The 57459-nt window shown below is 72.0% G+C and carries 47 protein-coding genes; 24 read left to right on the top strand and 23 right to left on the bottom strand.

All coding sequences use genetic code 11. The features are described from left to right. The first annotated feature begins 409 nt into the window (after positions 1 to 409). Positions 410 to 1465 (top strand): 2-oxoglutarate and iron-dependent oxygenase domain-containing protein, encoded by a 1056-nt coding sequence (locus ACFYR3_RS24425; protein WP_355847146.1) that lies wholly within the window; start codon positions 410 to 412, stop codon positions 1463 to 1465. A gap of 33 nt (positions 1466 to 1498) precedes the next feature. Here the strand turns inward: ACFYR3_RS24425 and ACFYR3_RS24420 are convergent, their stop codons facing one another. Next, entirely contained in the window at positions 1499 to 2599 is a 1101-nt protein-coding gene (locus ACFYR3_RS24420) for a citrate synthase 2 (protein ID WP_355847143.1), read from the bottom strand. 444 nt (positions 2600 to 3043) lie between these two features. Between ACFYR3_RS24420 and pdxH the strand changes: the two genes are divergently transcribed. Next, a complete protein-coding gene (gene pdxH, locus ACFYR3_RS24415; RefSeq protein WP_355847418.1) occupies positions 3044 to 3682 on the top strand; it encodes a pyridoxamine 5'-phosphate oxidase in 639 nt (212 codons plus the stop codon). Positions 3683 to 3835: 153 nt separating this feature from the next. Here the strand turns inward: pdxH and ACFYR3_RS24410 are convergent, their stop codons facing one another. From ACFYR3_RS24410 to ACFYR3_RS24375, 8 genes are all read right to left on the bottom strand, one after another. Beyond that, positions 3836 to 4453 carry a TetR/AcrR family transcriptional regulator gene (locus tag ACFYR3_RS24410; protein WP_355847140.1) on the bottom strand — a complete coding sequence of 206 codons (618 nt, stop codon included), beginning with the start codon at positions 4451 to 4453 and terminating at the stop codon, positions 3836 to 3838. Next, complete coding sequence (locus ACFYR3_RS24405) at positions 4441 to 5175, bottom strand: enoyl-CoA hydratase family protein (protein ID WP_389284723.1); 735 nt, start codon at positions 5173 to 5175, stop codon at positions 4441 to 4443. Before ACFYR3_RS24405 ends, ACFYR3_RS24410 begins: the two co-directional genes overlap by 13 nt. Then, positions 5172 to 6737 carry a 4-coumarate--CoA ligase family protein gene (locus ACFYR3_RS24400; RefSeq protein ID WP_355847135.1) on the bottom strand — a complete coding sequence of 522 codons (1566 nt, stop codon included), beginning with the start codon at positions 6735 to 6737 and terminating at the stop codon, positions 5172 to 5174. Before ACFYR3_RS24400 ends, ACFYR3_RS24405 begins: the two co-directional genes overlap by 4 nt. Positions 6738 to 6754: 17 nt before the next feature. Continuing rightward, the gene (locus tag ACFYR3_RS24395; protein WP_355847132.1) at positions 6755 to 7945 is read right to left on the bottom strand and encodes an acyl-CoA dehydrogenase; all 1191 of its coding nucleotides are present in this window, start codon (positions 7943 to 7945) and stop codon (positions 6755 to 6757) included. 211 nt (positions 7946 to 8156) lie between these two features. Beyond that, on the bottom strand, positions 8157 to 10037 hold the full coding sequence (locus tag ACFYR3_RS24390; protein WP_389284722.1) for a biotin carboxylase N-terminal domain-containing protein: 1881 nt from the start codon (positions 10035 to 10037) through the stop codon (positions 8157 to 8159). An 8-nt stretch (positions 10038 to 10045) separates the two neighbouring features. After that, positions 10046 to 11644 (bottom strand): acyl-CoA carboxylase subunit beta, encoded by a 1599-nt coding sequence (locus ACFYR3_RS24385; protein ID WP_389284721.1) that lies wholly within the window; start codon positions 11642 to 11644, stop codon positions 10046 to 10048. After that, on the bottom strand, positions 11641 to 13356 hold the full coding sequence (locus tag ACFYR3_RS24380; protein ID WP_389284720.1) for an acyclic terpene utilization AtuA family protein: 1716 nt from the start codon (positions 13354 to 13356) through the stop codon (positions 11641 to 11643). Before ACFYR3_RS24380 ends, ACFYR3_RS24385 begins: the two co-directional genes overlap by 4 nt. Beyond that, the gene (locus tag ACFYR3_RS24375; protein ID WP_389284719.1) at positions 13353 to 14156 is read right to left on the bottom strand and encodes a TIGR03084 family metal-binding protein; all 804 of its coding nucleotides are present in this window, start codon (positions 14154 to 14156) and stop codon (positions 13353 to 13355) included. Before ACFYR3_RS24375 ends, ACFYR3_RS24380 begins: the two co-directional genes overlap by 4 nt. Before the next feature lie 220 nt (positions 14157 to 14376). Between ACFYR3_RS24375 and ACFYR3_RS24370 the strand changes: the two genes are divergently transcribed. After that, entirely contained in the window at positions 14377 to 15387 is a 1011-nt protein-coding gene (locus ACFYR3_RS24370) for a DMT family transporter (protein WP_389284718.1), read from the top strand. Positions 15388 to 15451: 64 nt separating this feature from the next. On the opposite strand, the gene ACFYR3_RS24365 is transcribed toward ACFYR3_RS24370, so the two are convergent. Further along, positions 15452 to 15616, bottom strand: coding sequence for a hypothetical protein (locus tag ACFYR3_RS24365; RefSeq protein ID WP_355841409.1), 165 nt, complete (start codon positions 15614 to 15616; stop codon positions 15452 to 15454). On the opposite strand from ACFYR3_RS24365, the gene ACFYR3_RS24360 reads away from it, so the two are divergent. Continuing rightward, entirely contained in the window at positions 15597 to 15812 is a 216-nt protein-coding gene (locus tag ACFYR3_RS24360; protein WP_355841406.1) for a hypothetical protein, read from the top strand. The two genes, ACFYR3_RS24365 and ACFYR3_RS24360, sit on opposite strands and share 20 nt — an antisense overlap. Before the next feature lie 142 nt (positions 15813 to 15954). Here ACFYR3_RS24360 and ACFYR3_RS24355 read toward each other — a convergent pair whose 3' ends face one another. Then, complete coding sequence (locus tag ACFYR3_RS24355) at positions 15955 to 17079, bottom strand: peptidoglycan bridge formation glycyltransferase FemA/FemB family protein (protein ID WP_355841403.1); 1125 nt, start codon at positions 17077 to 17079, stop codon at positions 15955 to 15957. Positions 17080 to 17126: 47 nt separating this feature from the next. Continuing rightward, complete coding sequence (locus tag ACFYR3_RS24350) at positions 17127 to 20135, bottom strand: FAD-linked oxidase C-terminal domain-containing protein (protein WP_389284762.1); 3009 nt, start codon at positions 20133 to 20135, stop codon at positions 17127 to 17129. 409 nt (positions 20136 to 20544) lie between these two features. Here ACFYR3_RS24350 and ACFYR3_RS24345 point away from each other — a divergent pair, with 409 nt between their 5' ends. The 7 genes from ACFYR3_RS24345 (at position 20545) to serC (ending at position 27752) form a co-directional block, all read left to right on the top strand. Next, positions 20545 to 22467: an ATP-binding protein gene (locus ACFYR3_RS24345; RefSeq protein WP_389284717.1), complete on the top strand. Its 1923-nt coding sequence runs from the start codon at positions 20545 to 20547 to the stop codon at positions 22465 to 22467. Beyond that, entirely contained in the window at positions 22464 to 22871 is a 408-nt protein-coding gene (locus ACFYR3_RS24340) for a roadblock/LC7 domain-containing protein (RefSeq protein WP_355213327.1), read from the top strand. The genes ACFYR3_RS24345 and ACFYR3_RS24340 overlap by 4 nt, the downstream gene beginning before the upstream one ends. Further along, a complete protein-coding gene (locus ACFYR3_RS24335) occupies positions 22868 to 23224 on the top strand; it encodes a DUF742 domain-containing protein (RefSeq protein WP_355841399.1) in 357 nt (118 codons plus the stop codon). Before ACFYR3_RS24340 ends, ACFYR3_RS24335 begins: the two co-directional genes overlap by 4 nt. Then, positions 23205 to 23843 (top strand): ATP/GTP-binding protein, encoded by a 639-nt coding sequence (locus ACFYR3_RS24330; RefSeq protein ID WP_389284716.1) that lies wholly within the window; start codon positions 23205 to 23207, stop codon positions 23841 to 23843. Before ACFYR3_RS24335 ends, ACFYR3_RS24330 begins: the two co-directional genes overlap by 20 nt. Beyond that, a complete protein-coding gene (locus tag ACFYR3_RS24325) occupies positions 23840 to 25060 on the top strand; it encodes a cytochrome P450 (RefSeq protein WP_355841397.1) in 1221 nt (406 codons plus the stop codon). The genes ACFYR3_RS24330 and ACFYR3_RS24325 overlap by 4 nt, the downstream gene beginning before the upstream one ends. Before the next feature lie 106 nt (positions 25061 to 25166). Further along, entirely contained in the window at positions 25167 to 26390 is a 1224-nt protein-coding gene (locus ACFYR3_RS24320; protein WP_355841395.1) for a cytochrome P450, read from the top strand. Positions 26391 to 26633: 243 nt separating this feature from the next. Beyond that, positions 26634 to 27752 (top strand): phosphoserine transaminase, encoded by a 1119-nt coding sequence (gene serC / locus ACFYR3_RS24315; RefSeq protein ID WP_355841393.1) that lies wholly within the window; start codon positions 26634 to 26636, stop codon positions 27750 to 27752. An 86-nt stretch (positions 27753 to 27838) separates the two neighbouring features. Here serC and ACFYR3_RS24310 read toward each other — a convergent pair whose 3' ends face one another. Continuing rightward, positions 27839 to 28843, bottom strand: a complete 1005-nt coding sequence (locus ACFYR3_RS24310) for a WD40 repeat domain-containing protein (protein WP_355841391.1) — start codon at positions 28841 to 28843, stop codon at positions 27839 to 27841. Between the two features lie 175 nt (positions 28844 to 29018). Here ACFYR3_RS24310 and ACFYR3_RS24305 point away from each other — a divergent pair, with 175 nt between their 5' ends. The 3 genes from ACFYR3_RS24305 (at position 29019) to ACFYR3_RS24295 (ending at position 31454) form a co-directional block, all read left to right on the top strand. Then, positions 29019 to 29702 carry an SGNH/GDSL hydrolase family protein gene (locus ACFYR3_RS24305; RefSeq protein WP_355841389.1) on the top strand — a complete coding sequence of 228 codons (684 nt, stop codon included), beginning with the start codon at positions 29019 to 29021 and terminating at the stop codon, positions 29700 to 29702. A gap of 87 nt (positions 29703 to 29789) precedes the next feature. Then, positions 29790 to 30383, top strand: coding sequence for a Uma2 family endonuclease (locus ACFYR3_RS24300; protein ID WP_355841387.1), 594 nt, complete (start codon positions 29790 to 29792; stop codon positions 30381 to 30383). Positions 30384 to 30461: 78 nt separating this feature from the next. Next, positions 30462 to 31454, top strand: coding sequence for an aldo/keto reductase (locus tag ACFYR3_RS24295; RefSeq protein WP_355841385.1), 993 nt, complete (start codon positions 30462 to 30464; stop codon positions 31452 to 31454). A gap of 169 nt (positions 31455 to 31623) precedes the next feature. On the opposite strand, the gene thpR is transcribed toward ACFYR3_RS24295, so the two are convergent. The 3 genes from thpR to ACFYR3_RS24280 all read right to left on the bottom strand — a co-directional run bounded on the left by thpR (position 31624) and on the right by ACFYR3_RS24280 (position 34390). After that, entirely contained in the window at positions 31624 to 32214 is a 591-nt protein-coding gene (thpR, locus tag ACFYR3_RS24290) for an RNA 2',3'-cyclic phosphodiesterase (RefSeq protein WP_356780445.1), read from the bottom strand. A 139-nt stretch (positions 32215 to 32353) separates the two neighbouring features. Further along, positions 32354 to 33721, bottom strand: coding sequence for an MFS transporter (locus ACFYR3_RS24285; protein WP_389284715.1), 1368 nt, complete (start codon positions 33719 to 33721; stop codon positions 32354 to 32356). Between the two features lie 231 nt (positions 33722 to 33952). Next, a complete protein-coding gene (locus ACFYR3_RS24280; protein ID WP_355841381.1) occupies positions 33953 to 34390 on the bottom strand; it encodes a MarR family transcriptional regulator in 438 nt (145 codons plus the stop codon). A gap of 144 nt (positions 34391 to 34534) precedes the next feature. Here ACFYR3_RS24280 and ACFYR3_RS24275 point away from each other — a divergent pair, with 144 nt between their 5' ends. After that, positions 34535 to 34717 carry a BrnA antitoxin family protein gene (locus tag ACFYR3_RS24275; protein ID WP_261701844.1) on the top strand — a complete coding sequence of 61 codons (183 nt, stop codon included), beginning with the start codon at positions 34535 to 34537 and terminating at the stop codon, positions 34715 to 34717. A 37-nt stretch (positions 34718 to 34754) separates the two neighbouring features. Here the strand turns inward: ACFYR3_RS24275 and ACFYR3_RS24270 are convergent, their stop codons facing one another. Then, positions 34755 to 36206: an NCS2 family permease gene (locus ACFYR3_RS24270; RefSeq protein WP_355841379.1), complete on the bottom strand. Its 1452-nt coding sequence runs from the start codon at positions 36204 to 36206 to the stop codon at positions 34755 to 34757. A 237-nt stretch (positions 36207 to 36443) separates the two neighbouring features. On the opposite strand from ACFYR3_RS24270, the gene ACFYR3_RS24265 reads away from it, so the two are divergent. Together ACFYR3_RS24265 and ACFYR3_RS24260 are read left to right on the top strand one after the other, a co-directional pair. Then, the gene (locus ACFYR3_RS24265; RefSeq protein WP_389284714.1) at positions 36444 to 36719 is read left to right on the top strand and encodes a DUF2530 domain-containing protein; all 276 of its coding nucleotides are present in this window, start codon (positions 36444 to 36446) and stop codon (positions 36717 to 36719) included. 114 nt (positions 36720 to 36833) lie between these two features. Beyond that, positions 36834 to 39233, top strand: coding sequence for a cation-translocating P-type ATPase (locus ACFYR3_RS24260; RefSeq protein ID WP_389284713.1), 2400 nt, complete (start codon positions 36834 to 36836; stop codon positions 39231 to 39233). A 334-nt stretch (positions 39234 to 39567) separates the two neighbouring features. Here the strand turns inward: ACFYR3_RS24260 and ACFYR3_RS24255 are convergent, their stop codons facing one another. From ACFYR3_RS24255 to ACFYR3_RS24245, 3 genes are all read right to left on the bottom strand, one after another. Further along, complete coding sequence (locus ACFYR3_RS24255; RefSeq protein WP_355841373.1) at positions 39568 to 40377, bottom strand: hypothetical protein; 810 nt, start codon at positions 40375 to 40377, stop codon at positions 39568 to 39570. Between the two features lie 408 nt (positions 40378 to 40785). Beyond that, positions 40786 to 43947 carry a sacsin N-terminal ATP-binding-like domain-containing protein gene (locus ACFYR3_RS24250; RefSeq protein WP_355841371.1) on the bottom strand — a complete coding sequence of 1054 codons (3162 nt, stop codon included), beginning with the start codon at positions 43945 to 43947 and terminating at the stop codon, positions 40786 to 40788. Positions 43948 to 44376: 429 nt separating this feature from the next. Continuing rightward, on the bottom strand, positions 44377 to 45303 hold the full coding sequence (locus ACFYR3_RS24245; protein ID WP_355841369.1) for a DUF3027 domain-containing protein: 927 nt from the start codon (positions 45301 to 45303) through the stop codon (positions 44377 to 44379). Between the two features lie 573 nt (positions 45304 to 45876). Between ACFYR3_RS24245 and ACFYR3_RS24240 the strand changes: the two genes are divergently transcribed. From ACFYR3_RS24240 to ACFYR3_RS24225, 4 genes are all read left to right on the top strand, one after another. Then, a complete protein-coding gene (locus ACFYR3_RS24240; RefSeq protein WP_355841367.1) occupies positions 45877 to 47301 on the top strand; it encodes an MFS transporter in 1425 nt (474 codons plus the stop codon). A gap of 75 nt (positions 47302 to 47376) precedes the next feature. Beyond that, the gene (locus ACFYR3_RS24235) at positions 47377 to 47883 is read left to right on the top strand and encodes a DUF2771 domain-containing protein (RefSeq protein ID WP_355841365.1); all 507 of its coding nucleotides are present in this window, start codon (positions 47377 to 47379) and stop codon (positions 47881 to 47883) included. Then, positions 47847 to 48605, top strand: a complete 759-nt coding sequence (locus tag ACFYR3_RS24230) for a futalosine hydrolase (protein ID WP_356780456.1) — start codon at positions 47847 to 47849, stop codon at positions 48603 to 48605. Before ACFYR3_RS24235 ends, ACFYR3_RS24230 begins: the two co-directional genes overlap by 37 nt. Next, the gene (locus tag ACFYR3_RS24225; protein WP_389284712.1) at positions 48589 to 49452 is read left to right on the top strand and encodes a 1,4-dihydroxy-6-naphthoate synthase; all 864 of its coding nucleotides are present in this window, start codon (positions 48589 to 48591) and stop codon (positions 49450 to 49452) included. Before ACFYR3_RS24230 ends, ACFYR3_RS24225 begins: the two co-directional genes overlap by 17 nt. A 60-nt stretch (positions 49453 to 49512) precedes the next feature. Here ACFYR3_RS24225 and ACFYR3_RS24220 read toward each other — a convergent pair whose 3' ends face one another. Next, entirely contained in the window at positions 49513 to 49896 is a 384-nt protein-coding gene (locus ACFYR3_RS24220; RefSeq protein WP_355841359.1) for a cold-shock protein, read from the bottom strand. Between the two features lie 197 nt (positions 49897 to 50093). Between ACFYR3_RS24220 and ACFYR3_RS24215 the strand changes: the two genes are divergently transcribed. Beyond that, positions 50094 to 50345, top strand: coding sequence for a hypothetical protein (locus tag ACFYR3_RS24215; protein WP_037624209.1), 252 nt, complete (start codon positions 50094 to 50096; stop codon positions 50343 to 50345). Between the two features lie 99 nt (positions 50346 to 50444). On the opposite strand, the gene ACFYR3_RS24210 is transcribed toward ACFYR3_RS24215, so the two are convergent. Both ACFYR3_RS24210 and ACFYR3_RS24205 read right to left on the bottom strand, forming a co-directional pair. Next, on the bottom strand, positions 50445 to 51065 hold the full coding sequence (locus ACFYR3_RS24210; RefSeq protein ID WP_355841447.1) for a haloacid dehalogenase-like hydrolase: 621 nt from the start codon (positions 51063 to 51065) through the stop codon (positions 50445 to 50447). A gap of 288 nt (positions 51066 to 51353) precedes the next feature. Beyond that, positions 51354 to 52367: a hypothetical protein gene (locus ACFYR3_RS24205; RefSeq protein ID WP_389284711.1), complete on the bottom strand. Its 1014-nt coding sequence runs from the start codon at positions 52365 to 52367 to the stop codon at positions 51354 to 51356. A 197-nt stretch (positions 52368 to 52564) separates the two neighbouring features. On the opposite strand from ACFYR3_RS24205, the gene ACFYR3_RS24200 reads away from it, so the two are divergent. Continuing rightward, positions 52565 to 55108 carry a helicase C-terminal domain-containing protein gene (locus tag ACFYR3_RS24200; protein ID WP_355841355.1) on the top strand — a complete coding sequence of 848 codons (2544 nt, stop codon included), beginning with the start codon at positions 52565 to 52567 and terminating at the stop codon, positions 55106 to 55108. A gap of 75 nt (positions 55109 to 55183) precedes the next feature. Beyond that, positions 55184 to 56830 (top strand): DNA repair helicase XPB, encoded by a 1647-nt coding sequence (locus ACFYR3_RS24195; RefSeq protein WP_355841353.1) that lies wholly within the window; start codon positions 55184 to 55186, stop codon positions 56828 to 56830. The last annotated feature ends 629 nt before the right edge of the window (positions 56831 to 57459 follow it).

Genomic DNA, 57459 nt, shown 5'->3' with positions numbered 1-57459 from the left:
CAGCCGGCCCAATCCAACGCAGTCACCCGACCCGCGAGCTCGCCGGTACGTCCGGCCGGCCCCATCGCCGACAGGCGGAGGGACCCGAGCTCGCGGGTCGTCTGCGTTCGGTCCGGACGAGACCTCGAAACCGAGGCAGGAGTCCAGCCGGACCGAGCGACGGCCGGAGTGATCCAGGTCACAGGTGGATCGCGGGGGCGGCCGCAGTACGCTGTGGCCATGCTTCCGATGCTCGTCCGACGCCGCCACGTGGACTACGTGCGCGTCACGAGCATGGGCTGTCGGCGCTCCGCCTGACCCGGCCCCCTCGCATCGCTCTCCTTCACCTGGCACCCGTGGCCCCCGCCCCACCCCTGGCGGCCCGCCCGGGCACCCGTACACCCCGCGGACGCATCTCATGACGACGAACATGTCTTCCACGCCTGCCCCGAACGGGCGGAGCATCCCCTCGTACGCCTCCTCGTACCAGCAGCTTCCGATCATCGATCTCTCCGCGGCCGACCGCGGCCCCCAGGCACGGGCGCTGCTGCACGCGCAGTTGCACAGCGCCGCCCACGACGTGGGGTTCTTCCAGCTCATCGGGCACGGCGTGAGCGAGGCCGAGACCGGCGCGCTGCTGCGGGCCATGCACCGGTTCTTCGCGCTCCCCGAGGCCGACCGGCTGGCCATCGACAACATCGGCTCACCGCACTTCCGCGGGTACACACGGACGGGTGACGAGCGGACCGGCGGCAGCCGCGACTGGCGGGACCAGCTCGACATAGGGGCCGAGCGGCCCGCGCGCACACCCGGTCCCGGTGAGCCCGCGTACTGGTGGCTCCAGGGGCCGAACCAGTGGCCGGCCGCGCTGCCGGAGCTGCGGACGGCGGCGCTGGTCTGGATCGAACGGCTGAGCGCGGTCGCCGCGCGGCTGCTGCGTGAGCTGCTGACCGCCATCGGGGCGCCCGCGGGCTTCTACGACCCGGTCTTCGGCGAGCGTGCGCATCCGCATCTGAAGCTGGTGCGGTATCCGGGGAGCGCGGGCGACGGCGCGGACCAGGGCGTGGGCGCGCACAAGGACTACGGGTTCCTGACACTGCTGCTCCAGGATCAGGTCGGCGGCCTTCAGGTGCAACGCGACGACGGCCGCTTCCACGACGTGCCGCCGCTGCCGGGCGCCTTCGTGGTCAACCTGGGCGAGCTCCTGGAGGTCGCGACCAACGGGTATCTCGTGGCGACCAACCACCGGGTGGTGAGCCCGGCCGGGGCCACCGAGCGGTTCTCGGTGCCGTTCTTCTACAACCCCCGCCTCGACGCCCGGATCGAGCCGCTGCCCTTCCCGCACGCGACGGCCGCGCCCGGCGTCACCGACGATCCGTCGAATCCACTGTTCGCGGAGTACGGCTTCAACGAGCTGAAGGGCAAGCTGCGGGCGCACCCGCTCGTCGCCGCCCGCCACCACGCGGAGCTGCTCGCTCCCGCGTGATGACCGGCGGCGGACGCGGGCCGGTGCGCGGGGTCAGCGCGCGATGCCCCCGTAGCCCTCGATCTCCTGGGGGCTCCGCGTGCCGGGGCCCACGTAGTGCGCGGAGGGGCGCACCAGGCGGCCCGTGCGCTTCTGCTCCAGGATGTGCGCCGACCAGCCCGCGGTACGGGCGCACGTGAACATGGACGTGAACATGTGCGCCGGGACCTCGGCGAAGTCGAGGACGATGGCCGCCCAGAACTCCACGTTCGTCGCGAGGACACGGTCCGGGCGGCGGGCGTGCAGCTCGGCGAGGGCGGCCTTCTCCAGGGCCTCGGCGATCTCGAAGCGGGGGGCGCCCAGCTCACGCGCGGTGCGGCGCAGGACCCGCGCGCGGGGGTCCTCGGCGCGGTACACGCGGTGACCGAAACCCATCAGGCGTTCGCCCTTGTCGAGGGCGCGGCGGACGTAGGCGTCGGCGTCCCCGGTGCGCTCGATCTCCTCGATCATGCCGAGGACGCGGGAGGGGGCGCCGCCGTGCAGCGGACCCGACATGGCTCCCACGGCGCCGGAGAGCGCGGCGGCGACGTCCGCACCGGTCGAGGCGATCACGCGCGCGGTGAAGGTGGAGGCGTTCATGCCGTGCTCGGCGGCCGAGGTCCAGTAGGCGTCGACGGCGGCGACGTGCTTGGGGTCGGGCTCGCCCCGCCAGCGGATCATGAACCGCTCGACGACGGAGTGGGCCTTGTCGATCTCGTTCTGCGGGACCATCGGCAGGCCCTGGCCGCGGGCGGACTGGGCGACGTACGACAGGGCCATGACGGCGGCGCGGGCGAGGTCGTGGCGGGCCTGCTTCTCGTCGATGTCGAGGAGGGGTTTGAGGCCCCAGACGGGGGCGAGCATGGCGAGCGCGGACTGCACGTCGACACGGATGTCGCCGGAGTGGACGGGGATCGGGAACGGCTCGGCGGGCGGCAGGCCGGGGTTGAAGGCGCCATCGACGAGGAGTCCCCAGACGTTGCCGAAGGAGACATGGCCGACGAGGTCCTCGATGTCGACGCCCCGGTACCGGAGAGCGCCGCCCTCCTTATCCGGTTCGGCGATCTCCGTCTCGAACGCGACGACTCCTTCGAGACCGGGTACGAAGTCGGACATCAGGCGGCTCCTCGTGATGTGTACGACGGATGGTGTTGTGGGGGGGGTGCGCCTGCCCCTGTGCCCTTGTCCGGGCGACGGTCGACAATGTGCGGTCCGCGCACCGGCTCCACGGTCGTTCACGAAGACTCCCGAATGTTCTTCGAAGAGTCTCCGCCGACTCGCGGTCCGAAAGCGGTCACCCCGGTGATGCCCCGTACGGCTGGTCCTCCAACCGGAACGGCACCAGCACGATATCTCCGAGTGCCACCTTTGGGGAGAGTACGCGGCACTGAGTGCCATTGCGTGATGAAGCACACCCGCCCCCGGGAACAGGCCCGGATACGGCAGGATGACCGCGTGAACGATCGTTTCCCGGACGAATCCACGACCGAGCCCATCATCCAGGCCGCGGCCGAGGCCGCCGAGGCCGCGGACGAGGAGATCGCCGCCGACCCTGCCGCCATGCGGGCGCACTACCGCGCCGAGGGCCTCGACGAGGGCGATCTCGCCGCGCACCCCATGGAGCAGTTCTCCCGCTGGTTCAAGCAGGCGGCGCAGGCCGCGGTGCACGGTTTCGTGCACGAGCCGAACGCGATGGTCGTCTCCACGGCGGACGCCGAGGGCCGGCCCAGCTCGCGCACGGTGCTGCTCAAGCAGTACGACGAGCAGGGCTTCGTCTTCTACACCAACTACGACTCGCGCAAGGCCGACGAGCTGGCCCGGAACCCGTACATCTCGCTGCTCTTCCCGTGGCACCCGATGGCCCGCCAGGTGATCGTCACCGGGACGGCGCGGCGCACGGGGCGGGACGAGACCGCCGCGTACTTCCGCACCCGCCCGCACGGCTCCCAGCTCGGCGCCTGGGCGAGCACGCAGTCCAAGGTCATCTCCTCGCGCGACGAACTGGACGTCTCGTACGCCGAGTTGAGCGCCCGCTACCCGGAGGGCGAGCAGGTTCCGGTACCGCCGCACTGGGGCGGATTCCGGATCGCCCCGCAGACGGTCGAGTTCTGGCAGGGCCGCGAGAACCGCCTCCACGACCGGCTCCGCTACACGGCCGAGCCCGACGGCAGCTGGCGGATCGAGCGCCTCAGCCCCTGACCGGCGGACGGGCACGGCCCGGCCCGCCGCTCGACTCGTGACCGGCGGACGGGGGCTGCACGGCCCACCGCTCAACCCGTGAACGACGGGCGAAGGCGGTACCGGCCGCCGCTCAGCCCCTGACCGGCGGGCGAGGGCGGAGCCTGCTGCCGCTCAGCCCAGCGCCTCGTCCACGATCTCCCCCCACTGCGCCACGACCCGCTCACGGCGCGCCGCGTCGTCGGTGAGCAGGTTCGCGAGGCCGAGGCCGCGCGCCATGTCGAGCAGGCCCTGCACCGTCTCGCGCACCCCGGGCCGGGATTCGTCCGCGCCCAGCAGGTCCACCGCGATGCGGTGGCTCTCGCGGCCGACGCGGGCTTCGAGCTCGGTCACCCGGGAACGGAGCTGGTCCTCGTTGGAGGCCGCGACCCACAGGTGCAGGGCGGCACGGAACAGCGGCCCGGTGTAGAGGCCGACGAGGGCGGCGACGACGACACGCCGGTCGGCGGGGCCGTCGGGGAAGAGGTCGCGCAGCGCGGTGGAGCGTTCCTCGGCGACGTACTCGACCGCCGCGGTGAAGAGGTCCTCACGGGTGGGGAAGTGGTGCTGGGCGGCGCCCCGGGACACCCCGGCGCGCTCGGCGACGACGGAGACCGTGGAGCCGGCCCAGCCGTGTTCGGCGAGGCAGGCCACGGCAGCGGCCAGGAGCCGCTGCCGGGTGGCCCGGCTGCGGTCCTGTTTGGGGACGTGCGGAGTACGTGCCGCGTGTTCCGTCGCGCTCACACCACCCATGCGGGATCCCGTCGTTCGAGGAAGGCCGTCATCCCCTCGCGGGCCTGCGCGGAGGAGAACAGCCGGGCCGAGAGCGCGGTCAGGTCCGCCGCGTCCCGGTCGAAGGCCTCCAGCACCTTAGCCGTGAGCAGCGCTTTCGTCTCGGCGAGGCCTTCCGGGGCCGCCCGGCGCAGCCCGTCCAGAACGGGCACGAGTACGGCGTCCACGTCGTCCCCGGCCGCCGTCAGGAGCCCGGTGCGGACCGCCTCGGCGGCGTCGAAGCGCTCGCCGGTGAGGTAGTAGCGGGCGAGGGCTCGCGGGTCGGCGCGGGGCAGCAGCGGAAGAGAGATCACGGCGGGGGCGACCCCGATGCGTACTTCCGTGAAGGCGAAGCTCGCCTCCGGGCCGGCCACCGCGATGTCACAGGCCCCGAGCAGGCCGAGACCGCCCGCCCGGACATGTCCGGCCACCCGGGCCACGACGGGCTTGCGCAGCTCGACGATCCCCTGCAGCAGACCGACGAAGGCCTCCGGGGGCGGGGGGTCGCGCAGGTCTGCGCCCGCGCAGAAGGTGTTCCCGGTATGGGTCAGGACGACCGCGCGGACATTGGCGTCCTTGCCGCAGCGGGTGAGCGCGTCGGCGAGCTCGCCCACGAGGACGGCCGACAGGGCGTTGCGGGTGTCCGGCGAGTCCAGGGTGAGGGTGGTGACGGCGCGCTCGTGCGACGCGTGGACGACGGTCATGACAGGCCTCGCAGCTCGCGGCGCAGGATCTTCCCGGAGACCGCCCTCGGGACCGCGTCGATGAAGGTGACGAGACGGACCCGCTTGTACGGGGCGACGCGTTCGGCGACGTGCATCATCACCTCTCCCTCGGTGAGGCCGGCGGCGGAGGGCTGGCGCACCACGAAGGCGTGCGGGACCTCGTTGTTGTCCTCGTTGTAGGAGCCGATGACGGCGGCGTCGGCGATGCCGGGGTGGGTGAGCAGCAGAGCCTCCAGTTCGGCGGGGGCGACCTGGAAGCCCTTGTACTTGATGAGTTCCTTGACCCGGTCCACGACGAACAGCCAGCCGTCCGCGTCCACATGACCGACGTCACCGGTGTGCAGCCAGCCGTCCGGGTCGATCATCGCGGCGGTCGCGTCGGGGCGGCCCAGATAGCCCTTCATGACCTGGGGACCCCGGACGACGATCTCGCCGGCCTCTCCGACACCGAGGTCCTTGTCCGGGTCGTCGAGGGAGACGATGCGCATCTCGGTGCCCGCGACGAGCTTGCCGACCGTCCCCGGGGGCGGGTTCACGGCGTCCAGCGGGACGACGTGCGTGCCGGGCGACAGCTCCGTCATGCCGTACGCCTGGCCCACCGGCGGCAGCCCCAGCCGGGCCGAACAGGCGGCCGCCAGCGCGGCGTCCAGGGGTGCGGCCGAGCAGACGATGTACTCCAGGGACGACAGGTCGTACTCCGCGACGGCCGGGTGCTTGGCGAGCGCCAGGACGATCGGCGGCGCCACGTACAGGCCGGTGATGCGGTGCTCCTGAATGGCGCCCAGGAACGTGTCGAGGTCGAAGCGGGGCAGCACCACGACGGTGGCGCCCTCCCTCAGGGGCGCGTTCATCAGGGCCGTCAGCCCGTAGATGTGGAAGAACGGCAGCACCGCGAGGATGCGGTCGCCCGGGTTCATCGGCATGGCCGGCGCGAGCTGGGCGAGATTGGTGGCTATGGAGCGGTGGGTGAGCATCACGCCCTTGGGGACGCCGGTGGTGCCCGAGGAGTACGGGAGCGCCGCCACGTCCTGGACGGGGTCGATGTCGACCTGCGGTTCGGGCGCGGTGCTGCCCAGCAGTTCGGCCAGCGAGCGGTGTCCCGGCGCCTGGTCGCACACGAAGATCTCCCGTACGCCGCCCGCGAGTTCAGCGGCCTGCCGGGCCGCCTCCAGCAGGGGCGAGACGGTCACGATCCAGCGGGCCGACGAGTCCCGCAGCTGTTTGGCGAACTCCTCCGGCGTGGCGAGCGGGTGCACGGTCGTGACCGACGCCCCCGCGCGCGTGGCCCCGTAGAAGACCGTCGGGAAGGCGATGGTGTTGGGGCTGTGCAGGGCGAGCACATCGCCCTTCCGCAGCCCCGCCTCGGCGAACGCGGCGGCCAGCCGCCGGTGGAACCGGTCGAGTTGGCCGTAGGTGAGCGTGGTGCCGTCGACGCCGTCGATGAGCGCGGGCGTCTCACCGCGCTCGGCGGCGTGGCCCAGGACGGCGTCGTGGATGGGTTCCTCGACGGCCGGCACATCTGCGTACTCGCTGCGGAACACGGTTCCTCCTAGAACGCTCAGTACGACTTGGGCAGGCCCAGGGTCTGGTGGGAGACGTAGTTGAGAATCATCTCCCTGCTGACCGGCGCGATACGAGACACGCGCGCCGCCGTAATCAGGGAGGCGAGGCCGAACTCCCGCGTGAGGCCGTTCCCGCCGAGGGTGTGGACCGCCTGGTCGACGGCCCGTACACAGGCCTCGCCGGCCGCGTACTTCGCCATGTTGGCCGCCTCCCCCGCCGCGATGTCGTCGCCCGAGTCGTACAGGAACGCGGCCTTCTGCATCATCAGACGGGCCAGTTCCAGCTCGATGTGGGCCTGTGCGAGAGGGTGGGCGATGGCCTGGTGGGCGCCGATCGGGGCCTTCCAGACGGTGCGGTCGCGCGCGTACTCGACGGCCCTGGCGAGGGCGAAACGGCCCATGCCGATCGCGAAGGCGGCCGTCATCACCCGCTCCGGGTTGAGCCCGGCGAACAGTTGCAGCAGTCCCGCGTCCTCTCCCCCACTGCCGAAAGCGTGGGAGGGGCCCCCACCGACGAGCGCGTCGGCCGGCAGCCGCACCTCGTCGAGCGTGAGCTCGAACTGCTTCTCGGCACTGGCCAGTTCCATGTCGATCTGCCGCCGCCCGAATCCCTCGGTGTCGCGCGGGACGATGAACAGGCAGGGCTTGAGACTGCCGGTGCGGGCGTCCTCCGTGCGGCCCACGATGAGTGTCGCGTCGGCGATGTCGACGCCGGAGATGAACACCTTGCGGCCGGTCAGGACCCAGTCGGTGCCGTCGCGGCGGGCCGTGGTGGTGATCCGGTGCGAGTTGGAGCCGGCGTCGGGCTCGGTGATGCCGAACGCCATGGTGCGGGTGCCGTCCGACAGTCCCGGCAGCCACTGCCGCTTCTGCTCCTCGGTGCCGAAGCGGGCGATGACCGTGCCGCAGATGGCGGGCGAGACGACGAGCATCAGCAACGGGCAGCCCGCCGCGCCCAACTCCTCCAGCACGATGGACAGTTCCGCGATGCCGCCGCCTCCGCCGCCGTACTCCTCCGGGAGGTTCACCCCGAGGTAGCCGAGCTTGCCCGCCTCGGACCAGAGCTCGTCGGGGTGGCCGCCCTCGGCGACGACCTTGGTGAGGTACTCGCGGCCGTAGCGCTTGCCGAGAGCGGCGACCGCGGAACGGAGCGCCTTGTGTTCATCGGTCTCTGTGACAGGGCTCATGACGGCTCCTCGGTACGGAGGTTCGGTACGGAAACTGCGGCTGAATCTGGCTGAGTGCGGCTGAGTGCGGCTGAATGCGGCTGAATGCGGCTGAATGCGGCTGTACGTAGCTGTTCGCGCCCGCGCGGCGGACACCCGCACGGTGGTGCGGCCCGGCGGTCGGCGGCGGGGTGGCCCGGCGGCTGGGACGGTCCGGCGGCGGGGCGGGCTGTCACCGGGTGTCGTCGCCCGGCGCCTCCCCCGGCGCCGCCTCCTCCCGCACGACGGCCAGCAGCGCGCCCACCTCCACCTGCTGCCCGACGACGGCGTGCAGGGCGCTGAGCGTCCCCGCCGTCGGCGCGGAGATCTTGTGCTCCATCTTCATCGCCTCCAGCCACAGCAGGGGCTCTCCGGCCCGCACGGTGGCTCCCTCGGCGAGCCCCACGGCCACCCGGACCACGGTGCCGGGCATCGGCGCGAGCAGCGAACCCGGAGCCCGGTCCGCGGTTGGATCGGGGAAGCGGGGCAGCTCGGTCAGCGCGGTGGCGTTCACGAAGACCTGGCCGTCGGCGTACCGCGTGACCTCGAACGTCCGCCGCACACCGGCCACTTCGAGGACGACACGACCTGCGTCGGCGTGCACCACACGCACCCCGTCGGCCGCGAGTCCCTCGCGCGTGTGCCGGTAGCCGGCCTCGTGCTCCTCGCCGTGCATCCGGTAGCGCTTGGTCTGCGGCTGCGAAGCCAGGTTCCGCCAGCCGCCGAACCGCGACCGGCCGTACGCGTCGGCCAGAGCGGCGGCCAGCGGGGCGTACGGGTCCGGGGTCGGCTCGGTGAGCGCGGCGAGGTGACGGTCGTAGAAGCCCGTGTCCATCCGGGCCCCGGTGAACTCCTCGTGCCGCAGCGACCGTACGAGCAGATCCCGGTTGGTGACCGGCCCGTGGATCGTGGCCCGCTCCAGCGCGCCGGCCAGTTTCCGCAGGGCCTCGGCGCGTGTACCGGCGTGCGCGACGACCTTCGCGAGCATGGGGTCGTAGTGGACGGAGACGGAGTCCCCGTCGGTGAACCCGGTGTCCAGCCGGACCCCGTCCGGGACGGCGATCCGGTGCAGGGTGCCCGTCTGCGGCGCCCACGCGCCCGCCGGGTCCTCCGCGTACAGCCGGGCCTCCACCGCGTGGCCCCGCGCGGGCGGCGGCTCGCTCTCCAGCCGCTCCCCCTCCGCGACCCGGAGCTGCAGTGCCACCAGGTCGACCCCGAACACCGCCTCCGTGACCGGGTGTTCGACCTGGAGGCGGGTGTTCATCTCCAGGAAGTGCGCGGTGCCGTCGGCGACCAGGAACTCGACCGTTCCGGCGCCGACGTAGTCCACGGCACGGGCGGCGCGCACCGACAACTCGTACAGCGTGCGCGTGAGTTCGTCTCCGAGCCCGGGAGCGGGCGCCTCCTCGATGACCTTCTGGTGGCGCCGCTGGAGGGAGCAGTCCCGTGTGCCCAGCGGCCAGACCGTGCCGTGCGCGTCGGCCAGGATCTGCACCTCGACGTGCCGGCCGCCCTCCACGTACGGCTCGACGAACACCTCCCCGTCCCCGAAGGCACTGAGCGCCTCCGCGCGGGCAGCCTCCAACTCGCCTTCGAGGTCGGCCAGTTCGCGGACGATCCGCATGCCGCGCCCGCCGCCGCCCGCGGCGGCCTTGACCAGCACCGGCAGGTCCCCGGCGGTGACCCGCTCCAGGGGCGCGAGCCCCATCAGCTTCTTCGCCCGGGTCTTGGAGGCCATCGCCTCGATCGCCTCCGGCGACGGACCGACCCACACCAGCCCCGCGTCGATCACCGCCCGCGCGAAACCGGCGTTCTCCGACAGGAACCCGTACCCAGGGTGCACGGCGTCCGCGCCCGCGTCGAGCGCGGCCCGCACGATCAGATCGCCCCGCAGATACGTCTCCGCGGGCGTGTTGCCCGGCAACCGCACCGCCGCGTCCGCCACCCGCGCGTGCAGGGCGTTCTCGTCGGCGTCCGAATGGACGGCGACGGTGCGCACCCCCGCCTCGCGGCAGGTACGGAAGACCCGGCAGGCGATCTCGCCCCGGTTGGCGACCAGCAGACTCGAAATCACGAGATCCCTCACATCCGGAAGACGCCGAAGCCACCGCGCGCGCCCTCGAAGGGCGCCGTGTGGATCGCGGACAGGCACAGGCCGAGGACGGTGCGGGTGTCGCGCGGGTCGATGACCCCGTCGTCGTACAGCCGCCCGGACAGGAACATCGGCAGCGACTCCGACTCGATCTGCTGCTCCACCATGGCGCGCAGCGCCGCGTCGGCGTCGTCGTCGTACGGGTGCCCCTTCGCTGCGGCCGACTGCCGGGCGACGATCGACAGGACGCCCGCGAGCTGCTGCGGGCCCATCACGGCCGACTTGGCGCTGGGCCACGCGAACAGGAACCGGGGGTCGTAGGCGCGCCCGCACATCCCGTAGTGGCCGGCCCCGTAGGAGGCGCCCATCAGCACCGACAGATGCGGGACCCGCGAGTTGCTCACCGCGTTGATCATCATCGCGCCGTGCTTGATGATGCCGCCCTGCTCGTACTCCTTGCCGACCATGTAGCCGGTGGTGTTGTGCAGGAAGAGCAGCGGGATGTCGCGCTGGTTGGCGAGCTGGATGAACTGGGCGGCCTTCTGGGACTCGGCGCTGAACAGCACGCCCTGGGCGTTGGCGAGGATGCCGACCGGATAGCCGTGCAGGCTCGCCCAGCCGGTGGTCAGGCTCGTCCCGTAGAGCGGCTTGAACTCGTCGAAGTCCGAACCGTCGACGATACGGGCGATCACCTCGCGCGGATCGAACGGCTGCTTGAGATCCCCCGGAACGATCCCGAGGAGCTCGTCCTCGTCGTACTTGGGAGGCGCCGCCGGAGCCGGATCGCCGTACGCCTTGCGGTGGTTCAGCCGGGCGACGACCCGGCGGGCCTGGCGGAGCGCGTCCTGCTCGTCGACGGCGAAGTAGTCCGCGAGCCCCGACACGCGCGCGTGCATCTCGGCGCCGCCCAGCGACTCGTCGTCGCTCTCCTCGCCCGTGGCCATCTTCACCAGCGGCGGCCCGCCGAGGAAGACCTTCGCCTTCTCCTTGACCATGATCACGTGGTCGGACATTCCGGGGACGTACGCGCCGCCGGCCGTCGAGTTGCCGAAGACCACGGCCACCGTGGGGATTCCGGCCGCGGACAACCGGGTGAGGTCGCGGAAGATCGCACCCCCGGGGATGAAGATCTCCTTCTGCGAGGGCAGATCCGCGCCGCCCGACTCGACCAGGCTGATGCAGGGCAGCCGGTTCGCGAGGGCGATGTCGTTCGCCCGCAGGGCCTTCTTCAGGCTCCAGGGGTTGCTGGCACCACCACGCACGGTCGGGTCGTTCGCCGTGATCAGGCACTCGACCCCCTCGACCACGCCGATACCGGTGACGAGCGAGGCGCCCACCGCGTAGTCGCTGCCCCAGGCCGCGAGCGGCGACAGCTCCAGGAAGGGCGTGTCGGGGTCGAGCAGCAGCTCGATCCGCTCCCGGGCGAGGAGCTTGCCGCGCTTCCGGTGCCGGGTGACGTACTTCTCGCCGCCGCCCGCCAGCGCCTTGGCGTGCTCGGACTCCAGGTCCGCGAGCTTGCCGAGCATGGCCTCGCGATGGGCCGCGTACTCGGGACTCCTGAGGTCGAGCGCGGAGGAAAGCACGGTCACAGCAGGACCTCCGGAATATCGAGGTGACGGGAGCGGAGCCATTCGCCGAGGGCCTTGGCCTGGGGGTCGAAACGGGCCTGGGAGGCGACGCCCTCGCCGAGGATCCCCTCGACCACGAAGTTGACGGCGCGGAGATTGGGAAGGACGTGACGGACGACCTTCAGGTCACCGGTCTCCGGCAGCAGACTCCGGAACGTGTCCGTCGTCAGCCGGTGTGCCAGCCACCGCCAGGCGTCGTCCGTAGCCGCCCAGACGCCGACGTTCGCGTTCCCGCCCTTGTCCCCGCTGCGCGCCCCCGCGACCAGCCCGAGCGGCGCCCGCCGGGTCGGCCCCGCGGGCAACGGCTCGGGCAGGGGCGGTTCTTCGAGCGTCTCCAGTACGAGCGTGTCCTGGGCCGGGGGCACAGCGATCCGGCGTCCGTCGTGGAGGACCGCCATGTGGTCCACGGCGCCATGGGGGACGTACACATCCTCGAAGACCCCATAGGGCGAGCCCGGCCCAGGTGGCGCCATCACATGGAATCCGGGATAGCTCGCCAGCGCGAGTTCCACGGCGGCTCCGCTCAGCGCCCGTCCGACCACCCTCTGGTCCTGGTCGCGCACGACCAGGCGGAGCAGGGCGCTCGCCGTCTCCTCGGTGGGGGCGTCGGGGTGATCGGTGCGGGCAAGGTCCCAGCGGACCTCCTCCGGGCGGGACTTGGCGGCGTCGAAGGCGGCCTCCAGCTGGACCCGTACGAGCTCCGCCTTGCGTTCGATGTCGAGGCCGGTCAGCACGAAGACGACCTCGTTGCGGAAGCCGCCGAGCTTGTTGAGGCCGACCTTGAGGGTGGGCGGCGGGGCCTCGCCACGCACACCGTCGATCCGTACCCGGTCCGGGCCCTCCTGGGTGAGCGCGACCGTGTCGAGACGGGCGGTCACATCGGGTCCCGCGTACCGGGCGCCCTGCGTCTCGTAGAGGAGCTGCGCGGTGACCGTGCCGATGTCGACGAGGCCGCCGGTGCCGTCGTGCTTGGTGATGACGCTCGACCCGTCCTCATGGAGTTCGGCGAGCGGGAAGCCGGGGTGGCGCAGCCGGGCCGGATCGTGGTCGGCGAAGAAGGCGTAGTTGCCGCCGGTGGCCTGGGTGCCGCACTCCAGCACGTGCCCGGCGACGACCGCGCCCGCGAGCCGGCCGTAATCGCCCGGCCCCCAGCCGAAGTGGGCGACGGCGGGCCCGGTGACCAGCGCCGCGTCGGTGACGCGCCCGGTGACGACGATGTCCGCGCCCTCGCGCAGACAGGCGGCGATGCCGGCACCGCCCAGGTAGGCGTGCGCGGCGAGGCTGCCGGGGTAGCGGTGCGTGAGGTCGTCGCCCTCGACGTGGGCGACGCGGACCGGGATGCCGAGCCGGCCGGCCAGTTCGCGTACGGCGTCGGCGAGCCCGGCCGGGTTCAGACCGCCCGCGTTGGTGACCAGGCGGACCCCGCGCTCGTGGGCGAGGCCGAGGCACTCCTCGAGCTGGCGCAGGAAGGTCTTGGCGTAGCCGCGTCCGGGGTCCTTCAGCCGGTCGCGGCCGAGGATGAGCATGGTCAGTTCGGCGAGGTAGTCGCCGGTGAGGACGTCGAGCGGGCCGCCGGTGAGCATCTCGCGCATCGCGTCGAAGCGGTCGCCGTAGAAGCCGGAGGCGTTACCGATGCGCAGCGGGCGGACCGGGGTCGCGGCTTCCGGGGTCACCGGCCGGCCTCCTTCGGGTCCCGCCCGGCACCCGGCGGGCCGGCGAAGGCCTGGGCGATGTCCAGCCAGCGGTCGGCGTCGGGGCCCGTCGCCCGTACGGCGAGGTCGGCGCGGTGGGCCCGCTGGGTCACCAGCAGGCAGAAGTCGAGGGCGGGGCCGGTGACGCGCTGCGGGGCGTCGGCCGGGCCGTAGGCCCACACCTCGCCGGAGGGGCTCTCCAGCTCCACGCGGAACTCTTCGGCGGGTGCGGTGAGGCCGTGCACGGCGAAGGCGAAGTCACGGGCGCGTACCCCGATGCGGACGACATGCCTCAGCCGGTCGGTGGGTTCGCGCACCACACCCAGCGCGTCGGCCACGTCCTGTCCGTGGGCCCAGGTCTCCATCAGGCGGCCGGTGGCCATGGAGGCGACCGACATGGGCGGTCCGTACCAGGGGAACCGGGTTCCGGTGGGTGCCGCGCGCAGGGCCGTCTCCAGGGCGGTCCGCCCTTCGCGCCAGCCGGCGAGCAGCAGGGCGGGCGGCTGGGCGGCGCCCGTCTCCGCGCCCTCGTCCACGAAGCCGTCGGGTGAGGCGAGCGCCTTCTCGACCTCCTTCGCGAAGGCCTCGGCGTCGGTGACGGCGAGCAGGGCCGAGTGGTCGGTCCAGGCGAGATGCGCGATCTGGTGGGCGACGCTCCAGCCCGCGGCGGGCGTACCGAGCGCCCACCGCTCCTCGCTCAACTCCCCCACCAACCGGTCGAGTTCCTCACTCTCCCGGTGCAGATCGTCGATCACGGCGATCACGGACGACGCGTCGGACACGATGCGCTCCCCTCGGGACACGACGGTGTGTGGCACGGAGCATGACAGCGACCCAAGAAACAATCAAGCATGCTTGCATTAATTCAGGCCGACTCCCGGTCCGGGGTTCGGCGCGGGGTGCCCGGGCGCCCCGCCCGTTCCTCTGGGACAGTGGGACAGCTGCATAACAAGTTCACACGCCTGACCGAGTCCATTACTCTGGACCGGCAGGTACAGCACGATGAACGAACGCGTCGATCCCCTGGAAGTCCCCGTGAACACCTCCGGAACCGCCCCGTCCTCCCCGGCCTCGGCCGCCCCCGCCCTGGCACCCGTGCCCGCGGCCGGCGCGCCCACGGCGGACGGTCCCGGCCGGCGCGGTGCCCTCGGGCCGGTGGGCCTGGTGCTCGCCGGAGGCATCTCGGTGCAGTTCGGCGGGGCCCTCGCGGTGAGCCTGATGCCCCGGGTGGGCGCCCTCGGCGTGGTGACGCTGCGGCTGCTGGTCGCCGCGATCGTGCTGCTGCTGGTCTGCCGTCCGAAGGTGCGCGGGCACTCGCGCGCCGACTGGAGCACGGTGGTCGTCTTCGGCTTCACCATGGCCGCGATGAACGGCCTCTTCTACCAGTCTGTCGCCCGCATCCCGCTCGGCACGGCCGTCACGCTCGAAGTGCTCGGCCCGCTCGCGCTCTCCGTCCTCAGCTCCCGCCGCGCCGTGAACCTGCTCTGGGCGGGCCTCGCCCTCGGCGGCGTCTTCCTGCTCGGCGGAGGCGGAGGCTTCAGCAGCCTCGACCCCGCGGGTGTCGCCTTCGCCCTGGGTGCGGGCGCCATGTGGGCGGCGTACATCATCTTCAGCGCGCGTACGGGCAGACGCTTCCCCCAAGCCGACGGCCTCGCCCTGGCCATGGTGGTCGCGGCGGTGGCGTTCCTGCCCCTCGGGATCGTCGAGTCGGGTTCGAGGCTCCTCGTCCCGACGACGGTCGCCCTGGGTGCCGCGGTGGCCGTGCTCTCCTCAGTCCTCCCGTACACGCTCGAACTCCTCGCCCTGCGCCGCCTCCCCGCCGCCACCTTCGCCATCATGATGAGCCTGGAACCGGCCGTGGCCGCCGTCGCCGGCTTCCTGGTCCTGAACCAGACCCTCTCCCTCACCGAGTCCCTCGCCATCGCCCTGGTCATTGCGGCGAGCATGGGCGCGGTGCGCACCCAGGTGGGGCGCGGGAAGACCAAGAGGCTCGAAGCGGACCTGGACGGCTAGCGGCTCTTCGCGCCGCAGGCCCGCCGGTTGGTTCGGCGGGCCTGCGGCCGGGACGCGGGTCCCGTCAGTGCACCGTGACCGATGCCGTCGTGGCCGATCCGTCGGTCCAGCCGTAGCGGTGGGCGGTCACCTTCACAGTGATCTTCTGGCCCTTGTCGGCCTTCACCAGGACGTAGGTGGACTTGGTGGCACCGGTGATGGTCTTGCCGTTGCGCTTCCAGGAGTACAAGTACGAGGTGGGCGTCGGTGACCACGTGCCGTGTGCGGCCGTCAGCCTGTGGCCGACCTTGGCGGTGCCGCTGGGAGAGGGCGCCTTGGTGGCCTTCAGGGAAGGACCGACGGCGACCGTGACGGCCGACGATGTGGAGTTGACCGAACCCGCGCCGTTGGTGACCGTGGCCTTGCACGAGATCTTGTGGGTGTAGTCGTCGGAGGTCAGGGTGCGTGTCGTGCCGCCGGCGCCGGAGATGGTTCTGCCGTCAAAATTTCACCCGCCATCCATCGACCGGCATGACACCGGATCACCGCCCGCGGACAGTTCAGCGGCGTCCAGATCGAACGGGACAGTCAGCGGCGAGCCATGTACAGGTCGAGCGCCTTGTGCAGCAGCCGGTTGATGGGGAAGTCCCACTCTCCGAGGTACTCCGCGGCCTCGCCGCCCGCGCCCGCCTTGAAGCGGAGGAGGCCGACGAGGTGGTCGGTCTCGTCGAGGGTGTCGGTGATGCCGCGGAAGTCGTACACGGCGGCGCCCAGGGCGTGGGCGTCGGTCATCATTCGCCACTGAATGGCGTTGTTGGGCTGGACCTCGCGCTTGCGGCTGGTGGAGGCACCGTACGAGTACCAGACGTGGGTGCCGACGGTCAGCATGGTCGCGGCGGCGAGGACGTCTCCGTCGTGGCGGGCGAGATAGAGCCGCATGCGGTCGGGGTCCTCGGCCGTCAGCGAGGTCCACATCCGCTGGAAGTAGGGCAGCGGGCGCGGGATGAAACGGTCGCGCTGCGCCGTCTCCGCGTAGAGCTCGTAGAACGCGGGCAGGTCGTCGTAGCCGCCCCGGACCACCTGGACGCCGGCCTTGTCGGCCTTCTTGATGTTGCGCCGCCACTGCTGGTTGAGGCCCTTTTGGATCTCCTCCAGGGACCGTCCGGCGAAGGGGACCTGGAAGACGTAGCGGGGCTGACCCGCCGCGAAGCCGTCCTCGCCGCCCGGCTCGGTCCGCTGCCAGCCCATGCCCCGCAGCCGCTCCGCGATCTCGGCGGCACCCGGCTCGTACGACGTCGCCGGCACCTCGCCCAGCCGCCGCGCCGCCGGATCGGCGATGGCCGTCTTGACCGCGTCCGCGCTCCAGCGGCGCGCGACCACCGGCGGGCCCATCTTCACGGTGAACGCGCCGCGTGACTTCAGATGCGCCAGCATCGGCCGGAGCCAGCGTTCGGCGAGGTCCGGGTCGTGCCAGTCGATGACGGGACCCTCGGGCAGATACGCGAGGTACCGCTTGACCTTCGGCAACGGGCGCAGCAGGACGAGCCCGGCCCCCTGGAGCCGGCCGTCCGCGTCGAACCAGCCGAGGCTCTCCGCACGCCAGTCCGGTTTCACGTCACCCCAGGACGGCACCTGCATATGACTGGCCGAGGACCGCGACCGGACGAACGCCAGGTGTTCGTCACGGGTGATCGCCTGCAGGCGGAAGGTCATGCGCGTCGCTCCTCGAAGTCCTCGGACCGGTGGAATCGTCAGCGTACTTACGCGGGTCCCGCGGGCCCGCCCTCCTGCGGACCGTTCTCCAGCGCCTCCGCCAGTACCTCCGCCAGGTGGCGGCCCCGCCGGTCGCTCAGGTGGGCCAGCTGGGTGCGGCAGGAGAAGCCGTCGGCGAGGATCACCGCGGTGTCGTCGGCCGCCCGTACCGCCGGGAGCAGTTGTTCCTCCGCGCAGGCCCGCGACACTTCCTCGTGGCCCTTCTCGAAGCCGAAGTCGCCCGCGAGACCGCAGCAGCCGCCGGCGAGGGGGCCGGTCAGACCGGCCGCGTCGCGCAGCCTGCGTTCGGCCCCGTCACCGAGGACCGCGTGCTGGTGGCAGTGCGTCTGGCCGACGGCAGGGCGGTCCAGGCGGGGCGGCGTCCAGCCCGGCGCGTACCGTTCCAGGGCCTCCGCGAAGGTCACCACCGCCGCCGCCAGCCGCGCCGCGCGCGGGTCGTCGTGCAGCAGCTCGGGCAGGTCCGTGCGCAGCGCGGCGGCGCAGCTCGGCTCCAGGACGACGACCGGGAGGTCGTCCATGGCGAGGTAGGGCTCCATGAGGTCGAGGGTGCGGCGGAGCACGGTGCGGGCCCTGTCGAGCTGGCCGGTCGAGACGTACGTCAGTCCGCAGCAGACGCGGTGGCGGCGGCGCGGCAGCAGTGTGCCGAAGCGGAGGGGGCCGCGGGTGACGCCGTCGCCGATGGGCCCGTGCCGCATCACCGTCCTCGGGGGCAGCAGCACGGCCAGTCCCGCGGCCTCCAGGACCCGCACGGCCGCGCGTCCGACGGAGGGTTCCAGGTGTTCGGTGAAGGTGTCCGGCCACAGGAGGACCGTCCTCCCGCCGAAGCCCGGGAACAGCTCGCCCGCCTCCCGCCGCTCCCCGCTCCCGCCGGGAACGCCTCCCCCGCCGGGAACGTCCGCCCCGCCGGGTCCGCCTCCCCTGCCGGGACCGTCCTCCTCGCCCCGCCGCCTCTCGCGCACATACGCCCGCACCCGGTCCCGGAACCGGGTCGACCACCACTGGCTGAACGTCTCCGGCGCCAGTCTCGGGATCTCCCGTTCGGGCGCGACACCGGCCAGCCGCTTGGCGAGTGCGGCCAACGGACGCATGGAAGCGAGGGAGTTGACGAGCCGTGCCGAGCGGGTGCGGGTCACCGCGGCGAGCCAGAAAGGGAGCCGGCCCAGGGCGTAGTGCGCGGCGGGACGGCGGCGGCCCGCGTAGTGGTGGTGGAGGAACTCGGCCTTGTACGTGGCCATGTCGACGCCGACCGGGCAGTCGGACCTGCATCCCTTGCACGACAGGCACAGGTCCAGCGCGTCGCGGACCTCCGTCGAGCGCCATCCGTCGGTGACGATCTCGCCGGCGAGCATCTCGTGCAGCAGCCGGGCGCGCCCGCGCGTGGAGTGCTCCTCCTCGCCGGTCGCCCGGAAGGAGGGGCACATGACGTCCGCGCCGCCCTGCACCGATGTCGTACGGCACTTGGCGACGCCCACGCAGCGGCGCACCGCCGCCGAGAAGTCGCCGCCGTCCGCCGGGTAGCCGAACTCCACGTCCACCGGGCGGTGCGGCAGGACCGCGAACCGCAGGTTCTCGTCCAGCCGGTGCGGGCGCACGAGCATGCCGGGGTTGAGCAGGCCGTCCGGGTCCCAGAGGTCCTTCGCCCGTTCGAAGAGGCGGACCATCTCGGCGCCGTACATCGTCGGCAGCAGTTCCGCGCGCGCCTGCCCGTCCCCGTGCTCCCCGGACAGCGAGCCGCCGTGGGAGACGACGAGGTGGGCGGCCTGCTCGGAGAAGCGCCGGAAGCGGGCGACGCCCGCCGTGGAGATCAGGTCGAAGTCGATGCGGACGTGGATGCAGCCGTCGCCGAAGTGCCCGTACGGCGTTCCGTGCAGGCCGTGGGCCGCGAGCAGCGCCCGGAAGTCCCGCAGGTAGGCGCCGAGCCGGGCGGGCGGCACCGCGCAGTCCTCCCAGCCGGGCCAGGCCTCGCCGCCGAACCCGCGGCTCCCGCCGGGCAGGGAGTCGCCCCCGGCGTACGGCATCCGGGTCGCCGTGCCACTCGCGTCCTCCCGGAGCCGCCACAGCGCCCGCTGCCCCGCCGGGTCGGTGACCACCAGAGCGTCCTGTACGTCCGCCGCCCGCACGATCGTGTCCGCGTGCGCGCGTGCCTCCGACGGCGATCCGCCGCCCGTCTCCACGAACAGCCAGGCCCCGCCGCGCGGCAGCCCGGCGTCGGCGGGTACGAGATCGGCGGCCATCCCCTCCACGGTCAGCGGCCCCAGCGGCAGCAGACCGGCGGCGGCGTCCGCCGCAGCGCTCTCGTCGGGGTAGGCGAGGACGGCCAGCGCCCGCGCGCGGGGTGCCTCGACCAGTCGCACGACCGCCTCGGTGAGGAGGCCCCAGGTGCCCTCGGAACCGCAGAAGGCGCGGGCCACGTCCGCGCCCCGCTCGGGCAGCAGCGCGTCGAGGGCGTACCCGGAGATCCGCCGCGGGAGGTCCGGGAAGCCGGTCCTCAGCAGCGCCAACTCGCTCTCGACCAGGGCCCGCAGGCCGTCCGGGGCGCCCTGCCAGTCCCGGCCGAGGCGGCGCGTGTCCCCGCCCGCGCCGACGACCGACAGTTCCCGCACGCTGTCCGCCGTGGTGCCCCAGGCGACCGAGTGGGAGCCGCAGGAGTTGTTGCCGATCATTCCGCCGAGGGTGCAGCGGCTGTGGGTGGAGGGGTCGGGGCCGAAGCGCAGGCCGTGCGGGGCGGCGGCTTCCTGGAGGCGGTCGAGGACGGCACCCGGCTGGACGACGGCGGTACGGGCGTCCGGGTCGAGCGCGACGATCCGGTTCATGTGGCGGGTGAAGTCCAGGACGACACCGGTGCCGGTGGCCTGTCCGGCGATCGAGGTGCCGCCGCCGCGCGCCACGACCGGCACCGCGTGGGCGCGGCACACGGCGAGGGCCGCGGCCACGTCGTCGGAGTCGCGCGGGGCCACGACACCGAGCGGTACGCGCCGGTAGTTGGAGGCGTCCATGGTGGTCAGCGCGCGTGCGGTCGCGTCGAAGGAGACCTCTCCGCGCACGGCTTTCGCCAGCTCGGACCGCAGTTCCGCGATTTCCGGCTGCCCCTCCGGTTGTCCGCCCGGCCACCCCTCCCGCTGTCCCTCCGGCCGTCCTTCCGGCTGTCCCTCCGGCCGTCCACCCAGATCCGTCATGTCTCCAGGATGCCGCCGGGCACCGGTGCCGGCCGCCCGGCCGCGCACCCGAAAGGCCCCGATATGCCGGAGCGATCATGAAACCGCTTCCCGAAGCTGCCCAATCGGATCACGAACTCTCATATAGTGACCACGAGTTGAGCATCAGGTGTCGCTTCTCGCCCAGGACCGACCGAGGACACGACCGAGGACACGTTCTCCCCCCAAGAACACGACCGAGGACCGATTGATGACCCCGCCCCTGCCCTCCGGCGAACGACCCACCCTGCGCGCCACAGCAAAAGCAGCGCTGACCGCCGCCGTCCCGGCCGCGGTCGTGGTGGTGGCCGCCGTCCTGCTGGCACCCGAGCCGGCCCGCGTACCCCTCGCCTGGGGCACCGGCGTCGCCGCGGTGCTGCTGTGCACGGCCGTCACGGTGGCCGCCCGCGCCGTACAGACCGAGCGACTGATGATCCGTCGCCTCGACAACGTGACCAAGGACGCCGGCCGGCTCCTGCAGGAACGCGCCCGGCTGACCGAGGAGTTCAACCAGGAACGGGCCCGGATCGCCGACGAGGCCGCCCGCGATCGCGCCCGCGCCGCCGAGGCCGCGGCCCAGGAGCGGATCCGCCTGACCGAGACCGCCGCCCGCGAACGCGCCCGCCTCACCGCGGAGTTCGCCGAGGAGCGGGAACTGCTCATCGGCGAACGCGACCTGCTCACCGAGCGCAACGCCGAACTCACCGCGCTCAACACCGAACTCACCGAGCGCGCCCGGCACGCCGACAGCAACCGGACCGCCGCGGTCTCGGCGACCGCCAACGCGGCCGCCCGTATGCAGGCGCTGTCCACCGGAATGCTCGCCGACCTGCGGGCCATGGAGGAGAGACACTCCGACGAGGACGTCCTCGCCGACCTCCTCCACCTCGACCACCGCACCGCGCAGGCGGGCCGCCTCGCAGACTCCGTCGCCGTCCTCACGAGCGCGCGCTCGGGGCGCCGCTGGGCCCGCCCGATCGTCATGGAGTCGATCCTGCGCGGCGCCATGGGCCGCATCGGCGGCTACCAGCGCGTGCGCGTCCACTCCACCAGCGCGGCCGCCGTCGCCGGACACGCCGCAGAGGGCGTCATGCACGCGCTCGCCGAACTCCTCGACAACGCGGCCAAGTTCTCGCCGCCCACGGCCGAAGTGCATGTCTACGTCGAAGAGGTCCCGGCGGGTGTCATCGTCTCCGTCGAGGACAGCGGACTGGTGATGGGCGACGTCCAGCTGCGGCGCGCCGAACGCGCCGTCACCGGGGGCATCGTGAACGCGTCCGATCTCGGCGGACTCACCGGCACCCGCCTCGGCCTCGCGGTGGTCGGCCGGCTGGCCGGCAAGTACGGCCTGAAGGTGTCCTTCCGGCCCTCCGCCCGCGGCGGCACCGGCGTTCTCGTCCTGATCCCGCAGGACCTCCTCACGCCGGCCAACACCCCGCACGGCACCGCCCCGCTGCCGGCCGCGCCCGAGCCCGCCGCGGCCGCCCCGACAGCCGTCGACGGCCGCGCCTCCGCGCCGCGGTCCCGGGCCGACCAGGAATCGCCGGAGCCCCAGAGGTCACACGGCTCGCAGGGCTCACAGGAGTCCCGGTCGCCCCAGGAATCCTCCGCGTCCCCCGTGTCGTACGCCGCCGCCCGCGCGGCAGGCGACCTCGACCCGGACCCCGTCCCGACCCACGACTCACCCCGGCACGACCAGGGTCCCGCGTCCTCCACCGGCGGCCTTCCCAAGCGCCGCCGCGGACGCACCCTCGCCCACGCCGAGCGCAGCCGCTCGCACGCCACGCCCCCGGCCACCCCGGAACCCCGTACCGGCGAGGACCCCAAGGCCCGGTCGGCCGCCCGTTTCGGCACCTTCCGCCAGGCGGTACGCGGCACGGCGCCGGGCGCCCCCGCACCCGTAGCGGCCGAGGATCCCCCACGGGCCGAAGAACGTGAGCGACCCGAGGACCGCGTACCCACCGGGGACCGCCCGCGAGCCGAGGAGCGCGTACGGGCCGAGGACGCGTATCCCGTACGGGAGGCGGACGACATCCGTGACGAAGCCGCCGTACAGAGCGCCGCCCCCGCCGCTCCCACCAGTTCCACCACCCCCACCCCGCACGCGCTCCCGGAAGGCGACACCACCCCATGACCGGCACCATCACCGCCGACGAGAAGCTCACCTGGCTCATCGAGGGCCTCCTTGAGCGCACCCCGGGCGCCCGGCACGCACTCGTGCTCTCCCGCGACGGCCTGAAGCTGTGCCGCACTCCGGAGCTGTCGGTCGACCAGGCCGACCAGCTCGCCGCCATCGCCGCCGGCATCCAGTCGCTGTCCCACGGGGCGTCCGTGGAGTTCGGCGACGGCAGCGGGGGTGTGCGCTCGGCGATGGCCGAGTTCTACGGCGGGGTGCTGTTCATCGTGGAGGCGGGCGACGGCGCGCATCTCGCGGTCGTCACCGCCGAGGACGCCGACGCCGGACTGGTCGGGCACAACATGAGCGAACTCGTGGAACAACTCGGCGAGCACCTGAGCACACCGCCCCGGTCGTCATGAGCCGTCCCGGCAGGGACGACGCGCCCGACCGGCTGTACACCCTCACCGGAGGGCGCACCCGGTCCGGGCCCGACACCCCCTTCGACCTGGTGACGCTGGTGGTCGCCGAGTGCGATCCGGTGGCGGGCATGCAGTCCGAGCACGCCGCGATCCTGCGGATGTGCGATCGGCCGACGGCGGTCGTGGAGATCGCGGCGGAGCTGAAGCTGCCTGTGTCGATCACCCGCGTCCTGCTCTCCGACCTGCTCTCCACGGGCCGCGTCAGCGCCCGTCACCCGCACACCACTGTTCCTTCCGGTCTTCCCGATCCCGACATCCTGGAGCAGGTGCTCGTTGGACTCCGTAACCTCTGACGCCCGTGCGCCCCTGTCCGCGTCGGCCGACAACGGCCTCAAGATCGTGATCGTGGGTGGCTTCGGCGTCGGCAAGACGACCCTGGTCCGCTCGGTCAGCGAGATACGTCCCCTCAACACCGAGGAGACGATGACGCAGGCCGGCGAGGCCGTCGACGACATCAGCGAGGTGCGCGGCAAGTCCGCGACCACCGTCGCCTTCGACTTCGGGCGCATCACGCTGGACACGCACAACATCCTGTACCTGTTCGGCGCACCCGGGCAGGAGCGGTTCTGGTTCCTGTGGGACCGGCTGTTCTCCGGAACGCTCGGGGCGATCGTCCTGGTCGACACCCGTCGTATCGACGACTCCTGGTACGCCATCGACCGGCTGGAGCACCACGGCACGCCGTTCATCGTGGCCTGCAACGACTTCGGCGGGCCCCCGCACACCCCCGCGCAGATCCGCGAGGCCCTCGACCTCGACCCGCACGTTCCGCTGCTCGACTGCGACGCCCGCTCCCGGGAGTCCAGCAAGCGGGTGCTGATCACCCTGGTGGAGCACCTCCAGTCCCGCTACGCCCGTCACGGCGCCGCAGCCGCGGAAGGCGCCCTTCAATCCCCGGAGTTGGCGCTGTGACCCCCACCACCGCATCCGCGCCCGTCCCCCTCGGCGGGCCGCGGTTCCAGACCGAACCCGCCGAGCTGTACCGGGAGATGCGGCGCGACCACGGCAGCGTCGTGCCGGTCGTCCTCGACGGCGACATCCCGGCGTGGCTGGTCCTCGGCTACCGCGAACTGCACCAGGTCACGGGCGATCCCCAGCTGTTCAGCCGGGACTCGGACCTGTGGAGCCAGTGGGACCGCATCCCGGACGACTGGCCGCTGCTGCCGATGATCGGCCGCAAGCAGCCCTCCATCCTTTACACCGTCGGCGAACGCCACCGCGAGCGCGCCGCGATGATCAGCGACGCCCTCGAAGCCGTCGACGCCTACGAACTGCGCTCCCAGGCCGAGAAGTTCGCCGACGAACTGATCGACGCGGTCTGCCCCAAGGGCGAGACGGACCTCGTCGGCGACTACGCGGCCCTGCTGCCCGTGCGGGTCCTCGCGACGCTCTACGGCTTCGCCGACGAGCAGGGTCCGGGCCTGGTGACCGCCCTGAACGACATGATCAACGGGCGCGAGGGCGCGCTGGCCGGACAGCAGCATCTCGCCGGCTCCATGGCCCGGTTGATCGCCGACCGCAAGGAGACACCGGCCAACGACGTCGTCTCCCGCATGCTCGCGAACACCGCGGGCTTCACCGACGAGGAGATCGTCCAGGACCTGATGGTCATGATGGCCGCCGGCCACCAGCCGACCGCAGACTGGATCGGCAACTCGTTGCGCCTGATGCTCACCGACGAGCGCTTCGCGGCCTCCCTGTTCGGCGGTCGGCACAGTGTCGCCGAAGCCATGAACGAGGTGCTGTGGGAGGACACCCCCACCCAGAACGTGGCCGGGCGCTGGGCCTCCCGCGACACCCAGCTCGGCGGCCGCCGGGTCCGCTCCGGCGACCTGCTGCTGCTCGGTCTGCAGGGCGCCAACTCCGACCCCCAGGTCCGCACCGACAGTTCCGCGCTCACCGGCGGCAACAACGCCCACTTCTCCTTCGGTCACGGGGAGCACCGCTGCCCGTTCCCGGCGCAGGAGGTCGCGGAGGTCATCGCGCGGACCGGGATCGAGGTCGTCCTCGACCGGCTGCCGGACATCGACCTGGCCGTGCCCGCCGAGTCGCTGGCCCGGCGTCCCTCCCCGTGGCTGCGGGGCCTGAGCGAACTGCCCGTACGGTTCACGCCCGTACCCGTCCTCTGAGACGCCGTCGCGCCCGGCCGACGCGCTGTTCGGCCGGGGCCCGGGGCCCCTTCATGCCCCGGGAAGCCGCCAGTACCCCCACCCCAGCCCTTGGAGGCACCCCCGCATGACCACCGGTACCGAAGAGACCCGCATAGTCCTGGACCCCTTCGTCACCGACCTCGACGGCGAGAGCGCCGCGCTGCGCGCGGCGGGGCCGCTCGCCGCCGTCGAACTGCCCGGCGGTGTGCCGATGTGGGCGGTCACCCACCACGCCGAGGCGCGCGCCCTGCTCACGGACCCCCGTCTGGTGAAGGACATCAACGTCTGGGGCGCCTGGCAGCGCGGCGAGATCGCCCCCGACTGGCCGCTGATCGGACTCGCCAACCCCGGCCGCTCCATGCTCACCGTGGACGGCGCGGACCACCGGCGGATGCGCACGCTGGTGGCGCAGGCGCTGACACCGCGCCGGGTGGAGCAGATGCGGGAGCGCATCGCGAAGCTGACGGAGAGTCTGCTCGACAACCTCACCGGGGACGTCGTCGACCTGAAGGCCGACTTCGCCTACCCCCTGCCGATGTACGTCATCGCCGACCTCATGGGCATCGAGGAGTCGCACCTGCCGCGCCTCAAGGTGCTCTTCGAGAAGTTCTTCTCGACGCAGACCCCGCCCGCGGAGGTCATCGCGACGCTCACCGAACTGGCCGGGATCATGGCGGAGACGGTGGCGGCGAAGCGTGCCGAGCCGGGCGACGACCTGACCAGCGCGCTGATCCTGGCCTCCGAGGACGGTGACCACCTCACCGACGCGGAGATCGTCTCCACCCTCCAGCTGATGGTCGCGGCGGGCCACGAGACGACGATCTCCCTGATCGTCAACGCGGTCGTCAACCTCTCCGCCCACCCCGACCAGCGCGCCCTCGTGCTCGCCGGCGAGGCCGACTGGTCCGCGGTCGTCGAGGAGACCCTGCGCCACTCCACCCCGACCTCCCACGTCCTCATCCGCTTCGCGACGGAGGACGTCCCGGTCGGCGACAAGGTGATCCCGGCGGGCGACGCGCTCATCGTGTCGTACGGCGCGATCGGCCGCGACGAGAACGCCCACGGCCCCACCGCGGGCGAGTTCGACATCAGCCGCACCAGCCAGAACCGGCACATCTCCTTCGGCCACGGACCCCACGTCTGCCCCGGCGCGGCCCTGTCCCGCCTGGAGGCGGGCGTCGCCCTGCCCGCCCTGTACGAGCGCTTCCCGTCCCTGGACCTCGCCGTCCCGGTGTCGGAACTCCGCAACAAGCCGGTGGTGACGCAGAACGACCTGTTCGAGCTGCCGGTCCGGCTGACCGCCGAATGAGGTGAACCGCCCGTAAGGCGCCCGTGAGCCACCCGATCAGGCGCCCGTAGACCGCCCGTAGACCGCCCGTGAGCCACTCGTGCGGCTGATCGCCGGACGAGGTGAGCTGACGGAGTGGCAGCTCGCCGGAGGGGCCCGTCACGGCCCCTCCGGCGACGGTGGCCGCCGGCCCGCGTCAACCCGCCCGTCTCAGCCGACGGACGACGTTTCGCCGAGGTTTCCCCGAACGGCTAGGCTCCCCGCGTGGCTGATATCCAGATCCCCGCTGACATCAAGCCCGCCGACGGACGATTCGGCGCTGGCCCCTCCAAGGTGCGGACGGAGGCACTGGACGCGCTGGCCGCGACCGGTAGCTCCCTGCTCGGCACATCCCACCGCCAGGCCCCGGTCAAGAACCTGGTCGGCAAGGTGCGCGAGGGCGTGCGCGAGCTGTTCTCCCTGCCCGACGGGTACGAGGTCGTCCTCGGCAACGGCGGCTCCACCGCGTTCTGGGACGTCGCGACGCACGGTCTGATCGAGAACAAGTCGCAGCACCTCACGTTCGGCGAGTTCTCCTCCAAGTTCGCGAAGGCGGCCAAGCTCGCCCCGTGGCTGGCCGAGCCCACCGTGGTCGCCTCCGACCCGGGCACGCACCCCGAACCGGTCGCCGAAGCGGGCGTCGACGTCTACGCCTTCACCCACAACGAGACCTCGACCGGTGTCGCCGCCCCGATCAAGCGGGTGCAGGGCGCCGACGAAGGCTCCCTCGTCCTGGTCGACGCCACCTCCGGCGCCGGCGGCCTGCCCGTCGACATCGCCGAGACCGACGTCTACTACTTCGCCCCGCAGAAGTCCTTCGCCTCCGACGGCGGCCTGTGGATCGGCGTGTTCTCCCCGGCCGCGATCGAGCGCGCCGAGCGGATCCACGCCTCCGGCCGGCACGTCCCGGAGTTCTTCTCGCTGCCCACGGCGATCGACAACTCCCGCAAGAACCAGACGTACAACACCCCGGCGCTGGCCACGATCTTCCTGCTCAACGAGCAGCTGGAGTGGATCAACGGCCAGGGCGGTCTCGCCTGGTCGGCGGCCCGGACGAAGGACTCCTCGACCCGCCTCTACCGCTGGGCCGAGGACAGCAAGTACGCCACCCCGTTCGTGACCGACGCGGCCAAGCGCTCACAGGTCATCGGCACCATCGACTTCGCCGACGAGATCGACGCCGCCGCCGTCGCCAAGGTCCTGCGCGCCAACGGCATCGTCGACACCGAGCCCTACCGCAAGCTCGGCCGCAACCAGCTGCGCGTCGCCATGTTCCCGGCGATCGACCCGGCGGACGTCGAGGCGCTGACGCACTGCATCGACTACGTGATCGAGAAGCTGTAACCGTTCCGTTCCCACGAGTTGAGGGGCGTCCGGCGCGCGAGCGTGCCGGACGCCCCTCGGCCGTTTCCACGGCCTAGGTCCGCGGGTCAGTTGCGGCGCAGCAGCCTCTTGAAACCGAGGACGACGGCGAAGAGGGCGGCGACCGCGATGGCGCCGACCTTCAACCCGCCGCTGATTCCGCCGCCGCTCCCGTCCCCGGCGGCGGCCGAACCACCGCCCTTGGAGGGCGACTTGGAGTCGGAGCCGCCGGTACCGGGCGCGTCCTCCGGCTGTACGGGGCTGTCCGCGCCCTCGCTGCCGTACATGAGCTTCGATCCGTCGGGGGTGTAGGTGATGGACTCGCCCTGGCCCTGGAGGGGCACGTTCAGGCGGCCCTGGCGTTTGATCCGGCCGTCGTTCCAGGAGTAGGCGATGCCGCCGAAGTAGCCGCGTACGGCGAGCTGCCGGCCGTCGGGGGAGAAGGCGCCGTCGGTGACCCAGAGGTCGATGGTGGCGACGGGCTTGAAGATGTTGGTGCCGGTGGCGGAGAGATGGGCAGGGCCTTCGTAGAGGTGGCCGCCGTCCTCGTTCTTGTCGGCGATGTAGACGCGCCCCGTCTTGGGATGCACCATCAGCGCCTCCGCGTTGCGGGGACCGTCCGAGTACTTCACGACGTACTGGGTGGCACGGATCGTCTGGTCCTTGAGCACCTTGGGCTCGGGGAGCTTGTAGATCCACACGTGGTCCCACTTGCCGCCGAGGTTGTCGCCGATGTCGGCGGCGTAGAGGTCGCCGTCGGGGCCGATGGAGATCGCCTCGACGTCCCGGGGCGCGCCGACCCCGCTCATGGTGATCGTGGCGACGGTCCGGCCGGTCCTGCTGTCGACGGCGTACAGAAAGGGCCCGTCGTCGCTGTCGTTGTGGGTCCAGTAGACGCCGGGGTGGATGCGCGAGGCGGCGAGGCCGCTGGACTCCTTGATCCGGGGGTCCTTGATGGTGAATCCGCCGTCCCCGCCGTCGGCGAGAGCGGGCGCCGCCAGGGCGACGGCGAGGGCGGCTCCGGCAAGGGCTCCGGCGGCGGCTCCGGACACGAACGAGGGCGATCGGCGCATGACCCAAGCGTGCCATCCCACCGGCCCGTTCACGCCGCCGCCGTCCACCCGGGCGCCCACCGGCCGGCCCCCACGCCCGCCCGGGCCCGTGAACCTCGCCGGAGCCCGCGGGAGCGTGTCCAGCTTCACACCGTCACGGCCCATGGCACCCGGGCCGATCGTCCATGATGAGCGGATGCTCAGGTTCATGCCCGTCGGCGACTCCATGACGATCGGTAGCGCGGGCGAACACACATGGCGTTACCGGATGTGGCAGCACCTGCGCGCGACGTACGGGGGCCCGTTCAAGATCGTCGGCCCGCGCGAGACGCTGTACGACAAGGCGACGGAGTCCCCCGACTCGCTCGAGTACGCGGACCCGGAGTTCCCCCGCGCCCACCTGGCCGGCTGGGGCGAGGGCTGGCTGCACATGGCCCCGCTGATCCGCGAGGCGGTCCGGGCGCAGCGCGCCGACGTCCTGCTGGTCTCCCTCGGCCTCATCGACCTCGGCTTCTACACGAACGCCGCGCAGACCGCCGACAACGCCCGCGCCTTCGTCGCGGAGGCCCGCGCCGCGAACCCGCGCGTCCGCATGGTCCTGCTCCCGGTGATACCGAACGTCCGCGCCGAGTCCGACGCCCCCTTCGCCACCCAGGTCGCCGCCTTCAACGAACTGCTCGCCAAGACGGTCGCCGACCTCGACGAGCCGCGCTCCCCCCTGCTGCTCGCGTCCCCGCCCCCCTCGTACGACACCACCTTCGACACGTACGACGGCACCCACCCGAACGCGAACGGCGAACACAAGATCGCGGAGGGTTTCGCGGAGGCGATGTACCAGGCCTGGGACCTGGGCGAGCCGTACACGGCCGAACCGGCGTGACCGAAAAGGGACGTTGCCCGGTCACGGTGCGTATCGTTGTACCGTGCGGCCGCGCCCGTCCAGGGGCAGCCGGGGAGGAGCGCCACGATGACCGTCCTGGAGGACAGGATCGAGATGGCCGACGCCGACGCCGACACCGAGGCTTTGGACGAGTGGTTCCGACGTCTTGAGCGGATGCCCGTCCCCGAAGGATTCCGGGTCGAGATCGTCGGGGGCAACGTCCACATGACACCGCAGCGGAACACCCACTGGCAGATCATTCGCCAGATCCTGTGGGCGGTCGAAGACAGGTTCGGCAGGGAGACCAAGGTCTTCTCGGACGTCCGGATCGACTTCCCCGGCCACGAGAACGGGTTCTGCCCAGACATCGCCCTGCTCAAGGACACGGCGGAGCCGGACGGCGGGGGCCACTGGCGCTACCAGGACGTGGAGTTCGTCGCCGAGGTGATCTCCGAGGGCACCGCGGCCAACGACTACGGTCCCAAGAAGGCCGCCTACGCGATCGCCGAGGTACCCGTCTACCTGATCGCCGATCCCTACCAGCGCCGCTGCCACGTCTACACCCACCCCAAGGGCGACACCTACACGACGGAGACGAGGGTCGACTTCGGCGAGATCGTCGACCTCACGACGACCGCTCTCGGCCTCGCCCTGAAGACCGACGAGTTCCCGCGCGACTGACCACAGCCCCCCACCCCCCACCACCTCACCCGCCCCGCTCTTGCCTAGAGCGCACTCCACGCCGTTGGCTGGTGAGTCATGAAGTACACACAGCTCGGACGCACGGGGCTCAAGGTCAGCCGGCTCGTCCTCGGCACTATGAACTTCGGGCCGCAGACCGACGAGGCCGACAGCCACGCCATCATGGACGCGGCGTTGGACGCGGGTATCAACTATTTCGACACGGCGAACGTGTACGGCTGGGGCGAGAACAAGGGCCGTACCGAATCGATCATCGGGAACTGGTTCGCGCAGGGCGGCGACCGGCGTGAGCGGACGGTTCTCGCCACCAAGGTGTACGGGAACATGGGCACCGAGGGCGAACCGTGGCCCAACCAGGACAAGCTCTCCGCCCTGAACATCCGGCGGGCGGTCGACGCGAGCCTGAAGCGCCTGCAGACCGACTACATCGACATCTACCAGTTCCACCACGTCGACCGGTCGACGCCGTTCGACGAGATCTGGCAGGCGATCGACGTCCTGGTGCGGCAGGGGAAGATCCTCTACGTGGGATCCAGCAACTTCCCCGGCTACAAGATCGCCCAGGCCAACGAGATCGCCGCCCGCCGGGGCGGCACCATCGGCCTGGTCAGCGAGCAGTGCCTCTACAACCTCGCCGAACGCCGCGCCGAGATGGAGGTCATCCCGGCCGCCCAGGAGTACGGGCTCGGTGTCATCCCCTGGTCGCCGCTGCACGGCGGACTGCTGGGCGGTGTGATCAAGAAAGAGGTCGAGGGCGGCCGACGGGCGAGCGGCCGGTCCGCCGACGCCCTCGCCAACACGGCCGTACGCGCCCAGATCCAGTCGTACGAGGATCTGCTGGAGAAGCACGGTCTGAAGCCCGGAGAGGCCGCGCTGGCCTGGCTGCTGACCCGTCCCGGCGTCACCGGCCCCATCGTGGGCCCGCGCACCGCGGAGCAGCTCGAGTCGGCGCTGCGCGCGGCGGAACTGGAACTGTCGGAGGAGGTCCTGGAGGGTCTCGACGAGATCTTCCCGGGACCGGGGCCGTCCCCCGAGGCGTTCGCCTGGTAGCAGGGCAACTCGTCCGGCGGTGGCGGTGGCGGTCACTGTCCGACCGCTGCCGGCGTCCGGCGGTGGCGGTCGCTATCTGACCGCCGCCGCCATGGCCACGACGAAGAACATCAGCACGAGTACAGCGGCCATGATCCGGTTACGGGTCTTCGGGTTCACGCCATCGAGGTTAACCGGCCGCCCGGCCGGTCCCGTCGCCCGCCCCCAGCGGCCGGCTCGCCACCGTTTCGTATCGCGGCTGCTCACCGGGCACTCCCGACGTCGGCAGGTTGCTGCGGACGAGACACAGCTCACCCACCGTCCAGGGCTTCCCGGCGAAAGTGTCCAGCGCGGCGACGTACGGCTTGAAGTCGGCGGAGTCACGGCTGCGGGCCACCGTCAGATGCGGCCGGTAACGGCGGTGCTCCTCCATCTCGACGCCCGCCTTCCGGCCCGCGGCCTCCGCCCGGTCGGCCAGCAGCCGCATGGTCTCCACGTCCCCCGTCGCCCCCACCCACAGGGCACGCCCGCCGAAGTGCCCGCCGCCGTGCAGGGACAGCGGGAACGGGTCGGTACGACGGGCGGCCCGCAGCAGCCGTTCCGCGAGGTCCGGGACGATGTCCTCGGCCACCTCTCCGTAGAACGCGAGGGTGAAGTGCCAGCCCGGTCGGCCCGTCCAGCGCAACGCGTCCGCACCCGGCATCCGCTGCAACGCGTCCACTTCCGGGGCCAGTTCACGCACCACATCGGCAGGGGGCAGTACCGCCGCGAAGAGTCTCATGGGGCCAGCCTTCCAGGGAACGGCGACCAGCACACGGGAGCCTGCGGGACGGCCCGCTCCCGTGTGCTGAACGCTTCCGTACGTACGCGTGAGGCGGCCGGCCGCGTGAGCGGACCGACCGCCTCCGAGGCGGCACCTGTCACACAGCGGTGACGAGCTGCTCCTCGCTGCTCGGCACGCGCGGGACGAAGCGGATCCGGGGGTGTCCGTGGTGCCAGTCGAAGGAGACACGCAGGCCGCCGAGGCGGGCCAGGACCAGGCCGATCGTCGTCGCCGCGGTCATCGAGACCAGTCCGCCGAGCGCGAAGCCCACCCGCGGACCGTAGACGTCGGTGACCCAGCCGATGAGCGGCGCGCCCAGCGGTGTGCCGCCCACGAAGACCATCATGAACAGCGCCATGACACGGCCGCGCATGGCCGGGTCGGTGGCCATCTGGACCGAGGTGTTCGCGGTGACGTTCACCGTCAGTCCGAAGATGCCGATCGGGACCATCAGGAGCGCGAACAGCCAGAGCGTGGGGGCGGTGGCCGCCACCACCTCCAGCGCGCCGAAGGCCACCGCCGCCGCGATCAGTACGCGCAGCCGGGCCGTGCCCCGCCGGGCGGCGAGCAGCGCGCCGGCCAGCGAGCCGACCGCCATGAGCGTGTTGAAGAGGCTGTACGCCCCCGCTCCCGAGTGGAAGATGTCGTCCGCGTACGCCGACAGCCAGACGGGGAAGTTGAAGCCGAAGGTGCCGATGAAGCCGACGAGGACGATCGGCCAGATCAGTTCGGGGCGGCCCGCGACGTAGTGGAGGCCTTCACGGAGCTGGCCCTTGGCGCGCGGCGCCCGCTCGACGACGTGCAGTTCGCGGGCGCGCATGAGCAGCAGGCCCGCCATGGGGGCCACGAAGGACAGGCCGTTCAGGAGGAAGGCCCAGCCGGTGCCGACGCCGGTGATCAGCAGGCCCGCAACGGCGGGGCCTACCAGCCGCGCGGACTGGAAGTTGGCCGAGTTCAGGCTGACCGCGTTCTGCAGCTGGCCGGGGCCGACCATCTCGGAGACGAAGGACTGGCGTGCCGGGTTGTCGACGACGGTGGCCATGCCGACGGCGAACGCGGCGAGATAGACGTGCCAGACGTGGACATGGCCGGAGAGGGTGAGGAAGGCGAGCGCGAGGCCGGTGAGAGCCATCGCCGTCTGGGTCACCAGCAGCGTGGGGCGCTTGGGGAGCCTGTCGACGAGGACACCGCCGTACAGGCCGAAGAGCAGCATCGGCAGGAACTGGAGGGCGGTGGTGATACCGACCGCCGCGGAGGAGCCCGTCAGGCTCAGCACCAGCCAGTCCTGGGCGATGCGCTGCATCCAGGTGCCGGTGTTGGAGACGACCTGGCCCAGGAAGAACAGACGGTAGTTCCGGATCTTCAGCGAGCTGAACATCGAGGAGGAGCGGGGGGAGTCGCGGGTGGCTGCGGGGTCGTGGGTGGCTGGTGCGGGGGCGGAGAATGCTCCGGGTCCCGTACTCAAAAGGGCTCGCCTCCAGGGCAGTCGTGGACGTCGGCGTCATGGGGGCGTCGGCGCTTGCGGGGAGAGGGCGGCCCTCGGTGATCCGAGATCGGGGATCGGGGATCGGGGATCGGGGATCGTCATCGTGCTCCGCGATCGGGGGTCCGAGGTCGGAGTCCGAGGCCCGAGTCCAAGACCCGTGATCCGTGATCGGGTATCCGCGATCGGGGATCGGAAGAGGGCCGCCGGTGTTCAGATGTGCGCGAGCTTTTCCAGGACGGGGGCGGCTTCGCGAAGCTTGGCCCATTCGTCCTCGTCGAGGGCCTCGACCAGTCCGGCCAGGAACGCGTTCCGTTTGCTGCGGCTCTCTTCGAGCATCGCCTCAGCCTTGTCGGTCTGCGTCACGACCTTCTGGCGCCGGTCATCGGGGTGCGGCTCCAGTCTGACCAGCCCCTTGGCTTCGAGCAGCGCGACGATACGGGTCATCGACGGCGGCTGCACATGTTCCTTGCGGGCGAGTTCGCCGGGCGTGGCGCTGCCGCAGCGGGCGAGGGTGCCGAGCACCGACATCTCGGTGGGGCTCAGCGACTCGTCGACCCTCTGGTGCTTGAGTCGACGCGACAACCGCATCACTGCGGAGCGCAAGGCGTTCACGGCGGCCTCGTCGTCGCCATGGGTGAGGTCAGGCATGTTGTTTAGCGTAACTCATTACTCTCGCTAAAGAACAATGGGGTGCCCGTGAAACGCGCCATCCAATCGGCGGATCACTCATACGAGTGAGATCGCTCCGGAAAGTGACCCGAATCCGGTCGGGAAGCGGCGACCCTCGACTCCATGGGGACCAGCGTGCTCAGCCTGCGTATGGACGGGGAGCTGCTAGACCGGCTCCGACAACATGCCGCGAAACGCGGAATGAGCGTCCAGGACTATGTGGTCCGGACGCTCATTCGCGACGACTTCGACGAGCGGTTCCAGACCGCCGTCGAGGAGACGGAGAAGTTCTACGGGGTCACCTGAGGCGGGATCACCCGAGGCCCCGTACGGCAGCTGCCGCTCAGGTCAGGCCGAGAGCCGGCATGAGGTAGTAGAAGGTGAACACCGCCGACACCACATACATGGCGACCGGGATGTCACGACCGCGGCCCGCCGCCAGGCGCAGCACGACGAAGGTGATGAAGCCCATCCCGATGCCGTTCGTGATCGAGTAGGTGAACGGCATCAGCATCATCGTCACGAAGGCCGGGATGGCGATCGTGTAGTCCGCCCAGTCGATCTCCTTGACCGAGTGGGACATGATCAGGAAGCCGACCGCGATCAGCGCGGGGGTGGCCGCCTGGGACGGGACCATCGTGGCGACGGGGGTCAGGAAGAGGGCGACGGCGAAGAGCGCGCCGGTGACCACGTTTGCGAAGCCCGTGCGGGCACCCTCACCGACACCGGCCGTGGACTCCACGAAGCACGTGGTGGCCGAGGAGGAGGTGGCACCGCCCGCGGCGACGGCGATGCCGTCGACGAAGAGGACCTTGTTGATGCCGGGCATGTTGCCCTGCGCGTCCGTCAGCTTGGCCTCGTCGCTGATGCCCATGATCGTGCCCATCGCGTCGAAGAAGCACGACAGCAGCACGGTGAAGACGAAGAGGATGCCGGTCAGCACGCCGACCTTGCCGAAGCCGCCGAAGAGACTGAACTGGCCGACGAGACCGAAGTCCGGGCTGGCGACCGGGTTGCCGGGCCACTTCGGGGTGGTCAGACCCCAGGACGGGACGGTGGTGACGGCGTTGATGATCACCGAGACGACCGTCATGGTGACGATCGAGATGAGGATGGCGCCGGGCACCTTGCGCACGATCAGCGCGAGGGTGAGCAGCGTGCCGAGGACGAAGACCAGGACGGGCCAGCCGTGCAGGTGACCGTCGGTGCCGAGCTGGAGCGGTACCGTCGTCTGGGCGATGTCCGGGATGCGCGTGACGAAGCCGGAGTCCACCAGGCCGATCAGCATGATGAAGAGGCCGATACCGATCGCGATGCCCTTGCGCAGGCCGAGCGGCACCGCGTTCATGACGCGCTCACGCAGACCGGTGGCGACCAGGAGCATCACGATGAAGCCCGCGAGGACCACCATGCCCATGGCGTCCGGCCAGGACATCCGGGGCGCGAGCTGGAGGGCGACGACCGTGTTCACGCCGAGGCCCGCCGCAAGCGCGATCGGCACGTTGCCGATGACGCCCATGAGGAGCGTGGTGAAGGCCGCGGTCAGCGCGGTCGCGGTGACCAGCTGCCCGTTGTCGAGGTGGTGCCCGTACATGTCCTTCGCGCTGCCCAGGATGATCGGGTTCAGCACGATGATGTACGCCATCGCGAAGAAGGTGGCGAAACCGCCGCGGATCTCGCGCGGGAGGCTGGAGCCCCGCTCCGAGATCTTGAAGTAGCGGTCGAGGGTGCTCTGCGTGGGCCGGGACTCCGGCTCCTGCGGGGCGGGGGCCTTGGTGGCGGCCGAGGTGGACATGCGGGTCCTCAAACGTGCAGGGGGACGGGGACGTGATCGAGCCTGGTCAGTGGTCGCTCACCAGCAGGTTCCCCCAGGTCGCTGTTGGTGTTTTATACGAATACAACTGGCCAGACTCGGACGGTTTCAGTATGAACATATGAGTCGGAAATCGCTATCTCCGCGCGTAGACCCTTGCCGCACAAGGGGAGAGCGGGTGCGAACACAACCGGTCCCCGACCCTCGTAAGCTGTGCACATGGCGAAGTGGACCCCCAAGCACGAGGCGCCGGAGCCCCTGGAGGGCCCCGTCGTCGCCACCATCACGGGCGGCACGATCCTCTGGTTCGTCCTCTTCCTGGTGCAGCTGCCGTTCTACGGCTGGTTCGACGACCACGGACACCTGTGGTGGCTGTGGACCTGTCTGGCCGGCGCGGGCCTCGGACTGATCGGTATCTGGTACGTCCGCAAGCGTGACGCCGCGATCAAGCGCGCGCACGCCACCGGCTCCACCGCCGCCCCCGTGACGGAGTAACGGGGCTTCTCCTCCACCCACGGCAGCATTCCCCGCCGCGCCCCGTCCTCCCCAGGTCGGAACTTTGGCGCACTCGGCGGGTGAAGCCGCATATCCGCACGTACCGTCGAATGCATGACCCACATCGACGCGGGCGCCGGACTCGATCCCGTTCACCCCGTGCCCATACCCGCCTCCCGGCGGGCCGAGGGGTTGTCGGCCGCCGAGGTGGCCGAGCGGGTCGCGCGCGGCGAGGTGAACGACGTCCCGGTGCGCAGCAGCCGCTCCGTGGGCGAGATCGTCCGGGCGAACGTGTTCACCCGGTTCAACGCGATCATCGGCGTGCTCTGGCTGATCATGCTGTTCGTGGCGCCGTTCCAGGACAGCCTGTTCGGCTACGTGATCATCGCCAACACCGGGATCGGCATCATCCAGGAATGGCGGGCCAAGAAGACCCTGGACTCGCTCGCGGTCATCGGCGAGGTGAAACCGACCGTCCGCAGGGACGGGGTGGCCGCCGAGGTGAGATCGGCGGAGATCGTGCTCGGGGATCTCATCGAGATCGGGCCGGGCGACAAGGTAGCCGTCGACGGCACCTGTGCGGAGGCCGACGGGCTGGAGATCGACGAGTCGCTGCTCACCGGTGAGGCCGACCCCGTGGTCAAGCACACCGGCGACCCGGTGATGTCGGGCAGCTTCGTGGTCGCGGGCACCGGCGCCTTCACGGTGACCAAGGTGGGCCGGGAGGCATACGCGGCACAGCTCGCGGAGGAGGCCTCACGGTTCACGCTGGTCCACTCCGAGCTGCGCACCGGTATCTCCACGATCCTCAAGTACGTGACGTGGATGATGATCCCGACCGCCATCGGCCTCGTCGTCAGCCAGCTCGTCGTCAAGCAGCACGGCTTCAAGGACTCCATAGCGCGGACCGTCGGCGGGATCGTGCCGATGGTCCCCGAGGGGCTGGTCCTGCTCACCTCCGTCGCCTTCGCGATCGGCGTCATCCGGCTTGGCCGAAAACAGTGCCTCGTTCAGGAACTCCCCGCCATCGAGGGCCTCGCCCGCATCGACACCGTCTGCCTCGACAAGACCGGAACCCTCACCGAGGGCGGCATGGACGTCACCGAGCTACGGCCGCTCCAGGGCGCCGACGAGTCGTATCTGCGCAGGGTTCTCGGCGCGCTCGGCGAGTCGGATCCCCGGCCGAACGACTCCCTCCGGGCGATCATCGCCGCCTACCCGGACAGCGAGGAATGGCGCTGCACCCAGTCACTGCCCTTTTCCTCCGCCCGCAAGTACAGCGGCGCCGGGTTCAGCGAGGGCAACGGCGAGTCGAGCACCTGGCTGCTCGGCGCTCCCGACGTGCTGCTGCCCGACGGGGACGCGGCGCTCGCCGAGACCGAGCGGCTGAACGAGGCGGGGCTGCGGGTGCTGCTGCTCGCGAAGACCACCAAGGACCTCGACGACCCCGGCGTCGCGGAGGCCGCTCGGCCCGCCGCGCTGGTCGTCCTGGAGCAGCGGTTGCGCCCGGACGCGGCCGACACCCTGCGCTACTTCGCCGACCAGGACGTCAAGGCCAAGGTCATCTCCGGCGACAACGCGGTGTCGGTGGGCGCGGTCGCCGGCAAGCTCGGGCTCACCGGCGAGGTGGTGGACGCGCGCAGGCTGCCGGACGGCCCGGAGGAGATGGCGGAGTCCCTGGAGAAGGGCACGGTCTTCGGACGGGTCACCCCGCAGCAGAAGCGCGACATGGTCGGCGCCCTGCAGTCCCGCGGGCACACGGTGGCGATGACCGGCGACGGGGTGAACGACGTCCTGGCGCTGAAGGACGCCGACATCGGGGTGAGCATGGGCTCCGGTTCCGAGGCGACCCGCGCGGTGGCCCAGATCGTGCTGCTCAACAACAGCTTCTCGACACTGCCCTCGGTGGTCGGGGAGGGCCGCCGGGTCATCGGGAACATCACCCGGGTCGCGACGCTCTTCCTGGTGAAGACGGTCTACTCGGTGCTGCTGGCCGTCCTGGTGGTGTGCTGGCAGGTCGAATACCCCTTCCTGCCCCGGCACCTGACCCTGCTGTCCACCCTGACGATCGGCATTCCGGCGTTCTTCCTCGCCCTCGCCCCCAACAAGGAGCGCGCCCAGCCGCACTTCGTGCGGCGGGTGATGCGGTACTCGATCCCGGGCGGAGTCGTCGCGGGAGTGGCCACCTTCGTGACGTATCTGATCGCGCGCCACCACTACACGGGAGACGGCTCGCTGGAGGCGGAGACGAGCGCCGCGACACTGACCCTCTTCCTGGTCTCGATGTGGGTGCTCGCGATCATCGCCCGGCCCTACACCTGGTGGCGGATCTGCCTCGTCACCTCGATGGGCGGGGCGTTCCTGCTGGTGCTCATGGTGCCGAAGCTGCAGCACTTCTTCGCGCTGAAGCTGGTCGGCGAGGCGATGCCGTGGGTCGCGGTGCTGATCTCGGTGGTGGCGGCGGCCGTCCTGGAGTTCCTGTGGAGGTGGGTCGACCGCCGCGTTCCCGCGTAGGGGCTGCTTCAGTGGTCACCGCACGTCGACGTGGTCATCCGTGGCGCTGACGGCCGGGGTGGTCGTGGTGCCCGCGAAGCTGTGGCGGAAGTATCCGTCGACGGTGGCCTTCGGGTGGTGGCCTTCGGGTGGTGGCCTTCGAGTGGTGGCGTCGGCGTTGACCAGGATGTCGGCCGGGTAGATGTCCGAAAGAAAAGATCACCTGGGCCTACGGAAAAGTTGCAGGAGAGACGGATTCTTTGGTCGCCCCCTTTACCGGCGTCGCGGCGGGGTGGGGACAGACAAAGATCCCCGGCCGCCGGGCCGGGGATCTTCGGTCAACTCAACTCATGGGTCACTGCACGTCGACGTAGTCACCCGTGGCGCTGACGGCCGAGGTGGTCGTGGTGCCCGCGAAGCTGTAACGGAAGGTGCCGTCGACGGTGGCCGTCGTGGTCGTCTTCAGGTTGCCGGCGCTGTCCGTCTTGACCGTCTTGAGGGTGGTGTAGGTGCTGCTGCCCGCCTTGCGGAACTGCAGATTCACCGACTGGGTGCCGTAGCCGTAGTACTTGGCGGCGTCCCAGCTCGCGCGGGTCAGCGCGCCGGTGACCGTGATGGTCTTGCCCTTCTTGACCGGCTCCGGGGCGGCGTTGACCGTCAGCTTGGAGTAGCGCTGGAGGTTCTTGGTGCCCAGGTCGCCCTGCCACTTGGGGGCCTGGGTGTCGTCGTTCTTGTCGACGGCGAGCGCGCCGACCTTCCAGGCGCCGGCCTGGGCGCTGAACAGGTCCATGCTGTCGTCGGTGGAGGCCGGACGGAACTCGATCTTGGCCGTGCACTTGAGCACGGTGGAGGAAGAGGCCGTGCAGGTGCCGGGCTCGTCGCCGATGATGAGGTCGGTCGGCGAGGTGATCGTGGTGCCGCGGTAGAGCAGCGGACCGCTGTCGAACGAGCTCGCGCTGACGGTCGAGGGGTGCGTCACGGTGTAGGTCGCGCTGACCGTGACCTGCGCGGAGGCGCCGACCACGATGTTCTTGCCACTGTTGATCACGACGTTGGAGAAGGTGACGCCGGACACCGGGTTGCCTGCGGCCTGCGCGGCCGGCACGGCGAGAGCGGAGAGGGCCAGGGCGCCGGTTACGGCTGCCACGGTGGCTCGTATGCGCATGTGGGGTTCCCCAAGTGGAGAAAGGGGTCCCGGCGGTGGTCGTTCCTCACGGCTCGTCGTCAGCACGGGACCCAAGTGATCAGTGAGTCTGTTGACTCATGGGTGAGATTAGTGAGAGGTGCGACTGGTTGTACGGGTGGGGTGCGGGAATCGCAGTTTTTAGGTGGGCATTGCTCGCCGATGACGAAGCACGGAGGAACGCCCGGCCCGGGCATTACCGAGGCCCGGGCTCACCCGGCTCAGGGCTCTCCCGGGACCACCGGGTGTTCCCGGGACCGGGAATGCCCGGGACCGGGAATGCCCGGGACCGGGCATTCCCGAGGCCGGGCAGTGTTCCTCACGGCGTTGTCCGCATCACCTGCGTGCCGGTCCTGGCCTTCGCGGTTCGCGCCGCTCGGATCGGCGTGATCAGTCGAACCAGCGGTCCCGGGCCAGTTCCTCGGTGCGGGACGGGTCCTCCAGCAGCGCCGCGACCTCGAAGCGGCGCGGCCACTGGCCCGCCGACCAGGCGAGTCCGGCGGCGACGCCCTCCACGGTGGCGGCGTGCAGCACCCCGTCCCGGGTGCGGCGCCAGTCGAGCTCGGTGCCGTCGACCACGAGCTCCTCGTGCTCGACGTACGAGGCGGGGGTCCCGGGGCCCAGCAGGACCCGTACGGACTCCGGTACGTCGTGCTCGGTGCCCTCGGAGGTCACCTCTCCGGTGACGGACTCGCTGAGCCGCCGCACCTGGAACAGCTCGGCGAGTTCGGCGGCCCGTGACGGCGGCACCGGCAGCAGCGGCACCCCGTCGGTGAACGCCAGCAGATCCGGTGAGTCCACGACCATCGCGTCGGCCGCGTCCACGACCCGCACCTCGCCGTCCACGACGGCCCGCAGCTCGTCCGGCAGTGTCACCCGCTCGGGGTCGAGATCGGCCAAGGCGCCGTAGAGGGCGTGCAGTTGGGTGCCGGAGACCTCACGGTCCGGGTCGGCGAGCCGGTCGAGCAGTTCGGCGGCGCCACCGGGCTCGTCGAGCAGGGCGGCCACGGACGTACGGACGCCGAGCGCCCGCAGCACCTGTTCGTCGTCGAAGCCGGTCGCGTCGGCCTCGTCATACAGGCCGCGCAGCAGCGGATCGCCGCCGGCGGCCCGCAGACCGGCCGGCCGGCGCCCGTCGAGCACCGGATGCCCGCGCAGCCACCAGGCCGTGTACGGCCGGACGATCTCGTGCGTGCCGTCCGGCAGCAGGATGCGCACCTGCTGGGTGATGGCGTCCCGCAGCGGCGGCTGGGCGAGCAGGGCCAGGGCCTCGGGCCACCGGTCGTCGTCCACCAGGTCCAGATCCCGTACGGCGACGATCTCGGTCGCGACGGGCGGCACCGGCGAGTCGGGCAACCGGTCCAGCACGTCCTCGCACCACACGTCCACCGCGTCCAGCAGACCCGCGTCGTCGGGCTCGGCGAAGTCCGCGTCGCGCGGCTCCAGTTCGTCCGGGTCGAGCACGATGTCGGTGGCGCGCACCAGGGCGAAGCCCGCGAGGACGCCACAGGCGGCGAGCGGCTGCTCGCCCCAGCGGTCAGCCAACTCGGAGTCGACGAAGGCGAGTTCGTCCTCGCGCATGATCCGGGCGAACGGGCTGCCGGGCAGCACGAGTTCACCGGCGGGCACGAGCTCACCCTCGCCGTCCGGCAGGGCGAGAGCGCCGAGCCAGGGCTCGTCGCCGGGTTCGAGGGCGGCGTCACGGACCAGCGCGAGGACGGTGTCCGCGAGCTCCTCCGCGTCCGGGGTGTCCTCGTCCCACGCCCCGCCCTCGTCGTCGAGCGAGACGGCCACCGCGGCCCGCACCTGCGGGGTGGTGAGCACCGCGCGCGGCGAGGCCGGCAGAGCGCCCAGCTTCTCCAGGAGCGGGTGGGCGGCGTCCGGGTGCGCGACCTTGAGGCCGAGGCGAGCGAGCGTGTCGGGGGCCACCAGGGACCCCTCCGCGGTGGGCAGCAGGATCTGGCGGGGCCCGATCGTCGTACGGCCGTCGGCCAGCGGCACCGGCAGTCCGGACAGCCGGTCCGGGTCGACCCCGGCCAGGCTGTCGTACAGGCGGTGCCACCACGCCGGGTCCTTCTCCAGACCGGCCAGCCGGTCCACGGCCTCGGTGAGCGGAACCCGGGCGACGCCCAGCGTGCGCAGTTCCACCCGCCGCTCCAGCCCGGCGGGCAGCAGGCTGGGCAGCACCTCGGCGAGCACCCGGACGGTCTCGGCGCCCGCGCCCTCCACCACCTCGGCGTCGCGCGGCCGCAGGACGGTGGGGTTCTCCGCGGGGCTGCTCTCGGGCCAGTCGTCGGGGGTGTCGGCGGCCGGCATCCGGTCCGGCGGGGCGGCGGGCGGCAGGAACGCGGTGCGCGGCAGCCGGTCCAGGATCGCCTGGCGCAGCGCGCCGTCCAGCTCGCCCTTGCCGAGCGGGCCCGGCACCAGGTCGATGATCCCGGTGTCCACCGGCCGCCAGGAGGCGAGGAGTTCGGCGTAGGCGTCCGCCACGCGCTCCACCAGGAAGTCGGTCAGCGGGCCGGGGGCGGCGTGCCGCCGGGTGGTGTCCAGCGGGAGGGAGGCGATGAGGAGCGCGGGTACGCCGAGGGCTTCGTCGCTCGGCGTCGGCGCGTGCACGACGGGGCTGGTCCGCGGGCGGGCCGGGGCTCCCTCGTCGTCGACCGGGACGGCCCAGGTCACGGACCAGTGCGGGCGCAGCCGCTCCTCGACCGGACGGTCGGCGAGCAGGGCGGGGTCGAGGGGGCCGTGCCGGTCGACGGTGCGGTAGCGGGTCGTGCCGTCGCGGGAGTCGTCGATGACGGCCCCGTGCTCGGCGGCGCCGCGGCGCAGGGTGCGGACCTCCGCGTCGCCGATCTCCACGACCACTTCCGCCAGGCCGGGAAGGGCGAGCAGGAGGGCGTCGTCGATGTTCCGCAGGAGGCGCTCGGCGAGGTCCTCGGCGGCGGTGTCGCGCAGCGGCAGGATCACGGCGGTGTCGTACGAGTCCGGGGCGGTGCCCTCGGCCGCGAACGGCAGCCGCAGCAGCGGGACATGGCCGTCCCGGCGGCGGATCTCGTCACCGAGGCCGGGGCTGTTCCCGGCGGTGCCGGCGGCGAGATCGCGGGCCTCGGCGAGCGCCCAGCGGACACCGCCGTGCCGTCCGACGACGGCGGGCTCGTCCGTGACGGCGAGGACCGCGGCGAAGCCGACACCGAAACGGCCCACGGCCGTGTCGTGCGCGTCCCGCTTCGCGGAGGCGCGGAGGGTGGCGAGCGACTCGACGCCGACCGCGTCGAGGGGGGCGCCGGTGTTGGCGGCCACCAGGACGCCGTCGCGAAGGGTGAGGCGCAGACGACCCGGGGTGCCGGCGCGGGCCGACGCGTCGGCGGCGTTCTGGGCGAGCTCCACGACGAGCCGGTCGCGGTAGCCGCCGAGGACGAGGTCCTCCTCGGCGTTGGCGTCCTCCCGGAACCGGGCCGGGCTGGTCGCCCAGGCGTCCAGTACGCCGCGGCGCAGGCGCGCCGTGCCGAACGGGTCCGCACCCTCGGCAGCCGGCCGCACGAACTTACTCACGGGTTCACTCTCCCTCTCGCCTGGCGCGACCGCGAATGCTGCGCCGGGTCGCGGCATGAAGGTACCGCGCGCTCTCCCTGACTTCTGCCGCCACGTGCCGCCCCTCGGGGGCAAGACCCAGCCCCTCCGGCCCATCCCGCAGGCGCGGGCGCAAGATTCAGTCCCTCCGGCCCACCCCTCGGGCGCCGGGGCAGGATTCAGCTCCTCCGGCGTTTGAGGAGCGGGGTCTGGGGCGGAGCCCCGGGGACGATGGGGGTCCCCCTGGTCGAGCGAAGCCGAGACCTTGGGGTGGGTAGGGGCGGAGGGGGCGAAAGACGGTTATGGGGCGGGGCACCCGTGCCGAGGCTGCGGTGACGCCGGTTCCCGGCCCCGGGGAGAGGCCGCTACGAGGGGCGGCCGGTCCCCCGGGTCCCGGGGGAGAGTGGGGCGCTACGAGTGGCCGAGCTCGGCCGTGGACTCGTCCGGGGTCGCGGGTACCGAGCCCGAGTCGGGGGACGGACGCAGCGGGAACGGGTCCACCTGGGTCTCGTCGATCACCGGAAGCGGCGGCCGCGGAGGCTTCGGCATGACCGCGGCCTCGGAGTGCCCACCGCACCCGTACGCGAGGGACACCACACGCCCGTCCGCCGGCGAGAACTCATTCGCACAGACACCGAACGCCTGTCCGAGCGAGCCCCCGATGCGATTCAGGAAGCCACAGCTGACGCACGACGCGGGCGCGGCCTGCGCCATCGCCGTCTTGGGTCCGTACGACTCCTCCCAGCGGTCGGCCGCGACATGCAGCCCGTACCGGGAGAGCACGCGGGCCCGGCGGAGCCCCAATTCCTCGGCCACGGAGGCGATCGAGCCCCGGCGCGGGGCCATCGGCAGGTTCGCGGGCGTACCCGCGGTCAACTCCGCGTCCTCCGCCTCCACCAGCTCGGCCATGTCCTCGGAGACCGCGGAGTTCGGCGCGGGCTCGTCCTCGCCGGAGTAGCCCGGCTCCAGCCGGAGATCCTCGGCGTCCGTGGGCAGCAGGTCCCCGGGGCCCATGTCGCCGGGCCGGAGCCGCTCGCTCCACGGCACCCACTCCGGGGCCAGCAGCGAGTCCGTGCCGGGCAGCAGCACCGTCTCGTCGAGGGTGACGTTCTTCGCCCGGGAGGCGCGGGCCACGGTCGACGCCCAGCGCCAGCCGCGGTACCCGGGTTCCTTGCACTCGAAGTAGTGCGTGACAACGCGGTCCCCCTCGGAGACCAGTCCGAGGTGCTCGCCGACGATGCCGGGGTGGGCGGCTTCCTCGGCTGCCGCGCGGGCGAGGTCGACCGCCTCGGCGCACAGACGGTCTGGGGTGCGGCTTCGCGTTGTCGCTGCGCTCACAGGTATCGCTTCTCTCCTACGCCGTCTCACGGGTGCGCCATTCCTCCGGCGGGGGTGCGGACGGAGCGGACCGGTGGGCCGCGTCGACGTCCGCGCCCGATCGCACTCGGGCGCACCTACGCCATCCATTCTGCGGGATGGCCGAGAGGCGCGCGGCCGAGAACAATCGCCGCAGGCGCGTTACGCACGCTACCTTCTCCTGGCCCCTGGGCCCACACCGGCGGGCGTCTTCGGCGCTCCGCGCCGGGATCTTTGCCGCTCCGCGGCATGCGGAACCGGCTGCTCCGCGGCCCTTTCTCCGCCGCTCCGCGGCGATATCCCCGGCGCTCCGCGCCAAAAGTTTCCCACCCACACCCCAGTCTCGCTCCACCGAAAAGTGATCCACCCCGCGCAGCCCCGTCCCGCTCAGGCGAAAAAGGGCCGTAAAAAGTTGTCCGTCAGGGGCCGGCCCGGGTTGCTTCTTTGAAAAGGGGTCCGGCCGGGGGTCCGATCGTCCCCACACGCCCCCCCCACTCGGCCCCCATACGCGCGGTAACCGCACTACGCACCCCGAAGTCGGGGCACTATGACGGAGTGGCATCCGCAAGGTCGCCCCAGGGAGCAACCGGTATCGGTGGCGCCAAGGGGAGTAACCGGAGTGGCGGATCGGGCCGGGTGACCGGGTCCGTCCGTGCGGTGGGACGCGCCCTGCACTTCCCGGTGACACGGACGGCGCGCGGCATCCGCAAGGCGACCCACGCGCACGGAGCGGGCGAGTCGGGCCTCGGAAAACTGATCGAACTGCACGCGGTGAACGGCGCGGGCGACGTCATGATCACGGTGGCGCTGGCGTCCACCGTGTTCTTCTCCGTGCCGACCGACGAGGCCCGCGGCAGGGTCGCCCTCTACCTGGGCATCACGATGGCGCCCTTCGCCCTCCTCGCCCCCGTGATCGGCCCGCTGCTGGACCGTCTCCCGCACGGCCGGCGGGCCGCGATGGCGGGCTCGATGCTCGCGCGGGCGATGCTCGCGCTGATGCTGGCGGGGGCGGTCGTCAGCGGAACCTTCGAGCTGTATCCCGCCGCGCTCGGAGTGCTCGTCGCCTCCAAGGCGTACGGCGTGATCCGCAGTGCTGTCGTACCACGGCTCCTGCCACCCACGTTCTCCCTGGTCAAAGCCAACTCCCGGGTCACTCTGGGTGGGCTCCTGGCCACCGGTGTGGCCGGGCCGATCGCCGCCGTGCTCCAGTCGCTGGGGGCCCGCTATCCGCTCTACGGCGCCTTCACGATCTTCATCGGGGGCACGTTCCTGTCGTTCTCGCTGCCCCCCAAGGTCGACTCCGCCAAGGGCGAGGACAAGGCGCTGCTCGCCGCCGACGAGGACCATCTGCACGGCCCGCACCTGAAGAAACCCCCGCGCCCCGGACTGCGGACCGTGGGGACGGCCGTCACCCACGCGCTCGGCGCCAACTCCTCGCTGCGCTGTCTGTCCGGCTTCCTGATCTTCTTCCTCGCCTTCCTGCTGCGCGAGCACCCGCTCAGCGGCAAGAGCGCGGCGGTCTCGCTGGGCCTGGTGGTCGTCTCGGCGGGCGTGGGCAACGCGCTCGGAACGGCCGTCGGAGCCTGGCTGAAACAGCGGGCCCCGGAGATCATCATCGTGACGGTGGTGGCGTTCGTGCTGGCCGCCGCGATCTTGGCGGCGCTCTTCTTCGGCGCCCTGATGGTGGCGTGCCTCGCCGCGATCGCCGGGTTCGGGCAGGCCCTCGCCAAGCTGTCCCTGGACGCCCTGATCCAGCGCGACGTACCCGAACTTGTCCGGAGCTCGGCCTTCGCCCGGTCCGAGACACTGCTCCAGATGGCCTGGGTGCTCGGCGGAGCCATCGGCATCGCGATGCCGCTCAACGGCCCGCTCGGCCTCTCCGTGGCCGCCGGGATCGTCGCCGTCGGCTGGCTGACGACCGTACGGGGGCTGCTCTCCGTGGCCCGGCGCGGCGGATCGGCCCGGCAGCGGGTCTCCTGAGCCGCGCGGGGGCCACACACGGCACGCCGCACCCCACGTGGGGGCACGGGTGGGCGCGCCCGATAACCTTCGGCCATGACCTCCCTGCCCCGCGGCAGAGCCGCTAATGGACAACGCGCTGCGCGCCGTCGCCGCGCCGTCGCCACGGTCGGCGCCGTTTCCGCCGGACTCCTCGCCCTGTCCGCCTGTGACAAGCCGACACCCATGGCCACCGTCACGGTCGGCGACCACTCGGTGAGCTCCGAGGCCGACTGCTACAACGACGGCAACGCCGTGAAGACCGCGGACCTGACGAGCTGCCTGCGGTCCAAGGACATCAAGTCCATCGACGTCGACCCCGACGCGACCGTGCGGTTCGGCGTGGACCCGAAGATCGCCGACAACGGCTGGACGATCCTGATGAACGGGCAGCAGCTCCTGCCCGAAAGCACCAAGAAGACGTACCTGACCATTCCGGGCAGCGTGTTCTTCAACCAGCAGTACGGCGCCACCGGCAGCTCGACGCTCGTCTCCATCAAGGAGGGCGACAAGACAGTCAGCGGCCTGTGGTCGTTCAAGTTCAAGAAGGACTCGGACAACTGATCGCCGCCGGGCCGAAGGTGCTCGTGGCCACCGCCGTCTCCGCGGAGAGGCAAGCGGTGGCCGCTGCCTCGTCCGGCACGGCGCACGAGATACGGCTTCCGGGGGCGACGCTCCACCGGCTCGGTGGGTGCGATCTGCTCGCCGCCGGTGTCGGCCCCGCCCTGGCCGCCGCCTCCGTGTCCGCCGCGCTCACCGCCGCGGCCCTCGAAGGCACGCCCTACGACCTCGTCGTCTGCGCGGGCATCGCCGGCGGCTTCCAGCCCGGCGCGCCCGTGGGATCGCTCGTGGTCGCCGACGACATCGTCGCGGCGGACCTGGGCGCGGAGGCTCCGGAGGGGTTCCTGCCGGTCACCGAGCTGGGCTTCGGAACCGTCAGCCATCGGCCACCGGAATCACTCGTACGAGAGATCGCGGCCGCCATCGGTGGACGCGTCGGAACGGTCCTCACGGTGTCGACCGTGACCGGCAGCGCCGCACGCGCCGCCGAACTGCGCGCCCGGCATCCACGGGCCCTCGCCGAGGCGATGGAGGGGTTCGGGGTCGCCGAGGCGGCCGGCGCGCACGGCGTGCCGGTACTGGAGATCCGCGCGGTGTCCAATCCCGTCGGCCCGCGGGACCGCGCCGCGTGGCGAGTCGGCGACGCCCTCGCGGCCCTCACCGAGGCCTTCGGGAAGCTGGGGCCCCTCCTGGAGAGTTGGAACCCGCATGAGCGCACCCACTGAATCCGCCGAAGCCCTGCGGATCGCCTATTCACCCTGCCCCAACGACACCTTCGTCTTCGACGCCTGGGCGCACGGCCGCGTCCCCGGCGCGCCCGTGCTGGACGTGACGTTCGCGGACATCGACATCACCAACGGCATGGCCGAGCGCGGCGAGTTCGACGTGCTGAAGGTGTCGTACGCCGTACTGCCGTACGTCCTCGAGAGCTACGCGCTGCTGCCGTGCGGCGGCGCGCTGGGGCGCGGCTGCGGACCGCTCGTGCTGACCCGGGAGGCGGGTACCGACCTGGCGGGCCGCACCGTGGCCGTGCCCAGCGAGCGGTCGACGGCGTATCTGCTGTTCCGGCTGTGGGCGGCGGAAACGGTTCCCGGCGGGGTCGGCGAGATCGTGGTCATGCCGTTCCACGAGATCATGCCGGCCGTGCGGGACGGGAAGGTCGACGCGGGGCTCGTCATCCACGAGGCGCGTTTCACGTACCAGAACTACGGGCTGCACAAGCTCGCCGACCTGGGCGAGCACTGGGAGCACACCACCGGGCTGCCGATCCCGCTGGGCGCGATCATCGCCAAGCGGTCGCTGGGGGCGGAGCGGCTGCGGACGCTCGCCGACGCCGCCCGCGCCTCGGTCCGCGCCGCCTGGGACGATCCCGAGGCCTCCCGCGGCTACGTACTGGAACACGCCCAGGAAATGGATCCGAGCGTCGCGGACCAGCACATCGGCCTGTACGTCAACGAGTTCACGGCCGATCTGGGCGACGACGGATACGCGGCGGTCCGCGGACTGCTCACGCGCGCGGCGGCCGAGGGACTGGTGCCGCCCCTCGGCCCGAACGCGCTGGACTTCCCCTGATTTCCCTCCCGGACCGTTCCGAGTTCTCCTCGGCCCCGGCCGGGGGTCACTGACGGACGGTCATACGTCGAGCTGGTCGGCGACCGCGCGCAGCAGGCCCGCGATCTTCTTGCCGGAGGCCTTGTCGGGGTAGCGGCCCTGCTCCAGGGGAGGCGTGATGTTCTCGAGGAGGGTCGTCAGGTCCTGGACGATGGAGGCCAGTTCGTCCGGCTTGCGGCGCTGGGCCGCCGCGACCGAGGGGGCCGGCTCCAGAAGGGTCACCGAGAGCGCCTGATCGCCGCGCTGACCGGCGACGACGCCGAACTCGACACGCTGGCCGGGCTTGAGGGCGTCTACTCCGGCGGGCAGGACCGAGGAATGGACGAAGACGTCGCCGCCGTCGTCACGGGAGAGAAAGCCGAAGCCCTTCTCAGTATTGAACCACTTGACTTTGCCGGTGGGCACGTCTGTCCTCGTCCTCGTACTCGTCGGAAACTTCTCGGGGAACGACTCGGGTGGTTGCAGGGGCAACTTCCCGTAAAACGCCTCTGGATAGCACTACAGCGGGTCAGCCGACCCGCCGGTACCAAGGCTAATGGTCCGTCGGCTCGTGACAAGACGTCGCTGGATTGTTCCTTCGCGCAGGGAACTACCCTGGTCGGGTGCGTGACAAAACCCAAGCGAATTCCCCCGAAGCCGGTGACCGGCTGATCCGTGCCGGTGCCATCGTGTTCTTCATCGGAGCGTTGGCCACACTGGTCACCGTGGCACCGCTGTTGCTCGGTACGAAACCTTTTCCGTTCTACATGTTCGGCTTGAGCATGCTCATGGGCGTCGGCTTCCTGCTGGCCGCGGCCGGCGTGCTCCAGTCCGCCGCGCAGGGACGCCGCCGGGCGCGCGCCGCCCGTTCCTGACGGCGGCCGTTCCCGAGCCGTATCCCGACCCGTTCCCGACAGCGGTCGTTCCGGCGGACCGGTGTCGGCTCCGCTGTGCCCTCAGCGCTCTCAGCGCCGTCAGCGGTAGTTCTCCAGCCATGCCGGGAACTCCGTGAGATCGCCGAGGACGACATCCGCGCCCGCCGCGCGCAGTTCCTCGGCGTCGCACGGTCCGGTCGCCACGGCCACGGCGTACGCCCGCGCCGTGTGCGCGCCGCGTACGTCGCCGGTGTGGTCGCCGACGTAGACGCTCGCGCCGTGCTCGCGCAGCGCCACGGCCTTCTGCTCGGCCCACAGGTTGCCGACGAGTTCGTCCGCGTCGATGCCCAGGTGGTCCAGGTGCAGCCTGGCGTTGGGCTCCCACTTCGCGGTGACGACGACCGTGCGCCCGCCCGTCGCCCGCACCGCCGCGACGGCCTCGCGCGCACCGGGCATCGCCAGCGTGCCGGTGATCGCGTACGTGGGGTACATCCCGCGGTAGAGGTCGGCCATCGCCCGGACCTCCTCGGCCGGGAACCAGTTGGCGAGTTCTTCCTCCAGCGGCGGACCGAGCCGCGTGACCACGAGATCCGAGTCGATGTACGTCCCGGTGCGCGCCGATATCGCCTCGTAACAGGCGTGGATCCCGGGGCGGGAGTCGATGAGGGTCATGTCGAGGTCGAAGCCGACGGTCAGCGCGGGGGACGTCATACGGGCCATTGTGCCCGGGCCGCCGGGCACCCGGTCCAGAGCTTTTCCGGAACGCCGATCCGGCGCCACTCCGGGAAGGCCGGTCCGGTCCCACTTCGGAAGCGCCGGTCCCATGCCGCCTCCGGGAACGCCGATCCGGTCCCACTTCGGAAGCGCCGGTCCCATGCCGCCTCCGGGAACGCCGATCCGGTCCCGCTTCGGGAACGCCGGTCCGGTGCCGCTCACCGGGGCCGGGGCGGTCCAGTGCGGTCCCGGCAGGGCGGGCGCGGTCCCGGAGGGCGGCGGCAGCGCGGGGCGTCAGCGGCCTCGCTGGGAGCGCCAGACCAGGTACAGGGCCGAGGTGACCGCCGCGCCGCGGACCACCCAGGGCCAGGTCTGGGTCATCGCGTCGTTCATGTGGCCCTGGGCGATGGGGGTGCCCCAGCGGCCGTTCGTACGGCCCCAGAGCCAGACGATGCCGGCCGTGGCGGACAGTCCCGGCAGCACGAGGACGGCCCACTTCGATTCGGCGGGGCTCAGCCGGCGGGAGCCGTAGGCGATCAGCCAGCCGAGGCCGAGCGCGAACCAGTTGCCGAGGACGGCGCCCGCGACGAGAAGGGCGGCGGCGAGCAGGAGCAGGGGGTTGGTGTAGCCGCTCAGACGCGGGAGGCGGCGGGGGAAGCGGCGCCTGACGGCGGCCTCGGCAGCCGGCTCGTCCTCGGGACCCGGTGCCGCTGTCTCCTTGGCCGGGTTCGCCGCCTCCTCGGCTTCGCGGTCCTTGTCCCCCGGGGGCGGCCTGAGCAGGTCGGGGATCTCCACGCCGCCGACGAACCCCGGAACGCTGTCGCCGAGCCCGAAGGGACTGTCGGTCGCGCGCCACCAGTCGGGCCGGTTCGCGCTGTCGCCCAGTTCGTGGGCGCTCGCCAGGTGGGGCGGGGACGGTGTGTCGGCCCCGGCGTTCTCGGCGGGCCGCTCCTGCGCGGGGCGCGGGCGGGGGACGACGCGGCGCAGTCCCTTGGGGCGCTCCTCCGGTTCGGCGGCGGCGCGCTGGGCGGGCACGGCGGCCCAGGTCCGCGTACCGGCTCCGGTGCCGCTGCCGTCGGTGCCCCGCCCGGCCGCCGCGACGATCTCGTCGGGGCTGCCGAGGCGGTCGAGGATCCGGCGGACGGCGGCGGGACTGTCGACGGTGGTCTTGGCCCGGCGGCGGTCGATCTCGCCCCGCAGCTCCGAGACCAGGCGCATCCGGGTGGCCGACGGCAACTGCCGCTGCTGGGCCAGGTCGCCGACCCGGCTCAGATAGTCGAAGACCAGCTGGTCGCTCTCGATCCCCACGAAGTCCCCTCCGGGGCCGGTGCGTTGGATACCCCGCGGTGACGAAGGTACCGGTTTTTCCGTGCGCGGGAGCGCCTCGCCCGGGGCTCGGGCAGCCGTACGACCGTCCCCGGGCCGCCCGGGCCGCGCGGCCCGGGGAACGCTCCACGGGCCGGGGGCCGGGCCCGGGGAGCGTGCCACCCGCTACCGTTGACAGGATGAGCCCCGAGACGACCGCCCCGCGGTCCCTGGCGGAAGCCCTCCGCGCGCGGGACGACGCCTCCCTGTCCGCCCTTCTGCGGTCCCGGCCGGACCTGATCACCCCCGTCCCCACGGATCTCACCCAGCTGGCCACCCGGGCCGGCACCCGGGCATCGGTCGTCCGTGCCCTGGAGCGTCTGGACCGTTTCACGCTGCAGACGGCGGAGGCCCTGGCGGTGGCGCCGGAACCGGCGACGTACGACGAACTGCTCGGGCTGCTGGCGGGCGACGACGGCGACCCCACGGTCACGGCGGCCTTCCCGCACGCGCTCGGGACGCTCCGCGAGCAGGCGCTCCTGTGGGGTGGCGACGACCGCCTGCGGCTTGTACGGACGGCACGTGAGCTGCTCGCGCCGTCGCCGCAGCACCCGTCCCCGACGGGGCTCGGGCCGACGGTCGGCGAGGCCACGGCGGGCATGTCTCCGGGGCGCATCCAGGAGATCGTGGCCGCGGCGGGACTGACGTCCACCCATGACTCCGTGTCGGCGGTGGCGTCGCTGAGTGCCCTGTTCAGCGACCGGAGCCGGATGTCGTCGCTGCTCGACGAGGCTCCCGCCGAGGCGGTGGAGGTGCTGTCCCGGCTGGTGTGGGGGCCGCCGTACGGGCAGGTGACGGCCGAACCCGCGGCGCATCTGCGCTGGCTGATCGGGCGGGGGCTGCTGCTGCCGACGGGTCCTGGCACGGTCGTTCTGCCCCGGGAGGTCGCCCTGCATCTGCGGGCGGGCCGCGCGCACCGGGTCACGGAGCCGGTCGCGCCCGCGGTCGAGGCCGCGAAGCCCCACCGTCCACAGGTTGTGGACGCCGCCGCGGCCGGCCAGGCGTACACGACGCTGGCGACCGTCGAGGAGCTGCTGAAGGACTGGCACGAGGGCGGTCCCGCGGTGCTGCGCGCAGGCGGGCTGAGTGTGCGGGACCTGAAGCGGACGGCGGTGGCGCTCGACGTCTCCGAGCCGATCGCCGCGTTCTGGGTGGAACTCGCCTACGGGGCGGGCCTGCTGGCGACGGACGGCGAGGCGGAGGAACGGTACGCGGCGACGCCGGCCTACGACGCGTGGCTGGAGCTGCCCGCCGCGGAGCGCTGGGCGCGGCTCGCCTCGGCGTGGCTCGCGGCGACCCGCACGGCGGGTCTGGTCGGCGGCCGGGACGCGAAGGACCGTACGCTCTCGGCGCTCGGCCCCGGCCTCGACCGTTCCGCGGCGCCCGAGGTCCGCCACCGCGTCCTCGCCCTCCTCGCCGAGCTTCCCGAGGGCGCCTCGCCCGCCACGGACTCCCTCCTCGCCCGGCTGTACTGGGAACGGCCCTCGCGCAGTGCCCGGCCCGCGCCGGACGACCTGCGCGCCCGGCTGGCCCACTGGACGCTGGCCGAGTCGGAGCTGCTCGGGGTGACCGGCCGGGGCGCGCTGTCCGCGCAGGGGCGGGCCCTGCTGGGTCTGCCGTCGACGGCGGGCACGGAGGGGGCGGAGCCGTCCGGCCCGGGTGACAAGCTGCCCGCCCACAAGCGGCACCACCCCGTGACCGCCCCCGTGCCGCACTCCCCCGCCGAGCGGGCCGCGGCGACGGTCCGGGCCGCGGGGCTCCTGGCTCCGCTGCTGCCCGAGCCGCTCGACCACGTCCTGCTGCAGGCGGACCTGACGGCGGTGGCGCCCGGCCCGCTGGAGCGTCCGCTGGCCGACACGCTCGGGGTGCTCGCGGACATCGAGTCCAAGGGCGGGGCGACGGTCTACCGCTTCACTCCGGGCTCGGTGCGCCGCGCGCTCGACGCGGGCCGTTCGGCGTCCGACCTGCACGCCTTCCTCGCCGCCCACTCCCGTACGCCGGTCCCGCAGCCGCTCGCCTATCTGATCGACGACATGGCGCGCCGGCACGGCCATCTGCGGATCGGGGCGGCGTCGGCATACGTCCGCTGCGACGACGAGGCGGTACTCAACGAGATCCTCGCCGACAAGCGTTCGCAGGAGTTCGGGCTACGGCGGATCGCGCCGACGGTGCTGGCCGCGCAGAGCGACCCGGCGGGTCTCCTCACCGGCCTCAGGTCGATGGGCTTCGCGCCGGCCGCCGAGTCCGCGGAGGGTGACGTCCTGATCAGCCGGGCGCACGCCCGCCGCACCCCGCCGCGCACCGCCCCGGAGCCCGTCCCGGACGGCCCGCCGGTCCCCGACGCCACCCTCCTCGGCGCCGCGGTCCGCGCGATCCGGGCCGGTGACCTCGCCTCCACCGCCCCGCGCAAGGAGGACCCGGCCGCCGGCCGTCCCGTCGACGGCGGGCTGCCCCGCACCAGCTCCGCCGAGACCCTCGCGACCATGCAGGCCGCCGTCATGACGGGCGAGGCGGTGTGGATCGGCTACGTCAACGCCGAGGGCGCCGCCAGTCAGCGCGTCATCGCCCCCATCCGGGTCGAGGGCGGCTTCGTCACGGCGTACGACCACACGGCGGACGAGGTCCGCACCTATCCGCTGCACCGGGTCACCGGGGTCGCGGAGCTGGCCGACGACCAGCCGTGATCACCCGCCGGTAGGGCACACTGGACGTTTGGCCGAGCATCCGCGCCGGGTGCCGCCACGCAGAAAGGGACGCGTGTGAACGGACCGCTCATCGTCCAGTCCGACAAAACACTTCTGCTCGAAGTCGATCATGAGCTGGCCGATGCCTGCCGCCGGGTCATCGCCCCCTTCGCCGAGCTGGAGCGGGCGCCCGAGCACATCCACACCTACCGGGTGACGCCGCTCGGCCTGTGGAACGCGCGGGCCGCCGGGCACGACGCCGAGCAGGTCGTGGACGCGCTGGTGGAGTTCAGCCGCTATCCGGTCCCGCACGCGCTGCTCGTGGACATCGCCGAGACGATGGACCGCTACGGCCGGCTCACGCTGAGCAAGCATCCGGCCCACGGACTCGTCCTCACCACCACCGACCGGCCCGTCCTCGAAGAGGTGCTGCGCTCCAAGCGGGTCGCACCGCTCGTCGGCAACCGCATCGACCCCGACACCGTGGTCGTGCACCCCTCCGAGCGTGGTCAGATCAAGCAGACCCTGCTGAAGCTGGGCTGGCCGGCCGAGGACCTCGCCGGGTACGTCGACGGTGAGGCGCACGCCATCGACCTCGACGAGGACGGCTGGGCGCTGCGGCCCTACCAGCGGCAGGCCGTGGAGAACTTCTGGCACGGCGGGTCCGGTGTGGTCGTGCTGCCCTGCGGCGCGGGCAAGACGCTCGTCGGGGCCGGTGCCATGGCGCAGGCCAAGGCGACCACCCTCATCCTCGTGACCAACACCGTCTCCGCCCGGCAGTGGAAGCACGAGCTGGTGAAGCGGACCTCGCTGACCGAGGAGGAGATCGGCGAGTACAGCGGCACGCGCAAGGAGATCCGCCCGGTCACCATCGCCACCTACCAGGTGCTGACGACCCGGCGGAAGGGCGTCTACCCGCACCTCGAACTCTTCGACTCCCGCGACTGGGGCCTCATCCTCTACGACGAGGTCCATCTGCTGCCCGCTCCGGTCTTCAAGTTCACCGCCGACCTCCAGGCCCGGCGCCGGCTGGGGCTGACCGCCACGCTGGTACGGGAGGACGGGCGCGAGTCGGACGTCTTCTCGCTCATCGGGCCCAAGCGGTTCGACGCGCCCTGGAAGGAGATCGAGGCGCAGGGTTACATCGCGCCGGCCGACTGTGTCGAGGTGCGGGTGAACCTCACCGACTCCGAGCGGATCTCGTACGCCACCGCCGAGGCCGAGGAGAAGTACCGCTTCTGCGCCACGACGGCGACCAAGCGGAAGGTGACCGAGGCGCTGGTCCGCAGGTTCGCGGGTCAGCAGATCCTTGTGATCGGCCAGTACATCGACCAGCTCGACGAGCTGGGCGAGCATCTGAACGCGCCCGTGATCAAGGGCGAGACCAGCAACGCCCAGCGGGAGAAGCTGTTCGACGCCTTCCGGCAGGGCGAGATCAGCGTGCTCGTCGTGTCGAAGGTCGCCAACTTCTCCATCGACCTGCCGGAGGCCACGGTGGCCATCCAGGTCTCGGGCACCTTCGGCTCCCGCCAGGAGGAGGCCCAGCGCCTGGGCCGCGTCCTGCGCCCCAAGGCCGACGGCCACCAGGCCCACTTCTACTCCGTGGTCGCCCGCGACACGATCGACCAGGACTTCGCTGCCCACCGCCAGCGCTTCCTGGCGGAACAGGGCTACGCCTACCGGATCATGGACGCCGACGAACTCCTGACCGACACGGAGTAGCCCCCCGGCGGGTGGCCGGCCCACAACCCCGCGCGGGGCGCGGTACAGGCCGTCCGGGGTGCCGCAGGACCGGCGCCCCGCACGACGTGAGCCGGGGGCCCGGTCGCTCCGGTGATCCCGGCGTACGGCTCACCGCCGGGAGGCGAAGGGACGGGCGCGGCGTTCCGTGCGAGCGTGCGGGGCACTGACGCGAGACCCCGTGCCGGGTCACCGCCCCTACGACCGGGATGCTGCCCAACCGCGCTGGGCGGACCTGCGGTCCAGCGAGGCTCGACCACACCGCCCCACGGGCGTGTGCGGGGCATCCGCGCGGAGCGCGAGGACAGGTCACCGGGGCACGGCGAGGTGCGCCCCACCGGCACTGGGCGGACCTACGGCCCAGCGAGGGCGAGGCTCGACCACACCGCCGCACGGGCGTGTGCGGGGCATCCGCGCGGAGCGCGAGGACAGGTCACCGGGGCACAGCAAGGTGCGCCCCACCGGCACTGGGCGGACCTACGGCCCAGCGAGGGCGAGGCTCGACCACACCGCCGCACGGGCGTGTGCGGGGCATCCGCGCGGAGCGCGAGGACAGGTCACCGGGGCACAGCAAGGTGCGCCCCACCGGCACTGGGCGGACCTACGGCCCA

Origin of the sequence: Streptomyces sp. NPDC005784 (assembly GCF_042871525.1) — a bacterium.
Taxonomy (GTDB): Bacteria; Actinomycetota; Actinomycetes; order Streptomycetales; family Streptomycetaceae; genus Streptomyces.
Note: the sequence above shows the minus strand (reverse complement) of the source record. Positions and strands in the feature narration are given on the sequence as shown.

Excerpts from the sequence above, each read along its gene's own strand:
- ACFYR3_RS24225 (WP_389284712.1), top strand. The coding sequence starts at position 48,589 with ATGAGCGCACCCACTGAATCCGCCGAAGCCCTGCGGATCGCCTATTCA.
- ACFYR3_RS24335 (WP_355841399.1), top strand. The coding sequence starts at position 22,868 with ATGAGCCGTCCCGGCAGGGACGACGCGCCCGACCGGCTGTACACCCTC.
- pdxH (WP_355847418.1), top strand. The coding sequence starts at position 3,044 with ATGCGGGCGCACTACCGCGCCGAGGGCCTCGACGAGGGCGATCTCGCC.
- thpR (WP_356780445.1), bottom strand. The coding sequence starts at position 32,214 with ATGAGACTCTTCGCGGCGGTACTGCCCCCTGCCGATGTGGTGCGTGAA.
- ACFYR3_RS24265 (WP_389284714.1), top strand. The coding sequence starts at position 36,444 with ATGGCGAAGTGGACCCCCAAGCACGAGGCGCCGGAGCCCCTGGAGGGC.
- ACFYR3_RS24210 (WP_355841447.1), bottom strand. The coding sequence starts at position 51,065 with ATGGCCCGTATGACGTCCCCCGCGCTGACCGTCGGCTTCGACCTCGAC.
- ACFYR3_RS24345 (WP_389284717.1), top strand. The coding sequence starts at position 20,545 with ATGACCCCGCCCCTGCCCTCCGGCGAACGACCCACCCTGCGCGCCACA.
- ACFYR3_RS24370 (WP_389284718.1), top strand. The coding sequence starts at position 14,377 with ATGAACGAACGCGTCGATCCCCTGGAAGTCCCCGTGAACACCTCCGGA.
- ACFYR3_RS24300 (WP_355841387.1), top strand. The coding sequence starts at position 29,790 with ATGACCGTCCTGGAGGACAGGATCGAGATGGCCGACGCCGACGCCGAC.
- ACFYR3_RS24270 (WP_355841379.1), bottom strand. The coding sequence starts at position 36,206 with ATGTCCACCTCGGCCGCCACCAAGGCCCCCGCCCCGCAGGAGCCGGAG.
- ACFYR3_RS24295 (WP_355841385.1), top strand. The coding sequence starts at position 30,462 with ATGAAGTACACACAGCTCGGACGCACGGGGCTCAAGGTCAGCCGGCTC.
- ACFYR3_RS24340 (WP_355213327.1), top strand. The coding sequence starts at position 22,464 with ATGACCGGCACCATCACCGCCGACGAGAAGCTCACCTGGCTCATCGAG.
- ACFYR3_RS24310 (WP_355841391.1), bottom strand. The coding sequence starts at position 28,843 with ATGCGCCGATCGCCCTCGTTCGTGTCCGGAGCCGCCGCCGGAGCCCTT.
- ACFYR3_RS24275 (WP_261701844.1), top strand. The coding sequence starts at position 34,535 with ATGGGGACCAGCGTGCTCAGCCTGCGTATGGACGGGGAGCTGCTAGAC.
- ACFYR3_RS24425 (WP_355847146.1), top strand. The coding sequence starts at position 410 with ATGTCTTCCACGCCTGCCCCGAACGGGCGGAGCATCCCCTCGTACGCC.
- ACFYR3_RS24280 (WP_355841381.1), bottom strand. The coding sequence starts at position 34,390 with ATGCCTGACCTCACCCATGGCGACGACGAGGCCGCCGTGAACGCCTTG.
- ACFYR3_RS24395 (WP_355847132.1), bottom strand. The coding sequence starts at position 7,945 with ATGAGCCCTGTCACAGAGACCGATGAACACAAGGCGCTCCGTTCCGCG.
- ACFYR3_RS24355 (WP_355841403.1), bottom strand. The coding sequence starts at position 17,079 with ATGACCTTCCGCCTGCAGGCGATCACCCGTGACGAACACCTGGCGTTC.
- ACFYR3_RS24200 (WP_355841355.1), top strand. The coding sequence starts at position 52,565 with ATGAGCCCCGAGACGACCGCCCCGCGGTCCCTGGCGGAAGCCCTCCGC.
- ACFYR3_RS24260 (WP_389284713.1), top strand. The coding sequence starts at position 36,834 with ATGACCCACATCGACGCGGGCGCCGGACTCGATCCCGTTCACCCCGTG.
- ACFYR3_RS24320 (WP_355841395.1), top strand. The coding sequence starts at position 25,167 with ATGACCACCGGTACCGAAGAGACCCGCATAGTCCTGGACCCCTTCGTC.
- ACFYR3_RS24255 (WP_355841373.1), bottom strand. The coding sequence starts at position 40,377 with ATGCGCATACGAGCCACCGTGGCAGCCGTAACCGGCGCCCTGGCCCTC.
- ACFYR3_RS24305 (WP_355841389.1), top strand. The coding sequence starts at position 29,019 with ATGCTCAGGTTCATGCCCGTCGGCGACTCCATGACGATCGGTAGCGCG.
- ACFYR3_RS24235 (WP_355841365.1), top strand. The coding sequence starts at position 47,377 with ATGACCTCCCTGCCCCGCGGCAGAGCCGCTAATGGACAACGCGCTGCG.
- ACFYR3_RS24420 (WP_355847143.1), bottom strand. The coding sequence starts at position 2,599 with ATGTCCGACTTCGTACCCGGTCTCGAAGGAGTCGTCGCGTTCGAGACG.
- ACFYR3_RS24410 (WP_355847140.1), bottom strand. The coding sequence starts at position 4,453 with ATGGGTGGTGTGAGCGCGACGGAACACGCGGCACGTACTCCGCACGTC.
- ACFYR3_RS24405 (WP_389284723.1), bottom strand. The coding sequence starts at position 5,175 with ATGACCGTCGTCCACGCGTCGCACGAGCGCGCCGTCACCACCCTCACC.
- ACFYR3_RS24350 (WP_389284762.1), bottom strand. The coding sequence starts at position 20,135 with ATGGACGCCTCCAACTACCGGCGCGTACCGCTCGGTGTCGTGGCCCCG.